Raw genomic sequence first — 57,671 nt, 5'->3', positions numbered from 1 at the left:
ATCTGTATAGAATGTTCCTCTAGCATCTCCTGTTGCGGTTTCGTCTGGAAAAAGATTTACAAACTCTCTGCGAGTTCTAATCCCTTGCCATCCACCATCCATACCACGAGAAGCAGCATCCATACTACCTCCGATAGAAGCGTGCATGATAAAACTCATTCCGGCTCCTGTAGCTCTGATAGCATTTCCGTCACTTACGATTGGGAAAATAAATTCAGACTGAGCTCCATTTCTATTATTATCAGCAGAAAATAAATCCCCATAAGGTACTTCTGCGAAAGTATAACCGGAATTATCGATAATCTCTTTACATAGTGCTGCAGCCTCATTGAACTTTGCTGTGCCAGTATAAACTTGTGCATTCAAATACACTTGTGCTAATAAAAATTTAGCAGCCGTTTTATCTACTCTACCATATTCATTCGTTTTTGAAGCTGCTAAACTAGTATCCAAATCTTTCAATTCAGATTCTACAAAAGCAAAAACCTCCGCTCTGGTTTTTTGTTCTGGATAAAAGAATCCAACAGGGTCATTTTCTGTTGTAATGGGCACATTTCCGAACAAATCCATCAAGTTATAGTATGAAAAAGCTCTTAAGAAACGAGCTTCTGCTCTAAAAGTTGCTATTTCAGCTTTTAAATTAGCATCAACACCTCTGGCTGTCAATTTCTCATCTGTAGTTTGTCTCAAAAACTCATTGGCAACACTAATGTGGTAGAAAGCTCTAGAAAATGTTCCTTCCAAAAATTCATTTGCTGGTGACCAGGTTTGCGTATTTAATGTTGGTAAAGTACCATCTGCCCAAGCAATAATAGCTTCATCAGTAGTAAACTCCTGTGTTACAAAAAGCAAACGCAAATAACTACTAAAATCTCCACTTAGTCCGGCAATATCGGCAGAACCATCACCATCATTACCTCCTACATACAAACCAGCGTATAATTTTGCTAAAACTTGTTTGTACGATGCAGGATCCTGAAAAAAAGTTTCAGATAAAAACTCATCATCATCGCCTGGCGTCACATCTAAGTCGCTCGTACACGAAGTAAGCGTCATACTTAATCCTAAAATGAATAGGAAAAAATAAGATATATATTTAAATGATATTTTCATTTTGTTTATTTTTAAAATTTTGTTTTTCAATCTACTAGTTAGAAATTGGCATTTACTCCGAACAAGAAAGTTCTGGCTCTTGGATAAACATTATTGTCAATTCCGTTGAATTTCTCTGGATCCAAACCATCATATTTTGTTAATATCAAAACATTCTGAACTCCAGCTGTAAATCTCAAAGAAGCTGCTTTTAATAATGCTTTATCAAGTGTATAACCAACAGTTACGTTATCTAATTTGATAAAAGAAGCATCTTTTACGAAGTAATTAGATAGATAACGTTGTGTACCATTATCCTCAAATTTAAAACCAGTATTATAGTAATCTGAACTTACGTTAGACAAATCAGTTTGTCTTCTTAATCCAGCATCAGAGTATCCTAAATTAGAACTTACGTTATCAAAAATGTAATTTCCTAAACTAGCTCTCCAGTTCATTGTAAAATCAAATTTCTTGTAGTTTAAAGTAGAGAATAAACCAAATGTATAATCTGGTGCTGGCTTGTGGTATCTGTAACGATCTCCAGCATCGATTTTTCCGTCTCCATTTCTGTCAACATATGCTCCAGCAATTGGTCTTTTGTTAGCATCATATAATTGCTCATAAACAAAAAAGGAGTTTGGTGTAAATCCTACTGAGTTAATTTGAACCTTATTTCCATTTCCTCCAGCAATATTATCACCTGCTAAGTAACCTTGAAATCCAGGAACTGTAATTCCTAACTCTGAAATTTTTTGATCAATATACGTAGTATTAAAAGCTACATTCCAAGTCAGGTTGTCATTTTTCACGATATCAGAAGCGATACTAAACTCAACACCTTTGGTTCTTACACTACCAATATTAAAGAAACCCTGATTTCTTAAGTTTGCACCATCAGGAACAGCAATGTCAGCTAATAAATCAGTTGATTTTTTATCAAAATAGTTAATCGAACCCGTAATTCTATCATTAAAGAATCCGTAATCGATACCTACGTTCATCTCAGCCAATTCTTCCCATTTGATATTTTCATTATATCCTTCAGGTCTTGCTGTTGAATAAATGGTATTACCAAAAATATATTGAGAATTGATTGTTCCTAGAGTTACTCTTCTTAAATAATCATACTGAGCCGAAATATCTTGCTGACCAGTAGTTCCGTAACCCACTCTTAATTTTAAAGTTGAAAGTGTTTCATTATCTTTTAAGAAAGCTTCTTCAGATACATTCCATGCAAAAGCACCACCCGCAAAATTTCCCCATCTGTTATCTTCTGAGAAACGAGAAGTTCCGTCTCTTCTATAATTCAAAGTCAATAAATAACGGCTATCATACCCTAAATTCAAACGACCAAAATACGATTGTAAGTTAATGTCTGGATCGGTTGCAACATCTTCGTTTGGAGTTGGCTGTCTTGTTTCTCCTGACGAGTACCCAACTCTTTCAAATAATTGGTAATTATAACCAGCAGTTGCATCAATTTTAAATTTACCTAAATCTTTAACATAGTTTAAATATGTATTTAAGTTTTTGTTTTGACGGGCATCTGTATAACTAGAATAGTTCCCGAAATTAACCCAGTTACCAGAGCTAAAAGCATTTGGCTGATATCCTAAAGCACTTAGAGTACTTACCTCTGTATATCCACTGCTATCAAATCTATCGATACCAGCTTCAGCCACAACTCTTAAATCTTCAAAAAAGTGAAGTTTATAATCCAATCTAATATTACCCCATTTTCTGGTAGAAGTGGCTCTTCTCTCATCCTGATTCAATCTCGCAACAGGATTTCTAGCTGGTAATAAAGGTAAGTTTCCATTTGGCTCTAACCATTCAAAATAACCTCCGTAGCGTGAATTAGCGTCATAAACTGGCTGAGTCGGATCAAAACCTATAGCACTTCCAATAATCGCTCCTTCATCTTGGAATCTGTTTTTTCCAAAAGACAAATTTCCGCTAATATCAATTTTTAAGTGATTATCAAACAAAACCGGATTTAACGATAATGATGTTGTAGTTCTTTCAAAATCAGTATTTCTAAGAATACCTGCATTATCAACATTACCAACAGATAATCTTACAGGTAATTTATCAAACAAAGCACCACTTACCGAAATATTATTGTTTGTTGTAAGAGACGTATGAAAAATTTCGTCTTGCCAATTTGTATTTGCATTACCTAATAATGCTTGTTGAGCCGCAGTTCCATTTTCGTTTACAAAAGAACGATATTGATCTGCACTCATTACATCTACAGTATTTGCAACAGTATTAATACCAACCTGAGAGCTAAAATTAACTTTAATACCACCTTTAGTTCCTTTTTTAGTAGTAATTACAATTACACCATTTGCTGCTCTGGATCCATAAATAGCAGCTGCAGATGCATCTTTTAGAACCGTAAAAGATTCGATATCATTAGGATCAATGGTAGAAAGAATACTTGTAGCTCCACTAGGAGTAGCATTACTTAATGGCAAACCATCTAAAACGATTAATGGTTCATTTGAAGCATTTAATGAAGAACCTCCACGAATACGAATATCCGCTTTTGCTCCAGGCGCTCCACCTCCAGTTACGTTTACACCCGAGATACGTCCGCTAATTAAGCTTTCTGGTGTTACGTTGATTCCTTTGTTAAATTCCTTTGCAGAAATTTGAGACACAGAACCCGTAGCATCCTTCTTTTTAACTGTACCATAACCTACCTGTACTACAACCTCTTTCAGCTCATTAGAATCTTCTTCTAAAACAACGTTTAGTGTTTTTTGCCCAGAATAATTGATGGTTGAAGTTTTGTAACCAATATAAGAAACTAGAATTTTGTCTCCGTTTTTTACATTAGATAACTGAAATTTTCCATCAAAATCAGTTGAGGCACCACCTGGAGCTCCTTGTACATTTATATTTACTCCTGGAATTGGCTGTCCTGATTTATCAAGGACAATTCCGTTTACAGTGTTTTGAGCTAACACCGTAAATGGCAACAGTAGGAATAAAAATAACAACTTTTTGTAAATTGTTTTCATACTTTTTGTTTAAATTAGTTTGAGTTTGTGATTGTTAGTTAAGTTTTTAATTTTACTTCGAATTTCAAAATTAGGAATTTATTAACACGCTCAACAGGAGACCTTTTTTATTGGTTTACGAAAACGTGATAGTGTTGAAAACTTTCTTTTTTTTGTAATCTTTTAAGCCAAAAATTATCAAATCGTAAAATAAAAGTTATCTTTATTAACAAATAGATTTTTTCCAAATTACTACTATGAAACGCAAAATAACCCTAAAACAGATTGCAAAGGAACTTGATGTGTCAATTTCAACTGTCTCAAAATCACTAAGAAACAGTCTTGAAATTGGAGAAGAAACACGTCTGAAAGTCCAGGCTTTTGCCAAGTTTTACAATTATAAACCCAACAATATTGCGCTTAGCTTAAAAAACCGAAAAACAAAGAGTATTGGTATTATCATTCCGGAAATTGTACATTATTTTTTCTCTACCGTAATCAACGGAATTGAGCAGGTTGCGAACGAACACGGTTACAGTGTTGTGATTTGTTTATCTGATGATTCTTTTGATAAAGAAGTACTAAATATGGAGATGTTGGCCAACGGAAGCATCGATGGTTTTATCATGTCACTTTCTAAAGAAACCCAGTACAAAGGTGATTTTCACCACATTACAGAAGTAATCAATCAGGGAATGCCAGTGGTCATGTTCGACCGTGTAACCAATGATATTCTATGTGATAAAGTCATTATTGATGATAAAGCTGCCGCTTACGAAGCCGTTCAGAGTTTGATTGACAATGGAAGAAAAAAGATTGCTCTGGTAACAACTGTTGATTATGTGAGTGTCGGAAAATTGAGAACAGATGGTTACGAAAAAGCACTTCTGGACAACGGATTACCTTTTAATGAAGATTTAATCATCAAAATTGAGGATGTCGATACCTGCGAAATCACGATTGGTCAGCTATTGCACGACAGGGCTTTTGATGCCGTTTTTGCTGTTAATGAGCTTTTTGCCGTAACGATTATTAAAACTGCCAATAAAATGGGGCTAAAAGTTCCTGAAGATCTGGCCGTAATTGCTTTTACTGATGGAATTATCTCCAAATACTCTACCCCAACCATCACTACGGTAAGTCAGAGTGGCGAAAAAATGGGTAATAAAGCGGCTAAAATGCTTATCGAAAGACTAGAAGCCGAACATGACGATGATGAGGAAGAAAACGAAAATTACACCACCGAAGTCATCGAAACACATCTTATAAAAAGAGAATCTACTGACTAAAAATCTTAAAATCAATATTTTCTGAAGCCACAAATAACATTTGTGGCTTTTTTTTTGGCGGTATTAAAAAAATAAATACTACTTTTACAACCGTCAAGGCTTTTACTTTTACTTCGAAAAAAACAGTAAGTTTTGATAAGCAAAGCGCTTATCGTATAATTTTTCTAAATTACGATAATGGAAAAGCGTAAATTAAGTTTCTGGGAAATTTGGAACATGAGTTTCGGTTTCTTAGGAATACAGATGGGATTTGCATTACAAAATGCAAACGCTAGTAAAATTCTTCAAATTTTTGGTGCCGAAGTGCATCAGCTGTCATGGTTCTGGATTATTGCTCCTTTGATGGGATTAATAGTGCAGCCAGTTATTGGTCATTACAGTGACAAAACCTGGGGACGATTTGGCAGACGAAAGCCCTTTTTTCTGGTAGGTGCTGTTTTAGCATCCGTTGGTTTGATACTAATGCCTCAGGCTAATATTTTCATTTCAGTTTTACCTGCATTATGGGTTGGTGCCGGAATGTTAATGATTATGGATGCTTCTTTCAATATTGCCATGGAGCCATTTCGTGCTTTGGTAGGTGATAATTTGAGAACAGATCAGCGTACTGCAGGATTCAGCATCCAAACTTCATTAATTGGTTTTGGAGCTGTAATTGGTTCGGCTTTACCTTATGTATTAACCAATTATTTTCACATTTCTAACAATGCCGTTCCCGGAAGTATTCCTTTAAATCTGAAATTATCATTTATCATTGGAGCTGTGGTTTTAATTGGTTCAATATTAGTTACGCTTTTTACAACTAAAGAATATACTCCGCAAGAATTAGCTAATTTTGAAGATCCTCAAAGTGAATCAGATGTTCCTTCTGAAGAAAAATCAAAACTGACAGACATTTTTACAGATTTTGCAAAAATGCCAACCACTATGCGTCAGCTAAGTTGGGTACAGTTTTTTTCCTGGTTTGGATTATTCGGAATGTGGGTTTTTACAACTCCGGCAATTGCCCATCATATTTACGGACTGCCATTAAATGATACTTCAAGTCAGCAATATCAGGACGCAGGAGACTGGGTCGGAATTCTGTTCGGCGTTTATAATTTAGTTTCTGCCATTATCGCGCTATTTTTCTTGCCATACATCGCCAAAAAAATTGGACGAAAAGCAACTCATGCCCTTTCATTGATTATTGGAGGAATAGGATTAATATCCATTTATTTTATGCCTAATGAAGACTGGGTTGTTCTTCCAATGATTTTAATCGGAGTTGCCTGGGCAAGTATTTTGGCCATGCCTTATGCAATTCTTGCAGGCTCAATAGCACCTAAAAAAATGGGCGTTTATATGGGGATTTTCAACTTTTTTGTAGTTATCCCTCAAATTATAAATGCACTAATTGGAGGTCCAATTGTAAAATATCTTTACAATGGTGATGCCATTTATGCTTTAATTACAAGTGGAGTTAGTTTTTTAATCGCCGCTCTTTTAGTATATAAAGTAAAAGATGTAGATGACACTGTTCAAAAATAATAAAGACCTATTTCTAATATAATGAGTAATAAAAAAGCATTCATTTTCGACCTTGACGGTGTAATTGTTGATACCGCCAAATACCATTTTTTAGCCTGGCAAAAAATTGCTCAGGAGTTAAATATAAATTTTACACACGAACACAACGAATTACTTAAAGGAGTAAGCCGCGTGCGTTCGTTAGATATAATTCTGGGATTAAGAAATGTTCAGGCTTCGCAGGAAGACAAAGACAAATGGCTAATTCAGAAAAACGAAGATTACTTATCTTATTTAGTTGACATGGACGAAAACGAGATTCTTCCTGGAGTTTATAAAATTCTGCAATTATTAAAAGATAAAAAACAAGGAATTGCATTGGGTTCTGCCAGTAAAAATGCAAGACCCATTTTAGAGAAAACCGGAATTCTACATTATTTTGATGTAATTGTTGATGGAAACGATGTTACCAATGCAAAACCGGATCCGGAAGTTTTCCTGAAAGCGGCTCAATTATTAAACATTGAACCAAAAGATTCAATAGTATTCGAAGACTCTGTTGCCGGAATTCAGGCAGCAAACATAGGCGAAATGGTAAGCGTAGGAATTGGTGAGGAAACAATTTTACATGAAGCTGACTATATTTTTAAAGATTTTACTTCAATCGAAGAAAGCTTTATAGAACAGTTAATTGGATAATTAGAAAATGTGTCAATGAGATAATTACGCTCATTAACGAATATTCTAATGCTGCAATTACTTAAATGAATGTAAAAAAGGTATTTAAAAACTAAGGCAATTATCTAATTATCAAATTGCCTCATTATCTAATTAAAAAGATGAACCAAGATTATATAAAACCAGATAATTGGTCAATTATAGAAGAAGGATTTGATGTCGAAAGAGTAAAATCATCCGAAAGTCTCTTTAGTATCGGAAACGGTGCTATGGGACAGCGCGCTAATTTTGAAGAAACCTATTCAGGCGAGACTTTTCAGGGAAGTTATATTGCCGGAATTTATTACCCGGACAAAACCAAAGTGGGCTGGTGGAAAAATGGCTATCCAAAGTATTTTGCGAAAGTTTTAAATGCACCAAACTGGATTGGAATTGACGTTCAAATCAACGAAGAAAACCTGGATTTAAACAATTGTTCCGAAGTTAAAAACTTCCGTAGAGAATTGAATATGAAAGAAGGATGGTACCATCGTTCTTTTGAAGCAACACTGAAAAACGGAACTGAAATTGCCGTAAATGTTCGTCGCTTCCTCTCATTGGATTTGGATGAAGTGGGAATCATCAAATACGAAATCACCCCTCTGAACAAAGATGCAAAAATTGTTTACAAACCATACGTTGATGCTGGTGTAACCAATGAAGATGCCAACTGGGAAGAGAAATTCTGGGAACCATTAGAAGTAAAAAAATCAAATAGTGAGGCTTTTGTAACGGCTCAAACCTATAAAACGCATTTTAAAGTGACCACCTTTATGCACAATACGATTTTAGCAAATGGCGAAAATGTTAATATTTCGCCATCTACAATCGATTCTTCTGCGGATAAAGTGCAGTTTACTTACGGAACCATTATTGCCAAAGGACAAACCTCAGCCATTCAGAAAATTGGTGGTTATACCGTTTCTTTGAATCACGAAAACACTTTGGCTGCAGCCGAAAAAACAATAAAATCAGCATTAAGCTTAGGTTATGATACTTTACTTCAAAACCAAATTGAAGCCTGGGGTAAAATCTGGGAAATGTCGGATATTACCATTGATGGCGATGTAAAAGCGCAACAAGGAATTCGTTTTAATATTTTTCAGTTAAATCAAACTTATTTAGGAAAAGATTCCCGTTTGAATATTGGTCCAAAAGGTTTTACAGGAGAAAAATATGGCGGATCAACTTATTGGGACACAGAGGCATATTGCATTCCGTTTTATATGGCGACCAAAGATCAGCAGGTTGCAAGAAATTTATTGACGTACCGTTTTAATCAATTGGACAAAGCGATCGAAAATGCCAAAGATAATTTAGGTTTCAAAAACGGAGCGGCTTTGTATCCAATGGTTACCATGAATGGTGAAGAATGCCATAACGAATGGGAAATCACACATGAAGAAATTCATAGAAATGGTGCGATTGCTTTTGCGATTTTCAATTACTACCGTTATACCGGCGATTACTCTTATATTCCTGAAAAAGGTCTGGAAGTTCTAATCGGAATTGCACGTTTTTGGCACCAAAGAGCTTCTTTTTCAAAAGATAAAAATCAATATGTGATTTTGGGTGTTACAGGTCCAAACGAATACGAAAACAATATCAACAATAATTTCTACACCAATTATATTGCAAAATGGTGTATCGATTATACATCGGAACAAATTAAAAAAGTCGCGACAGATTATCCATCAGATCACAAACGTGTGCTGGAAAAAGTAAGCCTTTCTGCAAATGAAATCCAGGAATGGAAAAAAGTAGCTGATAATATGTATTTTCCAACTTCTGAGGAATTAGGCATTTACTTGCAGCAAGATGGTTTCTTAGACAAAGATTTGGTTCGTGTAAAAGATTTAGACAAATCACAACGACCAATCAATCAAAAATGGTCCTGGGATCGTGTTTTACGTTCGCCATATATCAAACAAGCCGATGTTTTGCAGTGTTTTTATTTCTTCGAAGATCATTTTTCAAGAGAAGAGTTGCAGCGCAATTTTGAGTTTTATGAATCTTTTACCGTTCACGAAAGTTCACTTTCACCTTGTGTGCACTCGATTCAGGCTGCTGTTTTAGACAAGATGGATATGGCCTATACGTTCTATTTGAGAACTTCACGTTTAGACTTAGATGACTATAATAAAGAAGTGGAAGAAGGTTGTCACATCACCTCAATGGCGGGAACCTGGATGAGTATTGTAGAAGGTTTTGGCGGAATGCGTGTAAAAAATGACCAGCTTCATTTTTCACCAAAGATTCCAAAAGAATGGAAAGGGTATTCGTTTAAAATCAATTTTAGAAATCAAATTCTAAAAGTAGCTGTTAATCATAACGAAACTACTTTTACTGTTGATGGCGATCAGGATTTGGCGATCAACGTTAACGGAAAAACAATTTTGGCTGCCAAATTGTAGAGATTCACAGATCAATAGTAAAGACGCACTGCAGTACGTCTTTACAGCATAAATTTAAAAAAATTAAAATGAAAAAATTATTTTTTGCAAGCTTCATTTTGTTCGCATTTAGCACTTTAGCGGAAGCGCAACAATTGAAATCACCCGAAGGAAAATTCGTTATGGAGTTTTTGCTTCAAAATGACGGAACGCCAACTTACAACTTAAAATATAAAAATAAAGAAGTTGTAAAAACCAGTAAATTAGGACTGGAACTTAAAAACGATAAACAATCGCTTTTAAATGATTTTACAATTGCTGATACCAAAACATCTACTTTTGATGAAACCTGGAAACCAGTTTGGGGTGAAGTGGCAACCATTAGAAATCACTATAACGAACTTGCTGTAACTTTAAACCAAAAAAGTACCGACAGACAAATCGTAATTCGTTTTCGTTTATTCGATGACGGTTTAGGATTTCGTTATGAATTCCCGGCACAAAAAAACCTTACGTATTTCGTAATCAAAGAAGAAAGAACACAATTTGCTATGACGGGTGACCACACGGCATTTTGGATTCCTGGTGATTATGATACTCAGGAATACGATTATACCAAATCAAAATTATCTGAAATTCGAGGTTTATCTGAGAAAGCATATACGGCTAATGTTTCGCAAAAATCTTTCTCAAATACTGGAGTTCAGACTTCATTAATGATGAAATCTAATGACGGAATCTATATCAACCTGCACGAAGCAGCCTTGATTGATTATTCTTGTATGCACCTGAATCTGGATGATAAAAATATGATTTTCGAATCCTGGTTAACTCCGGATGCAAAAGGAGACAAAGGATATATGCAGGCACCTAATCATTCACCTTGGAGAACAATTATCGTGAGCGATGACGCGCGTGAAATTTTGACTTCGAAAATGACTTTGAACTTGAATGATCCTTCAAAAATAGAAGATACTTCCTGGATTAAGCCGCTAAAATACATTGGTGTTTGGTGGGAAATGATTACAGGAAAAAGCTCTTGGTCTTATACTAATGATTTTCCAACAGTACAATTGGGTGTTTCTGATTTCTCTAAAGCAAAACCAAACGGAACTCACGGAGCAAACAATACCAATGTAAAAAAATATATTGATTTTGCAGCACAGCATGGTTTTGATGCTGTTTTGGTAGAAGGCTGGAATGAAGGCTGGGAAGACTGGTTTGGTCATACCAAAGATTATGTTTTTGACTTTGTAACGCCTTACCCGGATTTTGATGTAAAAGGGATTCAGGAATATGCAAAATCTAAAGGTGTAAAAATGATTATGCACCACGAAACTTCAGGTTCTGTTCGTAACTACGAACGCCACATGGACAAGGCTTACCAATTCATGAAAGACAACGGATACGATGCTGTAAAAAGCGGTTATGTTGGAGATATTTTGCCTCGTGGCGAAAATCACTACGACCAATGGATTGTAAACCATTATCAGTATGCTGTTGAAAAAGCAGCTGATTATAAAATCATGGTAAATGCTCACGAAGCGATTCGCCCTACCGGAATTTGCAGAACTTATCCAAACTTAATTGGTAACGAAGCTGCCCGCGGAACAGAATACCAGGCTTTTGGTGGTTCGAAACCAAATCACGTTACGGTTTTGCCATTTACCCGTTTGATTGGAGGTCCGATGGATTACACTCCGGGAATCTTCGAAATGGATATCAGCAAAATGAATCCTGACAATAAATCTCATGTAAATAGCACCATTGCCAATCAATTGGCATTGTATGTTACGATGTACAGCCCGTTGCAAATGGCGGCTGATACTCCTGAGAATTACGACCGTTTTCCAGATGCTTTCCAATTCATCAAAGATGTTGCAATTGACTGGTCTGAAAGTAAATATCTGGAAGCTGAGCCGGGTGATTATGTTACCGTTGCCCGTAAAGCAAAAGGAACAAATAATTGGTTCATTGGGAACGTAAACGGTGAAACACCACGTACCTCAAACATCGATTTTAGTTTCCTTGAAAAAGGTAAAAAATATACCGCTACAATTTATGCAGATGCAAAAGACGCGCATTACAAAACTAATCCGCAAGCGTACACGATTAAGAAAATCAATGTAACAAATAAATCAAAATTATCGCAGTTATCTGCTCCGGGTGGTGGTTATGCTATTAGTGTAATCGAAACTAAATAATTTTAAAAAACCTATAAAAAATGTAAGTTCATTTAATTTGAAACCTCCCCAGTTTTACCTTAATTGTTTCTTACATTTTTTTTTTAATTTAAATTATAAAAACTTCTGCTAGGTTTCTAAAACCTTGTAGATTTAAATTTTTCTCAAATATAACTACAAGGTTTTAGAAATCTTGCAGGAAAACTTAATCTATAAATTATGAGAATTCAAACAAACCTTTCTTTCTATAAATTAATTCTACTTGTTCTATTATTTTCCGCTTCCGCGAAAGCGCAAATCCAGAAAGTAGAACCGCCATTTTGGTACGCAGGGATGCAAAATCCAGAGCTGCAAATTATGTTTTACGGAAAAAATATTGCACAATACGAAGCATCTGTTTCAAACAATGTTGTGATTAAAAATGTAGAGAAAACAGAAAATCCAAACTATCTTTTTGTTACTATCGATACGCAAAACTTAAAAGCTTCTGAATTCGTTTTTTCATTTAAAACTAAAAACAAAGTCGCTTTTACTCAGAAATATTCACTGAAAGAAAGAAGAGCAAATTCGGCTAACCGAAAAAGCTACGATGCTTCTGATATGATTTATTTAATCATGCCGGATCGTTTTGCTAATGGAAATCCGAAAAATGACAGCGATGCCAATTTAACTGAAAAAGGAAACCGTGCAGAACCAGGAGGCCGTCATGGTGGCGATATCGAAGGAATCATTAAAAACCTGGATTATATTTCGTCTTTGGGAGCCACGACTATCTGGAGTACGCCTTTGTGTGAAGACAATGACAAGCAGCATTCGTATCATACTTACGGACAATCTGATGTTTATAAAATCGATCCGCGTTACGGAACCAATGATGATTACGCTCGCCTATCTGCAGAAATGCATAAAAAAGACATGAAATTGGTGATGGATTATGTAACCAATCACTGGGGAATTACGCATTGGATGATGAAAGATATTCCAACAAAAACCTGGTTTAATCAATTCGAAAATTTTACACAGACACACCACAGACGTGAAGTTCTGACTGATATTCACGCTTCAAAAATAGACAAAGAAATTTGTACCGATGGATGGTTTGTACCTTCAATGCCCGATTTGAACTTACGAAATCCTTTGGTTGCAAAATACTTAACTCAAAATGCTATTTGGTGGATTGAATTTGCCAATCTTGATGGTTTTAGAGTAGATACATATAATTATTCTGATCCTGCTGCAATGGCAAATTGGGCAAAAGCGATTACAAACGAATATCCAAATTTTAATATTGTGGGTGAAATCTGGATGCACAATCAGGCCAATTTAGCGTATTGGCAGAAAGACAGTAAAATTGGCGCAATCGAAAACTACAATTCGAATTTGCCTTCTGTAATGGATTTTACGCTTCAAAGTCAGATTACTTCTGCTTTTAACGAAAGTGAAGGGACTTGGGATAACGGATTGATCAAATTCTACAACAATTTTGCTATGGATTATTTGTATCCAAATACGAATAACATTTTGGTTTTTGCCGAAAATCACGACACCGATCGTATGAATGATAAGTTCAAATACGATTTTCCAAAATACAAACTAGCCATGACGTTATTAGCTACCATTCGTGGAATTCCACAATTGTATTACGGCTCAGAAATTGGAATGGGCGGTGACAAAAGCAAAGGTGATGCCGATATTCGTCAGGATTTTCCCGGAGGATGGAATGGCGATAAAAACAATGCTTTTACCGCAGCAGGAAGAACTGCTGAGCAGGTAAAATATTTCGATTTTACTTCGAAATTATTCAATTGGAGAAAAACCAACGAAGCGGTACATTCTGGAAAAATGACACATTACATTCCGGAAAACAATACGTATGTTTATTTTAGATATACAGATACCAAAACGGTTATGGTGGTTTTTAATAACAATGCAAAAGAGCAAACTATCAAAACAAATCGTTTTAAAGAAAACATCCAAAACTTTAAATCTGGAAAAGATATTATCTCCGGAAAAACATTCGATTTAACTACTGAAATTACATTGGAACCAAAATCGGCAGTAGTTTTGGAACTGGAATAAAAAAACAAAACATAATTTTTCCGCCACGAATTCACGAATTAATATAATCAAAGATTGTCAAAAATAATTCGTGAATTCGTGGCGGATTTTTTTCTATTAGTCAAATTATAAATGGTTGTTAAACTTTAAATAAATGAAAAAATACACTTTCCTTTCGTTATCTTTAGTATTCTTAATCACGAGTTGTTCTGGCTCAAAATCAGTTTCAATGAATAACGAAAATACTTCGAAAACACCTTTCGTCTGGGAAGGAGCTAATGTTTACTTTTTACTTACCGATCGTTTTTATAACGGAAATCCGTCGAATGATTTAAATTTTAACCGCACCAAAACTCCGGCAAAACTGCGTGGTTTTGAAGGTGGGGATATTATTGGAATTACAAAAAAAATAGAAGAAGGTTATTTTGACAGACTTGGGATTAATGCTATTTGGCTTACGCCGATTGTAGAACAGATTCATGATGGTGTTAATGAAGGAACAGGCCTTAGTTATGGTTTTCATGGCTATTGGGCGAAAGACTGGACGGCTTTGGACCCTAACTTTGGCACTAAGGAAGATTTGGCAAATTTGGTAAAAAAAGCACACGAAAAAGGCATCCGAATTATTTTAGACGGCGTCATCAATCACACGGGTCCGGTAACGCCCGAAGATCCAATTTGGCCGGAAGACTGGGTAAGAACAGGCGTTGTTTGCGATTACAAATCATTCGAAAATACAACCATGTGTACTTTGGTAGATAATCTCCCGGATGTAAAAACAGAAAGTACTCAGGAAGTGGAACTACCTTCTTTTTTAATCGAAAAATGGAAAAAAGAAGGACGTTACGAAAAAGAAATCGCTTCGCTGGATGAATTTTTTAAAAGAACAAAATATCCGAGAACACCAAAATATTACATCATAAAATGGCTGACAGATTATATAGTAGAGTTCGGAATTGATGGCTACAGAGCCGATACTGTAAAACATACTAACGAAGACGTTTGGGCCGATTTCAAGAAAGAATGCGATTACGCATTTGAAACCTGGAAAAAACATCATCCTTTACAGATACTGGATCAGAATCCATTTTATACCATTGCCGAAGTTTACGGTTACGGAATCAGTGGCGGCCAGGATTATGATTTTGGTGATCGAAAAGTAAATTATTTTCAGAATGGTTTCAACAGCATGATTAATTTTGAGTTTAAGTGGAACGCTGCTCAAAATGATTATGAAGGTTTATTTTCGAAATATTCAAACGCTTTAAATAATGAATTAAAAGGCTACAGTGTTCTCAATTATATGTCTTCGCACGATGACGGCCAGCCTTTTGATGCCAATCGTACCAAAAACATCGAAACCGGAACCAAATTATTACTTTCGCCGGGAATGTCGCAGGTTTATTATGGCGATGAATCGGCTCGCTCACTTGTGATTGAAGGTACTCAGGGCGATGCCACTTTACGCTCGAACATGAATTGGGATGCCATTCAAAACAATCCGGAAACGCAAAAAACACTTTTACATTGGCAAAAACTGGGGCAATTCAGAAAAAATCATCCTGCAGTTGGAGCCGGGATTCATACTCAAATAAGTAGTCAGCCGTACATATTTTCGAGAACTTTCTCAAAAGGAACTTTTACAGACCAAGTAATTATTGGTTTGGATTTGTCAAAAGGCAAAAAAGAACTTACTGTAAATTCTCTTTTCCAAAATGGAACAAAACTAAGAGATATCTACTCTAATCAGGAAATTGAAGTTGTTGATGGGAAAGTAATTATTGATAGTGAATTTGATATCGTATTATTGGAACGCATTTAACCGCAAAGGTCGCAAAGTTTTACGCAAGTTTCGCAAAGTTTTTTTTTAGCCACTCCCGATAGCTATCGGGAGTGGCTAAACTTTTTATTGAAGTAAAAATTTCGCAACAATCATTTTCTTTCTTTGAGCCTTTGTACCTTTGCTTCTTTGAACCTTCATAAAATGAAACAATGCTAAAAATTGCGCATCGCGGAGCCAAAGGTTATGAACCCGAAAATACCTTAGCAGCCTTTCAGAAAGCATTAGACTTAAATGCTGACGGAATCGAACTCGACGTTCACCTGAGTTCCGACGGACAAATTATGGTAATTCACGATGAAACCATCGACAAAATGACCAACGGAAAAGGTTTTGTAAATACCTTATCTTTGTCCGAATTGAAATCGTTTTTGGTTGCAGATAAATATGAAATTCCAACTTTAAAAGAAGTTTTTGATTTAGTCGATAAAAAATGTTTGATTAATATCGAATTGAAAAGCAAAGAAACACCGCAGTCTGTCGCTGCATTAATTAAAGAATATATTTTGGATAAAAACTGGAGTTATGAGCATTTTATAGTTTCAAGTTTCGACTGGAGTGCTTTGCAGGAAGTTCATAATCTGAATTCAAAAATCCCGATTGGTGTTTTAACCGAAACCGATCTTGAATTGGCTTTGGCTTTCGCCGAAACCATAAAGGCAAAAGCTATTCATCCTGATTTTCATTTATTGAATCAAGAAAATACTACGAGAATACAGGCTCACGGATTACTTGTTTTCCCCTGGACCATAAATGAATTGGAAGACATTCAAAAAATAAAAAAATATAAAGTAAACGGAATCATCACTGATTTTCCGGATAAAATATAATTAGAATTAAAATATTGCCACAGATTAAAAAGATTAGCACAGATTTTTTAAAATCATTTTAATCTTAATATCCCGATAGCTATCGGGAGTGGCGAAAAAAATAAAAAATGGCTCAAAATTTCGACATAATTATCGTTGGTGGTGGCGCAGCAGGTTTTTTTACAGCAATTAATATTGCTGAGAAAAATCCGAAACTAAAAATTGCTATTCTGGAAAGAGGAAAAGAAGTGCTTTCGAAAGTACGCGTTTCCGGCGGCGGAAGATGTAATGTAACCCACGCTTGTTTTGAACCGAATGAATTGGTCAAATTTTATCCTCGTGGCGAAAAAGAACTTCGTGGCCCTTTTCATCAATTTTGCTCCGGCGATACGATCGAATGGTTCGAAAAACATGGTGTTGAATTGAAAATTGAAGACGATGGGCGAATGTTTCCAGTTTCTAATTCATCTCAAACCATTATAGATTGTTTCTTAAAAGCAACCGAAAAATTAGGAATCAAAATATTGACAGGACAAAGCGTACAATCGATTTTCAAAAAAGAAGATTGCTGGAAAATTGACACTCAAAACGAAAATTATGCTGCCGAAAAACTGGTTTTGGCAACAGGAAGCAATCCTAAAATCTGGGAAATGCTGCAAACGCAAGGGCACGCCATTGTGAGCCCCGTTCCTTCCCTATTTACTTTCAATATCAAAGATTCACGCATAAAAGAATTACCCGGAGTTGCGGCTCAGGTTACTGTAAACGTAAAAGATACTAAACTCGAATCGACCGGACCTTTATTAATCACGCATTGGGGAATGAGCGGCCCGGCTATTTTAAAACTTTCTGCCTGGGGAGCGCGTACACTTTTCGATAAAAATTATCAGTTTACGATATTTGTCAATTGGTTGAATGATGTGGATACCGAAGATGCCGAAAAAATTCTGAAAGACTTAAAACAAGAACACGCCAAAAAAGCAGTTTCTAAAAAATCTCCTTTTGAATTCCCAAACAGATTGTGGGAAAGTCTGGTTTTGGCTTCTGCAATTGAAGTAGATACAAAATGGGCGGATTTATCTAAAAATCAATTACAAAATTTAGCTTTACAATTGACAAAAGCAACATTTCAGGTAAACGGAAAAAGTACTTTTAAAGAAGAATTTGTAACCGCTGGCGGAATCGATTTAAAAGAAATCAATTTTAAAACCATGGAAAGTAAATTGCATCAAAACCTATATTTTGCCGGAGAGATTGTAAATATAGACGCTATAACAGGAGGTTTTAATTTTCAGAATGCCTGGACGAGTGGGTTTATTGTGGCGAATAACATTTAATAAAATGAAATTTAAAGGAATTATTTTTGATTTAGACGGAACGTTAGTAAACTCATTAGAAGACATTTCAGATGCAATGAATACCGTTTTAACAGCTCTAAATTACCCGACACATACTTATGATGATTATCAATATTTTATCGGCAGCGGTTTACGAAATTTAGTAAGCAAAGCACTCCCGTCAACCAACAATTCTGAAAGTCAGATTGAGACTTGTTTTCAAAATATGGTTACTCAATATCGAGACAATTGCACTTTAAAAACCAAACCATATGAAGGTATTCTTGACTTATTGAATAGTTTAAGTTTAAAAAATATCAAATTAGCCATTTTTTCTAATAAAGCTGATGAACTAACCAAAAAAATAGCTTCCGAAATTTTCCCTGATTCTTTTGATATTCCTGTAGGTTTAAGTTTTGAAAACCTTAAAAAACCCAATCCGTTTGAAGCAATTGCTATAGCTGAAAATTGGGGTTTTAATACAGAAGAAATTCTTTTTGTAGGAGATTCTGATATTGATATGCTAACGGCAACGAATGCTAAAATGTTTCCTGTTGGCGTGTCTTGGGGTTATCGAACAGAAAAAGAATTAATTGCTACCGGAGCACAATTGGTTATAAACTCTCCTTTAGATTTAATTCGGATCCTTTGAAATATTAGGAATCAAAAATTAATTAACAAGATTTTACATATTTGCTAAGTTTTAGTTAAGACATTTCTAATAATTTTACTTTCAATTAATTAACCTATATGAAAGTAAAATTACTCACTACAATTTCATTTTTCTCCTACCAAATCGGAATTTCGCAAAGCGAAAAACTTCTCCACGGAAAGGTGGTTACCGGCAATACTGCACTTAAAAACGTAGAAGTCATTAACAAAACAGCGCTAACCAGCACAAGAACCAACGATTCTGGTGAGTTTGCTATTTTGGTTAAACCAAAAGATAGTTTGTTGTTTTTCTCAAAAGAGTATTTTTTCAAAAGATTGAAAATTACTCAGGAAAATATAGAGGCCAAAGTTCTGGTTGTCGATATGATTATAAAACCTGAAGAATTGAAGGAAGTTGTGATAACAAAAATGCCTGAAATTAAATTAAGTTCTGACAAAGCATACGAGCAAGAAAAGGTAGATCAATATACCATAGAAAAAAATGCAAGTAAACCAAAAACAGGTGTTTATGACGGAACTATAGAAAACGGAATGGACTTAATCCGCATTGGCCGCATGGCGATAGGTTTATTTGTGAAAGAAAAAGAGAAAGTTAAAGAAGAAGCCCCTAAAATTGAATTTAAAACTTTAGCAACAACAACATGTGATCAAAAATTCTTTATTGAAACTTTAAAACTAAAACCAGAAGAAATAGCTCTTTTTCTCGAATTCTGTGATGCTGATCCAAAATCGAAAACACTTTTAGAACACTCGAATATTTTGACGACAATGGATTTTTTGTATGCTAAAAATGAAGAGTTCAAGAAATTGAAAACTGAGGTTCAAAATTAATTTCATGAATTCATTAACTTGAAACAAATTTTACCTATTCAGCCACCAAATACTGGCATTCAAAATCGCTGCAAAACCTACCCACGCCATATAAGGAATCAAAAGATAGCCCGCAATTTTATTGATTTTGGTAAACTTCAAATAGGTTTCATAAATCATCAGCCAAAGAAGCACAATTTCGATTAGAGCCAGCATCGGGTTTTTTAATCCGAAGAATAAATACGACCAGATTGCATTCAAAACCAACTGAATCAAAAAGAATCCCAACGCTTTTTTTACTTCTTCGTTTTGTTCTTTTATTTTATCCCAAACCAATCCGGCGGCAATTCCCATTAATATAAAAAGCAGCGTCCAAACGGGTGCAAAAATCCAATTGGGCGGATTAAAAATTGGTTTTTCTAATGTTGCATACCAGGTTTCTATAGCTGATTTTGTCACTTCAGATGAAGAGTATCCAACGGCTAAACAAACGATTATGGCTATTGCGATTCGGGTTATTTTATTCATTTTATTTAAAATTTTATCCAAAAATAGTCAAAAAGAAAATGCTAACCATATAAGTTATATAAGTTCATTTTTAGTTTTCTGTGACTTACATTTTCTTATATAACTTATATGGTGAAAAAGTTATCTTTGTCAAAATTTTATTTTTCATGTTTACAACAACTGACTTTATTCCAAAAAAATATACGGCAACAATCGAAAGTGGAAATTTTGAATGGAGCGCTCCCAGCAATATTGCATTAGTAAAATACTGGGGAAAGAAAGACAACCAAATTCCGGCAAATCCTTCGGTGAGTTTTACACTGAATAATTGTAAAACGATAACCAAATTAGGTTTTGAGAAAAAACCGAATCAGGATAATTTTTCTTTCGATTTATTATTTGAAGGAAAACCAAAGGAAGATTTCAAACCAAAAATTCAGAAATTCTTAGAAAGAGTCGAAGTTTATTTGCCTTTTCTGAAAGAATATCATTTTACGATTGATACACAAAACACCTTTCCGCACAGTTCAGGAATTGCTTCATCGGCCTCAGGAATGGCCGCTTTGGCGATGAACTTTATGAGTTTAGAAAAAGCTTTAAATCCAGAAATGAGTGATGATTATTTCTTTCAAAAAGCCTCTTTTCTGGCGCGTTTAGGTTCTGGAAGTGCATGCCGAAGTGTAAAAGGAAATGTAGTGGTTTGGGGTAATCAGACAAACATAAAAGGAAGCACCGATTTGTACGGAGTTGAATTTCCTTATACTATTCATGACAATTTTAAGAATTTTCAAGATACCATTTTGTTGGTTGACAAAGGCGAAAAACAAGTTTCGAGCACCGTAGGACACGATTTGATGCACAACCATCCGTATGCCGAAAGGCGTTTTGCTCAGGCACATGAAAATCTGGATCAATTAATTACCATTTTCGAAAACGGAAATTTAGATGAATTTATAAAAGTGGTCGAAAGTGAAGCTTTGACTTTGCATGCCATGATGATGACATCAATGCCGTATTTTATTTTGATGAAACCAAATACATTGCAAATCATCAACGCGATTTGGAAATTCAGAAATGAAACCCAAATTCCGGTTTGTTTTACACTCGATGCAGGAGCAAATGTGCATGTTTTATATCCCGAAAACGTTAAAGAAAAAGTACTGCAATTTATTCAGAGCGAATTAGTTGTATTTTGTCAGAATGGTCAGTACATTTGCGACGAAATTGGAAATGGTGTAATTGCGATATAATTTTTTGTATCTTTAGTTAAAATTTAGATTATGGACATTCAATTAGAAAAAATCGAGTTGATGAAAAAGTTAGCAGAGACTGAAGATCCTGCTATCATTAAGTCTATTCGAAAAATTTTCAAAAAAGAGAAAAAAGATTGGTGGGATGATTTGACTGATGCCCAGAAAGCAGATATTGAGCTTGGAATTAAGCAAATTGAAAGAGGGGAAGTTGTGAGTTATGAATCAATTTTAGAAAGGCACGGTTACGTTGAGAAAAGTTAAATTTACTGTAAAGGCAGAAGAATCTTTCGAAAATATACTGAGTTATTTAGAAGCCAAATGGTCTGAAAAAAGAAAATATGATTTTTTAAAAATATCTCATAAAGCAATTTCAACAATTCTTTTATATCCTGAAAGTTTTCCATGTAGTGAAAGAAATAGAATCATTAGAAAATGTGTTGTAACAAAACAAACAACTTTTTACTACGTTTTTAATAGAAAAGAAGTAACTATTGTGGCGGTTTTCGACACACGACAAGACCCAAATAAAATAAAGAAAGACATCAAATAAATATGAAAGGACCACTATTTTACTCAAAAATATTACTCTTTGGAGAATACGGAATCATTCGTGACTCTAAAGGACTTTCTATTCCTTATAATTTTTACAATGGTGCTCTAAAGAAAGATGAAAATCCTTCAACAGAAGCTATTGCATCAAACGCAAGTTTAAAACGATTTGCAACTTACCTTGAAACGCTGCAAACAGAACAGCCTGAATTGGTAGCTTTTGATTTGACAACGTTGAAAAACGATGTTGAAACTGGAATGTATTTCGATTCCAGTATTCCGCAAGGGTATGGAGTAGGTAGCAGTGGCGCTTTGGTTGCGGCTATTTACGACAAATACGCTACTCATAAAATAACAGTTTTAGAGAATTTAACTCGTGAAAAGTTATTACAATTAAAAAATATTTTTTCTCAAATGGAGAGTTTTTTCCACGGAAAAAGTTCTGGTTTAGATCCTTTGAACAGTTATTTGAGTATTCCGATTTTAATTAATTCTAAAGATAATATTGAAGCAACTGGTATCCCGACTCAAAGTTTTGATGGCAAAGGCGCTGTATTTCTTTTAGATTCTGGTATTGTGGGTGAAACGGCTCCGATGGTCAACATTTTTATGGAAAACCTGAAAGATAAAGGGTTCCGTGCAATGCTTAAAAACCAATTTGTAAAATATACGGATGCCTGCGTGGAGAACTTTTTGCATGGCGACATGAAATCGTTGTTTACCAATACCAAAAAACTTTCTAAAGTAGTTTTGAACAACTTTAAACCTATGATTCCGGAACAATTTCACGGAATCTGGCAACACGGAATTGACACGAACGACTATTATCTGAAACTATGCGGATCTGGCGGCGGCGGTTACATTCTTGGTTTTACAGAAGACTTAGAACGTGCCAAAGCCTCTTTGAAAGACTATAAATTAGAAGTCGTTTATCAGTTCTAATTTTAGCAATTTTTCAGAATCTGTTACTAAAAGTATTGCTATGAATCGTCTTTTACAAAATATCAAAACAACATTTTTAGGCGGAATTCTCTTTTTGGTTCCACTGGTGGTTTTGGTCATTTTTATCGAAAAAGGACACGCAATCATTGAAAAAATTTCGGCACCAATAGTCCATAACTTTCCGAAAATTAAAATTCTCGGGCTTGCACTTCAGGAATTGGCAACTATAGTTGTGGTTATTTTTATATGCTTTTTGGTTGGGCTAATAGCCAAAACGCAACAGGCACAAAAAATAAAACAAAAACTCGAAGACGGTCTTTTGAGCAATATTCCCGGCTATTCATTTATGAAAAACGTAAATGAAACCATGATGGGATTTGAATCTAAAGAAGATTTAAAAGTAGTTTTGGTTCCTACAGATGCCGGCTGGCAATTTGCTTTTTTGGTAGAACAAATAAACGAAAACAATTTTGCCGTTTTTGTTCCGGATGCTCCAAATCCGTGGAGTGGTTCTGTTTGTTTTGTGAATGCAAAAGACATAAAAGAAGTTGAAATCTCTCAAAAAGAAGCATTGGCCTGCATCCGAAAATTAGGGTATGGCGCTAAAGACTTGTTAAAAGATACTTTATAACTAGCATCTCAAATAAAAAAAAACTAAATTTCAAAATCGTAATTATAATCAAAATCAAAAAATGTTAAGCAGACAGCACAAACTTTTAGTAATGAAAATTGTTAGTTTGTTCTCTGTGGTGAGGGGCTATAATATTCCGATTATTGTTTTGGCGCAATATTTATCTGCTATTTTTATATTGGCTCCGGAAAAAAGAGCCCTGGATATTTTGCTGGATTTCCCTTTATTTCTGATTGTTTTTGCGTCGGCGATTACAATTGCTTCGGGTTATATTATCAATAATTTTTACGACAGCCAGAAAGACTTAATCAACAGACCCAACAAATCGATGCTGGACAGATTGGTAAGTCAGAAAACAAAACTTACGGTTTATTTTACTTTAAATTTTATAGCTGCTTTGATGGCGCTAATAGTTTCGTGGCGTGCTTTTTTATTCTTTTCGGCTTATATTTTCCTGATTTGGTTTTACTCTCATAAGATAAAAAAATATGCAATTGTTGGTAACTTAACCGCTGCGTTTCTGGCCGTTTTGCCGTTTTTCGCCATTCTCTTGTATTTCTACAACAAAGTTTCGTTTGAAGAAATTGAGAATCACATGGATCATTTTATGGTCATCTCGGCACATGCGGTTTTCCTTTTTCTGTTATTGCTTATTCGGGAAATGATAAAAGATCTGGAAAATTTAAAAGGCGATTTGGCCAATGGTTACAAGACGATTCCGATTTTGTATGGAGAAAATATTTCGAAACAGATCATTACGGTTTTATCCATTTTGACGGTTTTTCCAGTCTATGTTTTGATTAATATTTATGATGTCGGTTTTATGGATATTTACTTTTATATCTGTTTTATTGTTTTGATTTTCTTCTTGATGTATTTATGGAAATCAAATTCTAAAGGACAATATTTACTCCTTCATAATGTATTGAAATTCCTGATTGTGGCGGGTGTTTTTTGTATTATACTTATCAATCCTAGTGTTTTGTGGCATGGAAGAAATTTGCTTTTGAAGTAGAGAGCTGTTTCGCAGAGATTCGCGAAGTTTACACAGAGGCTCGCTAAGTTTTTTTATAGCCCTCGGATTCTACGGGTTTGACGGATTGTCACTGATTCTTTTTATTTTTTGTGGATTTAGTTTGTGTTTTTATTTCACGCAGATTTAAGCAGATTTTTTTTGAAACTCTTTGAAATTTAATTTTTTTTAAATGAATTATTTCGCAGAGATTCGCTAAGTTTTTATAGACCTCGGATTCTACGGGTTTGACGGATTGACACTGATTCTTTTTATCTTTTTGGATTTAGCTTGTGTTTTTATTTCACGCAGATTTCGCGGATTTTTGGTAGATTTCTTTTTGAAACTTTGTGAATCTCTGTGTTTACTTTGCGAATCTCTGTGTAATAACTAGTATAGCAAAATGCCTAAAGAAAGCCGAATGTGATCGTCTAGCCCCGATAGCAGTGGAAATCCTTTTGTGGCGGGGTTCGACACAAAAGATTGTAACGGATAGCGGGACCAAATGCCTGAAAGAAAGCCAAATGTCCTGCTCCTGAAAACATTAAAAAACGGAAGCTATTAATCTAAGAACAATGAACTTAGGATTATTTAGCAAGAATAAACTATCTTTGCACAAATTACAGAATTTATGAACAATAAGGAAGGCAATAATAAACGAGGTGGTTCTAGACCAAATAGCTCCAGACCAAGCTCTAATAAGCCAAAACCTCCTATGGCTAAGCGTGCGCAAGGGCCTAAAAAAGTGAAACCTGCTGTTAAGGCTGCGGAAGAAGAAGCGGCACAAAAACTTAAAAAACAGAATCAGGCTCCGAAAAGACAAAAAGCAGCTGACGAAATTCGTTTGAACAAATTTATCTCGAATTCGGGTGTGTGCTCACGTCGTGATGCCGATATATACATTCAGTCTGGAAACGTGAAAGTAAATGGCGTTCCGGTTACTGAAATGGGTTATCTAGTAAAACTTACGGATGTTATTAATTTTGACGGTGCTATTTTGACACCGGAAAAGAAAGAATACATCTTGCTGAACAAACCTAAAAACTTTACAACAGCTCTTGACGAAGGACAGGAATTTCGTAATGTTTTAGAACTGGTTCGTGGTTCTACAACTGCAAAAATCGCTCCGATTGGCAGAATGGATAAAAACACAACCGGTTTGTTGTTGTTTACAAATGATACTGACATGATTCGTAAATTTACTTTACCAAGTCAGAAATCATCGAAAATCTACCAGGTTTCATTGGATAAAAACCTGAAATTTGAGGATTTAGAAAAAATTAGCAAAGGTTTGGTTCTTGACGGACACAGAGTGTTTGTCGAAGAAGTAAGTTATATTGATGGTGAAGCAAAGAGCGAAGTAGGTCTTAAATTGCGTTCGTCTAATGTAAAAGTGGTTCGTGCTATCTTCGAACATTTTGATTATGATGTTCTGCGTATTGACCGTGTATCATTTGCTGGTTTGACTAAAAAGAATCTGCCTAGAGGTAACTGGAGATTTTTGACCGAGCAAGAAGTTATCAATTTGAAGAACGTTTAAGAACGCTTCAAATAAACAATATAAATCCTGTTTTACTTTTGTAAAATGGGATTTTTTATTTTATGAAAATTGTGTTTTAGAAAAAATTGTGACCAAAAAGAGTAAAAATTGATCTTCCTAAATTGGATTGGTTTTTGTCATCAACAGATTCGTAACATGAAAATCCTAAAATAATTTTGATTCCTGGAGGAATACTATTTAAAACATCACGTTTTTGTTCGTCTAAAAGTAATTTTAAACTTTTAAGTAATTGCTGGTTGTTTTTTAAATAAGAAACTACTAATAGTCCTGAAAAATTAAGTACTTCACGGGCCGTTTCGCTTTTGATTCCGACTTCATTTGAAATCATTTCTGAGATTCTGGCTTTTTTATTCGAAAAAATTTCTTTTAGTAAATCATTCCCTTCTACTCTGTAACAATCATCAACAGATAAAATTCGGCTTGCTTCAAAATCGATTTCTTCATAAAAGTTACAATTGTCAATTAATGAAATTAGGTTTTTATAAAACTTAGGTTCCTCAACGTGATTATACAAACCCATCAGGACTGTTCCTAACGAAACATCTATTGCCTTAATTAACAAAGCATCATTTTCGAAATAAAATTTATTTAATTTTGAGACAACGTTTGAAGAAATAAAACGTCTTAGTTCGATTTGTAGGTTAGGAGTCATAATTTTAGTATTTCAGGTTATTTAAAATTATTTAAAATAATCGATAAAGTGGGGCTTTTAATCGTTTATATGGATAAAAATATAAAATAAAATAACATTTCCAAAAAAAAAGTTAAATAAATATTCCTAATTATTAACGTTTTTTTTTACTCAAAACCTAATAGTCTCAATAAACATAACCCTTTCGTTGTTAAATGGAAATAAATGAGTTAGATAAAAAATTGACGGTTTTTCTTATTTTTATAAAAAACAGGAAAAAACTGATTGTGATTTAAAACAATAAAATTCTGTTTTGCCAGACAATAGTAAGAAAAAGACCTGTGAAAATTATACAAAATAAAAAATTGACAAATCCGGAAGCCAAAAAACCAAGTAAGGAACCCGTAGCAGCTTTTAAGGCACGACGATGATCTTGTTTGTCATATAACATTTCTCCGATAAAAGCTCCTACAAAAGGACCGATAATAACACCAAAAGGTATTGGAGACAGAATTCCCACAATCAATCCGATGTTCGTTCCCCAAACTCCATACGAACTTCCGCCAAAACGTTTGGTTCCCTGAGCAGGAATTATATAGTCGAGAATGGTAATAACAACCATTACAACAAATGTAATTCCTAAAATCCAATAATTATTTTCAACCGCTTTGGTTAAATACAACAATAACAAACCCACCCAACAACTGGACAAACCCGGTAAAACAGGTAAAAAACTACCCAAAATACCCACAATCATACACACAAAACCTAAGGCTAATAAAAGTAAATCCATAATTATTTTTTTGTAAATTTGTACCTACAAACCAGTTTTAAAAAATCAGTATATGCTAAGGGGTACGCTATATTATATTTTTTTTTCGTTCGTAATTTCGACTGCTTTTTACAGCACTGTTTATGGGCAAACAAAACTTTCGATTGACGATAAACTTCTCCAAGATAGTATTTATAAAAGTAATAAGAAAAAAGTATTGAATTTTTCGATGAAAGAATTCGATGCGTTGTTCTTTGAATATTTTGAGAAAAAAAATGATGCCAGCCTAATCATGACCAAGCCTCAGTTCTACAACTATACGGTTCAGATTGCCACATTTTCTGACCGGCTGGCTGCATTGTATCCAGAGCAAAAACAAGTAGCTGAAGAGAACAAAGCACGCTGGTTATCAGAAAGCTACGAAGATTATCTAGAATACAAAGCTTCTCAAAAAAAATAATCGTATTTTTATACCATAATTAGTTCAATTCAACGTCATAATCTTGAAGCATTTCTCTCTTATTTTAGTCTTTTTAATTTTTAATTCTTGTCAATATTTTGAGAAGCAGGTTCCTTCTGAAAAAGAATTACTTCAAAAAGAATTAAAAGCAATCAACTGGAAAGAAGTTGACGAATTTCCGTCTGTAGCCGATTGTGAAAAAATCAGCATTAAAAAAGAACGTCAGCAATGTTTTTTTGACGTGATGGCGCAACTTATTCAGGAAAAATTAGATATTGATACCCTTTCGGTACTCTATCCGGAGCTTGATACGATAGAAGTAAAAGTGACCGTTTTCCCGAATGCAACCATGAAATTTGAACCGCAATTCCCGAAAGACTCAGTAGCATACGATACCATTAAAATCGATAGTATTCTGCATGCCCGCCTGATCGATTTTCCGAAAGTAAATCCTGCTATCAAACGCGGAATTCCTGTAAAAACACAGTTTATTCTTCCTGTAATTCTTAAAGAGAAAAAGTGATTTTTATTTCATATAAGTGATCTAAGAGAATTTAAGCTTTTTTCTGAAAGGACATTATAAATTTTGCGTGTGTGTTTTTTAACGCAGAGTTTGCAGAGTTTACAAATTTTTTATTCTGTTTAAGAATTGCTTATAAGCTAAGTTCACAAAGCTGTTCGTGAAATTTTCACTAAAAAAACACTTTTATTAAATGAACTTATATCACTTATATGGTAAAAATAAAATCTATTTTTCGAATTTTCTGCCTTTCCATTCATAAGTACCAAACAAACTATACAAAGCTACTGCCGAGCTAAAAAAAGGATACAGCAAGCTACTAAAAAGCAAAAATTTCAGTCGTGATTTAGTCAAAAATTGATTGGTCAAATAGAGTAAAACAAAATCTACAGCGAACTTTATTATAAAAAATAAACCTAAAATTTGCAGTGAGTAAATTCCGAAAAGGGAAAAGAAAAAAACGATTACAAAACTGAAATTTCCAAAGAAAACTACCAAACCAAGGAATTTCCCAAAATCACTTTGGTACGAACTTGTTTTAGCCGCCCAACGCACTCGTTGATGAAATAAGGATTTCCAAGTTTCTGTTGGTTTTGTAACAACGATTGCTTCTTCTGCTTTTAAGTAATGAACTTCGTCTGGAAATAATTTAGCGGCTTTTTGCAATAAAAAAACATCATCTCCGCTCGCAATTTTATCGTTTCCGTCAAATCCTTTTACTTTTTCGAACAAGGTTTTTGTGTAAGCAAAATTGGCTCCGTTGCACATAAAAGCGTTGCTTATTCCGAAACTTCCAATTGTTGCGCCTTGCAAACTCGTTAGATCCAATTGCTGAAAATGATGCAGAAATGAATTCTCACATTCATAAGTTACAGCTCCCGCCAACATAGAAACACGATTCATCTGAATGTAATTATCAAGAGTTAGCAGCCAATTTTTATTTACCATACAATCGGCATCAGTCGTAATCACCCAGTCGGTTTTTACGTGTTGCATCGCTGTTGAAATCGCATCTTTTTTGGGAGAATTAGAACTTCGAATATTGTTTATTTGTGAAATGTGAAATGTGAAATCTGAGTGCTGAAATTTTTGATTTGAATTATCATCAACCAAAATCACTTCGAATAAATCAATCGGATAATTGAGTTTTGAAAAACTCTCTAAAAGTTTGGGTAAATTCTCTTCTTCATTTCGAAACGGAACAATAATCGTAAAAGAAGTTTGAGGATTTAGAGCTGTGTTTTGAAATTTTTTCACTTTCAAAAAGCCATAAATAAGCACGCCAATACTAATCAGATAAAGTATCAATATGGCGAATAAAACCCAAATCATTTTGCTGTTTTAGTTTTGAAATTCAGCACATAATAACTTCCTAAAATTACAGGCAAAACCACATTTAAGAACCACATTAAGGTGCTTATAAAAACTACAATCCATTCGTTTACACCTAAAATTCCGAAGAAATAAATCGCAACACTTCCTTTTACGGCAAAATCTAAAAACTGAAAAGTGGGTAATGAAGAAGCCAGAAAATAAACAACCGCAATCGTCGAAATTAGCATAAAATAAGGCAAATGCACATCAAAAGCCAAAAACAAGAAATAATACTGATGCGAGAAAACCAAATAGCGGCAAATTCCTAAAATGATGTTTTTTTGATGAATTGATTTAGGAATTTCATTGATTTTATGCAGCAGTTTTTCGATAGAAAATCCCTTTATTTTAAACTTCTTCAAAGAAAATAAAATCACAAAAAGCACTATAAAAACACCAAACAAAATTGCTACCGTTTGCGCAGTAATCACTTCATGTTTTGCATTGAAATACAACAATCCAAAAACACCAAAAATCACGGTCAAAACCATCTGGATTCCGTTGCAAATCAGGTTCAGGAAAACCACTTTTTTAGCTTCCGACTTAGGATAATACAATGCTTTTCCGGCGTACTCTCCTACTCCGTTTGGCGTGAAAATTCCTGCTGTTAGGGCCGCCAGAACTTGTTTTGTAGCTTCGCCTACTGAAATTTCGTGAATAAATCTGGCCAGATTTTGCCATTTTAAGATCTCGAAATACCGATTGAGAACACTCAAAAGCAAAATAAATCCAATTCCTAAAACCGACTGATTTTTACGAAATACGGTGATGAATTTCTGCCAGTCGAGTTTGTCGTTATGAGCGAGTTGATTGTAAATAAAATAAAATGCGCCACCTACAATCAAAAGTTTGATTAGAAGAACAAGGAATTGTTTAGCTTTGTGAGGAATTGAAATCATGCTGCAAAGTAAAGGAAAAACTATTACACAAAGTCACACAAAGGCTCACAGAGTTTCGCAAAGATTTAAATAATTAGCTTTATAATAAAAACTTTGCGAATCTCTGTGTTTACTTCGTGAATCTCTGAGTAACCCTTAATTAAATAATGACAAAAGAACGCATCATATTAGGTATCGACCCAGGAACAACGATTATGGGTTTTGGATTGATAAAAGTTATCAATAAAAAAATGGAATTTTTGCAATTGAACGAATTGCAATTGTCCAAATACGACAATCATTACCAAAAACTAAAAATCATTTTTGAACGTACCATCGAATTAATCGAAACACATCATCCGGATGAAATTGCGATTGAAGCGCCTTTCTTTGGCAAGAATGTACAATCGATGCTGAAGCTGGGACGTGCGCAAGGTGTGGCAATGGCAGCGGGACTTTCAAGAGACATTCCGATTACGGAATATGAGCCTAAAAAGATAAAAATGGCGATTACCGGAAACGGAAATGCCAGTAAAGAGCAAGTTGCCAAAATGCTGCAACAACTTTTAGGTTTGAAAGAATTGCCCAAAAACCTCGATTCTACAGATGGATTGGCTGCGGCAGTTTGCCATTTCTTTAATTCTGGAAAAATCGTGGCTGGAAAAAGTTATTCAGGCTGGGATGCTTTTGTGAAACAAAATGAAGACAAAGTGAGGAAATGAGATAATATGCCAATTAGATAATTAGATAATTCTTGTATTGCATATATTTTAATTTTCTAATTCTTTTTGGCTAACAATCTCATTATCTAATTGATACATTATCTAATTGACACATTATCTAATTAAAAAAATGTCAGGCATCTACATTCACATACCATTCTGCAAACAGGCTTGCCATTATTGCGACTTTCATTTTTCGACTTCGATGAAGAAGAAAGACGAGATGGTTTTGGCTTTAGCCAAAGAAATTGTCATGCGTAAAAAGGAGTTTGAAAAAGAAGTTGTAGAAACCATTTATTTTGGTGGCGGAACGCCGTCAGTATTGACTACTGATGAAATAAATTTTCTAATAAATACTATTTACGAGAATTATAAAATTGTTGAAAATCCAGAAATTACGCTTGAAGCCAATCCTGATGATTTATCTTCGGAACGCATTTTAGCATTATCAAAAAGTCCGATAAACCGTCTGAGCATCGGCATTCAATCATTTTTTGAAGAAGATCTGAAGATGATGAATCGCGCTCATAATTCGGCGGAAGCCATAAAATGTTTAGAAGAAGCAACCCAATATTTTGATAATATTTCGCTTGATTTAATTTACGGAATTCCAGGTTTGACAGACGAAATGTGGCAACAAAATATCGAAACGGCTTTGAGCTTTGGCATTCCACACATTTCAAGTTACGCTTTGACCGTTGAACCCAAAACTGCTCTGAAAAAACTAATTGATACCGGAAAAATTGCCGAACCACAAGACGAAGTTGCTTCCAACCATTTTATGATTTTGGTTGAAACACTTCAAAAAAATGATTTTATTCATTATGAATTATCCAATTTTGGCAAAGAAGGTTATTTCTCCAAAAATAATTCGGCATATTGGCTGGGCAAAAAATACATCGGAATTGGTCCTTCGGCACACAGTTATGATGGCGAAAAAAGAGGCTGGAATATTGCTAATAATTCGCTTTATCTGAAATCTATTCAAGGCGATATTTTACCGATTGAAACCGAAATTTTATCCAAATCAGACCGTTATAATGAATATATTATGACCGGATTGCGAACGATTTGGGGCGTTTCTCTGGAAAGAATCGAAAAAGAATTTGGCTTTGATTATTTGAATTATCTTCAAAAACAAATGCAGAAATTCTTAGATGATGAATTGGTTTTTATTGAAAATAATATTCTAAAACCTACTTCAAAAGGAAAATTCCTGACGGATGGAATTGCATCGGATTTATTTTATCTAAATTTGGAAGAATAAAAATTAGCCACTAAGGCACAAAGGCGCAAATTATTTAAACTTTGTGACTTCGAGTCTTTGCGGCATAAAAACTTTAATTTGTGCTAGCAAAAATCAACAACTTCGAAATAGACTTATCAAAACCAATTGATATCTCAATTCCATTAACAAATACAGATGAAAATCCGATTGCCTGGTATATCGAAAAACCAGTTATTGAACCGGTGGTTTTTGGTGATTGGGTTGGAAAAGTTTCGGAAGGAAAATCTTCGACTAATTTTAATAATATCTTTTTTAATCCGCACGGACATGGCACTCATACAGAATGTTTGGGTCATATTACCAATGATTTTTATAGCATTAATCAATGTTTAAAACAGTTTTTTTTTACTGCAAAACTCATTACAATTGAATCTGAAAAAATTGGGGAAGATTTGGTGATTACCAAAAAACAAGTTGAAAAAGCAATGAACATTTCGACTTCGTTCAAGACAAAAACTGAAGCTTTAATCATCAGAACACTTCCAAATCAGGCTGCCAAAAAATCAAGAAAATACTCCAATACCAATCCGCCCTATTTATCTGAGGAAGCGGCGATTTTCATCCGCGAAAGCGAAATCCAACATTTATTAATTGATTTACCAAGTGTTGACAGAGAACATGACGAAGGAAAATTATTGGCGCATAAGGCATTTTGGAATGTAAAAGACACCTACAATCTAAATCCTGATGCGCGATTAGAAGCTACGATTACCGAAATGGTTTTTGTACCTGACGAAATCGAAGACGGGAATTACTTTTTGAATCTTCAAATTGCTTCTTTTGAGAATGATGCAAGCCCGAGTAAACCTGTTTTATACGCCGTTTCAAATTTGAAATAAGTGCTTGTAATTTGATTTTTAATGAGTAGTTTTATAGTACTAATAAAAACTACTTTGTGTTGAAAACCAATAGACACCAGGATTCAAAACAAATTTACGCGACTCATTCCGGGTTACACTTTTATATACTCTTTTTTCTTCTGAATACTTTAATCGTTTTTGGACAAGATAAAACCGAAAAAGATACTGTTAATTTTATATTTTACCCGGATAAAATTATGATTAGAGCGAATCTGAGCACACAAACCGACGCTTATTATTTAAACGAAAAAAACGGCGCTAATCTGGATTTGGAAACCAATAATAACTACAAACTTTTTCTGGCTGTAGATTATAAATTCATAGGTTTTAGCTACGGTTTTTATCCGAAGTTTTTTGTAGGGAATAAAGATGAAAATCTAAAAGGAAAATCAACTTTCTCCGATTACAATTTCCGGTTTTTTCTTGGCAGATGGCTTCAAACCGCTCAATACAGCAAGACGAAAGGTTATTATGTTGCCAATATGAGCGATTTTGACCCGAATTGGACGGAAGGAAAAGATCCTTATTTGCAATTTCCGGATTTCAAATCTACCTATTACGGAATGTCAACTTCTTATATTTTTAATCCAAAATTTTCTTTAAAAAGCATCACTTCTTTTACTGAGTGGCAAAAAAAGAGCACAGGAAGTTTTATACCCTCTTTGGCCTACACTTATAACAGAATTACTTCAAAAACAGAGAATTTGCAAGGTAAACAAGACGAATACGACATTCGATTAGGAGCTGGTTATTATTACAATTTTATCATTCGAAAACAATTTTATATTGCGGCAAATCTTTCGCCATCACTTGGTGTCAAATTCCTGAAAGATAAAAGCACAGACTCAGGAGTGGAGAGTGTTGAGCGAAATAATTATTTTACCAAAAATCTTGATGGCGGTTTAAAATTGGGGTTTAATTCAGACAGGATTCTTTTTGGAGCCAGTTTAAATTTCAGTGCAAGTTCTTACAATGAGGATAAAAATACCGTGATTTCTAATGATAAAGTTTTCGGTTTATTATATTTTGGTTACCGGTTTGATGCTCCCGATTTTATTAAAAAACCAATTGATAAAATCAGTACAAAAATAAATATGTAAATTGCTTTTAATAAACTGAAAGGACATTTAAGAAACTACAAATAAATTATGGTGTTGCAAGATATTATTACGGTTTCAACCGACAAAAACAAACTTGATGTTCCGTTTATACAAAATTTTCTAAAAGATATTTATTGGGCAGCGCCGCGAACGATCGAAGAAGTACAAATTGCTATTGAAGCTTCGGTTTGCTTTGGAATTTATTTAAATGATCAACAAATTGGCTTTGCGAGAGTCATTACAGATTATGTGGTTTTTGGTTATGTAATGGATGTTTTTATAACCGAAGAACATCGCGGAAAAGGATATTCATCCATTTTAATTGAAAAAATGATGAACGAACCTCAGCTTCAAAAAATTCAACTTTGGCGTTTAGGCACAACAGATGCTCATTTTTTATATGAAAAATTTGGTTTTAAGGCATTGGCACATCCGGAGAAATTAATGGAGAAGAAACTATGAAGACAATTATTAAACTAGAAGAATTAAGCTTATTTGTACTCGGCATCTATTTGTTTAGTCTTTTGAGTTATGAATGGTGGTGGTTTTTAGCTTTAATCTTAGCCCCAGATTTATCGATGCTGGGTTATATCTTTGGTAATAAAAGTGGTGCTTATTTCTACAATGCTTTTCATCATAAGGGAATCGGCATTATCCTGTATATTTTAGGCTGTTATTTAAAAATTGAAATTTTGCAATTGTCCGGAATTATTCTATTTTCACACGCTGCAATGGATAGAATGTTTGGTTACGGATTAAAATATGAAACAGGATTTCAGGATACTCATTTAGGTAAAATTGGAAAAAACAATACAGTATGAATTTAGAAACTTATTACGAATATTGCCTGTCGAAAAAAGGAGTTTCGGAACATTTTCCTTTTGATGAAGATACTTTGGTATTTAAAGTGGGCGGAAAAATGTTTGCTTTATCGTCTTTATCACAGTGGGAAAAAAATGAACCATCTGTCAATTTAAAGTGTGATCCTGAACGTGCGCAGGAATTAAGAGCCGAATATGACGAGATAAAACCTGGCTATCACATGAGCAAAGTACATTGGAACACCATTGCCTTAAACGGAAATTTATCAACTTCTTTTATAAAAGAATTGATCGATCATTCGTACGATTTGGTTTTCAAAAGTTTGACAAAGAAAATTCAGAATGAAATTATCGAATTAGAAAATTAGGCATTACATTTGTAGAGACAGACATTACAATTAGCAACTCGGTTACTTTGTAACTTAGCAACTTATAAAACATGAAAGAACAATTTAAAAAATTTCTGAACGAAGAACAAGACCCGAAAGCCATCGAAAAAATCACTTCGAAACTGAATGATTTATTGATGAAAAACGAAGAAATTGGCTATATCGCCGTTCAAAAAAAGCCAGCGATTACTGTTTTTCCGGATAGTATTGTGTTAACGAACCGAAGAATCATTATTTGTAAACCTAAAAATTTAGGATTATCAATGGATTTTACAGATTATACCTGGGATGATGTCGCAGCCGCTTTTGTGAAAGAAAATATTCTGGGTTCTGAATTTTCATTTAATACCAATACTGATTTATCTATTTCTATCGATTATATTCCGAAGATTCAAGCCAGAAAAATCTATACGTACGCAAAAGAGCAATTGGAATTGTTTAAAAATCCAGTAATAATTGAAGCCCCGGCTTTTGAAACTGCAAAACCAATCGATACTGAAAATAACTTTGATGAGGAAATTGAAGAAGTAGAAACTGAAGAAGTAACAAATTTTGCAGAAATCATTCCTGCAGCCACTCCATCTTATGAAACTTACGAGCCTGTTCAGCCAGCACCAACCTCTACCGGAGAACGAAAATTAAGTGACTTATCTAAAGAAGAACTGTTTGATAAATTACAGAATTACAAAAAACTGCTTGACAACGGATTGATTCTTCAGGGAGAATACGACACTTATAAAAAAGAGATTTTAAGTTATATGTAAAATGTAATTGGTGAGAGGTAAAAGGTTTACATCCTAAAAATAAAAAAGTCTTAAGTTCTAATTAGAGCTTAAGACTTTTTACATTTTACATGCTTTTTATTTCTTAATAAGCACCTAAGTAAAAACTTCCAGAAGCAGCTTTTAATTTTGCTCCTTTTTTGATTGTTTTAGCTTTCCAGTCAACAATGTAAATATTACCATCTTTTCCTGCAGGAGTTAAAGGAAGATATACATTGTCTCCAACAAGACCAATGTTTTGGAACTGCCCTAAAGTTGTTGATAATGCAGCGTCTGTTTCAATTTCTGTCGTTAATTTAACTGCTGTTTTATCATTTAGATTTATTAATGCTAAATAACCGCCTGCAGTGTTTTTTCTTGTGTATAAAACCACACCAACACCGTCTTTTATGTAAGTCCACGCTCTAATTCCGGCATCATCAATACCAAGAGCTGCATTTAAACTAAAATCATAATCATTATCATAATCATTAGTTGTTTTACTGATACGTAATATCTGGTGTCCACTTCCCATAGTAGTTGCAGCCTGATAAATATTTCCATCAGTACCTACGTATTGTGTCATGGTACGATAAGAAAGATTGTCTGTAATTGCTTTTGAAGATGTAATTATTTTTGGATTCTTCAAAGACGGATAATCTACCACATAGGTAAGTGTACCTATAGTTCTTTCGGTAGTAGTCTCCCAGCCCGAGATAGCTCCAGTATTTGCATTTGTTGTAACAGTACCGTTTACATTATGTCTTCTAACACCTAAACCAATATATAGTTTGTCTTTAGCCTGATTTAATACCGGTACATCGGCTCTCCATACGTGATAGCCTTGTGCCTCTAATTCTGCTCCAAGATTTACATCAATATTTCCAGTATTCGTAATCGCTGTATTGTTTAAGTCTATGTTTGCGATTTTAATTTTACCTTTTGGATGACGGTACACATAATTAGGAGCTGAACCTGTATATGGTTCTAAAGCTTCACCAAAAGAAACACCAACACCAATACCTTCTGCAGCTTTAACCCAACGAGGAGAAGTTCCTAAAATAACAGACGTGTTTAGTTCATAACCAACTTCTTCATATTTTCCTGCTCCTGAAACACTGTATTTATTAAATACACCACCTTCTGTTCCTGTATATTGTATGTTGTACAAAAATTTACCATCTGCAGAAGCTTGAACGCGGGCAGTACGGCTTGATTTTAAAGCAAAACCTTCGACATATTTCTCTCCATCCATTTTAAAAAGATCTACAACATAGTCTGGGTTTGCAGCATTTTCTGGTGTGATAGCGTAAGCACGCGTTCCTCCATTACCCGCAGTTCCTCCTGCGTCAGGAAAAGATCCTGTTACTGTAATCCAACGAGTGTCTTCTTCTACTGGTGGTGTTACCACCGGGTCTGAATCGTTGTCGTCATTGCTACAGCTTCCTAATGTAAAAGCAGCCATAACGGTACTCAATAATGCTATTTTAAATAGTTTTTTTTTCATGATATATATTAATTTGATTATTAAAATTTACTAAATGTGTAATTCAATTTGAAATAGATTCCTCTTCCTGGTTTTTGAATGGCAAAATTGTCATAGATTTCTGCATCAAACAGGTTTTTTACATCTACACTAGCCACAAGTTTTTGGGAAGGAAAACGATAACTCACACCCAAATCATGTGTAAACTGACTTGGAGTTAAAGACCATTCTGGCTGACCCCAAACTATATAATATTCACCTACATACCCTGTGTTGTAGTAGGCATTAAGTATCGATTTCTTCTGAAAAACATCATTGAACCTATACTGAAAATTAGCATTAACTGTAAAATATGGTTCGTTAGGTACCTGCTGTCCTAAAAAGCTATGGGGATTACCATTATTGTCTAATTCTTGTTTAAATAAGTTGTTGAATTTGGAAAAATTCAAAGAAGCATTTAATCTATTATTGTAGATATAGATAATTTCTGCTTCAAAACCACGAGATTGTGTTTTTCCTAGATTTACATAACGTGTTGTTTGAATATCCGCATCAGCTTCATCTTCTATTTCTGACACATCTACAACTTGTTGTGTAATTTTATTATAACCATTTCGCCAAAAAACATTCGCATAAAATGAAATTCTGTGTTTAGCAAAATCTAATGCACCCCAACGAAAGCCTAAATTGTAGTTTACATTTTTCTCTGGTTCTAATTGCTGGTTAGGCAAAATATTAATTTCAGGAGCTCCAAACATTTGTCCTTCAGTAGGCATAATATAAGAGTTCTCTGTAGAAGTAATAATAAAAAGTTTAGGGATTACATTATAAGACAAAGTTGCGCCGTAGCCAAAATTATTATCTGAAGTGTTAACATCTGTTTTTACAATGGAGTTTACACCATCATTTGTAACAATTTCTGATCTTGTTTGTCTAGTACGATTTGTGGTATATTTTCCTAAAATATTGGTTCTTAATTTCTTGTTGAAAGTCTCTGCCTCATAATTCATAGAAATAATATGCTTAGAGACAACACTATTAGTAGCTAGATCTCTGCTGGATGGGTTTAATAAATCCTCATCTTTTCTGTCGGTGGCTTCGAATTTATGATTTAGAGAAAGACGATGTCCATCAGCAATCATATAGCCCAAATTAGAACGCGTATTGATGATTTTTCTATCGGTATTCGTAATGACTTTTGGCCCCTGTTGCCCTCCGTTTGTTCGCAGCGGAACTCTTTCGCCAAATTCAACAACTTCTCTAATGGTACCATCCCAGTTGTAAGCATAACTAACAGTATCCTGCAAATACGTACTACGTTCGCTTCTTACTGCATTAATATTTAAAGCTAAATCTTTTGTTAAGAAATCTTTCTTATTATAATTTAATAGAAATACATGAGCTTTAGTTTCATTAAATCGCCCTACATAAGGCACTGCCATTGTTATCCCGTGTGGAATCTCGGTATAGTTACTAGAACCATTGTATCCAATAAAAAATTGGTCTGCCCATTTCGTATCAGTAAAACCTACTTCAAAACGGCCACCTATATTTTTATATGTATTATTAAATCTTTTTGCCCGATAGGGTCTGATGATTTGTTGAAGATGATTTACGTAAGTCGTAGATCTCCCCCAGGTTTCAAAACTATTATCTGTATAGGTATAAAAACCGGATCCTCTAAACGATAACCCTGATTTTTTTTCGCGAAACGTTACACCAAGATCCGATTGAAAAGTATTAAATGAGCCATAAGAAACTGCTGCATTTGCACTATTTTGAGACACTCCTTTTTTTAATACTACGTTAATCGCCCCACCTACATAATCACCTGTTAAATGCGAAGGCAAAATACCTTTGTACACCTCAATTTGCTCGATCATAGAGGGTGGTATATTATTTAAATTGAAAGACTGACCGTAGGTCGAAGCTTCTATCCCATCGATAAATATTCCAACGGCACTTCCGGACATCCCATTCAGATTGTACTCTACATTAGAACCTATTCCTCCGTTTTGTCGTACCCTAACACCAACTGATCTGTCTAATAATTCATTGGTCGTAAGATTTCTCAATGATGCTTCTTTGGTTTGGATAATAGATACAGCAAAACCAGACGTTTCTAATTTTTTCTTTTTTGAGGTGCCTTTTACTTCTACATTTTCCAGCGTTTCTGCTTCAGAATTTTCTTTTTCTTTTTTTTCCTTTTTTTCGGTTTTATTGTCTTTTTCTTTAACCACATTCTCTTGTGAAAATGCAGTCAGTGCCATTAAAATGAATAGAAAAGAAAAAATATGTTTGTTACACATGATATTTAGTTAATTTTTTAACAGTAATTTATTTTTAATTAGACTGATTATAAATAAATTTGCTGCAAAAGTAACATTAGTGTAGATTAAAAAAATAGGGAAAAACGGATTATTATTTTGTAAAAGCGGATTATTATTTTGAAGATAAAATTAAAACTGGTAAAACACGAAAAACCGATTTTTCTATTGAAAACCGGAGATTTATACAACAAAAAAAGTCATTTTGTTGAAAAAATTGTCAATATCAAAAAAGACAAATTTGATTTTATAAAATGTACTAATTTAATAAGTGAAGGAATTGTTGTTGCAAATACTCAAATGTATTTTTCGCAGCCGCAAACTATAAAATTCAAAGTAACTGGAGAATCTATTATACTGAATTTTATTTGTTGTAATAATATCGAATTCGACGTTAACAATGTCGAAAGCGATAAAATAACCCAGGAAAACACTCATAATATTTTATATACAACCAACTTCAATGCTACTTTCAAAATACCTTCACTTGAGCAAATAAATTATATTTCAATTATTTTATCGCCAGATTTTTATGCCAAATTAATTAATGAGGACTGGGATTTGCATCATAATTTCTCAAACAATATTATTAAAAAAAAATCTGGTTACCTGACTCCAAAATATGTTTCCTTTAGTCCCGGCATTCAATGGGTTATTCATGAAATTGTGAATTGTCAATACGAAGGTGCTATGAAAAAAATGTTCTTAGAAACCAAAATAAAAGAACTTTTGATCTTGCAGTTAGAATCCTTGATACAAAAACCACAAGAACAGACCTCTATTAACCAGGAAGATCTGAAAAAACTTCATGAGGCCAAACAAATTCTTGATACCAATTTTACAAATGCCCCAACGCTTGCTGAACTTTCCAGATTAATTTCTCTTAATGAATTTAAACTAAAAAAAGGATTCAAAGCTTGTTTTAAAACAACGGTAAAAAGCTATATCACCAAACTCCGAATGGAATATGCCAAAGACCTCATTAAAAACAAAACTACTAATGTAAGCGAAGTAGCTTATAAATGTGGTTACAAGGATGTGTCACATTTTTCAGCAGCTTTCAAGATATTTTATGGTTTTACTCCTGTAAGTTTTAGAAAAATAATTATGAGTCCAAAATTGCATCTTTTGTATTTAGAATTCTTTGACCTCTTACCTTTTTTTGAGTTTTTGTGATAAAAAAAAGAAGCCAGTTAGGCTTCTTTTTTATTGATATTTCGGAGGACAATTTTATTTCCTAATAATAGTTATAAAGTTGCTTTCTGTTTTTCAACAAAACTATTCGATTGCAGCTCTAATAACTCAGTCGCATTTTTTCGTTGCAAATCATAAAGGTTTTTATCTTCTGCTATATCTGCATATACTTTATCGTGCATTTCAGCACTTGTTTTTACCAATAGATCACGCTGGTATTTATTTTGTGCCAAAGTAGCTTTGAAAGCGGTTTCAGATTCTTCCTGTTTGAAATCGTATTCTCCTTTTGGTGCTAATAATTTAGCAATAATCGGTGATGTTTCGATGGCAAGAAAAAGCAACATAATAAAAAATGAAGGCAGCCACGGCAGTTTGTTCAGCGCATTGATACGCGCCATTAATCCATCAAAACCTTCAATGATGGGTTGAGTCTGGGTTACTTTTTTGTCTAAATCGGCCTGCAATTGCTTTCCTGCTTTTTCTTTTTCGGCAATTTTAGCTTCGTTAGCTGCTTTTAGCGTAGCAAAATCTTGTAATGCCGCATCGTGTTTTTCTCGCTTTTCTTTATATACCGGACCTTTACCCAATTTCTTGGTTCCGGCAGTTCCTTCGGCTTCGGTGATGTAGGTCGAATATAAAGCGTTTACTTCCTTTTCTTTCTTTAAAATATCATTTTTCAAAGAAGTGATTTCGGCTTTATTTTTATCTAAGTCCGATTTGAAATAATTGCCCACTTGTTTTTTATTCGCCAATTCCATTTCGTTTTTTTCTTTCAGCAAAACGGTATTGATTTCTTTTTCGAAAATTTTAATCTCTAATGGTTTAGAAATCACGATTGCAATAATAATCGCTAATGCAATTCGGGGTGTCGCCTGAATAAATTCATCCATAAAACTGTCTCTCTTTTTAATGGTCGAAACAATAAAGCGGTCTAAATTAAAAATGAGTAAACTCCATACAAATCCAAAAATTAAAGCCGGATAAATAGAGTCGAAAACAGTAAAAAGCGCATAAGCACTGGCTAAGAAAGCCATAACTGCAGTAAAGAAAACGGTGGCTCCGATACCAACGTATTTGGTTTGTTCACCTTCTGAACAACCTTCCAAGAGATCCTTATCGGCTCCTGAACAAAGAATAAAAAATTGTTTTAACATGATTGATGATTTTTGATTGTGATTGAATTACAAATTTAACGCCAAAATTTTAATTATGCTGTAAATAGTTGATTTGTTTTTGGTTGCGATTTCATTTTCAATGATTTTAAATGTTATTTAAACATTAATACATTTTTCCTAACGCTCTTAAATCATAACAATCTGTTAATTTTTGCAGCAAATTATAATAACACTAAGGTTATAGTTTCGCACCAAAATCAAACCAAAAACAAATGAAAAACTTTTATTTAGTAGTAACACTCTTTTTATTAACCCTAACCGGTTATGCACAAAAAGCAATAATATCAGGAAAAATACTTGATGCCGACGACAAACTGCCGTTGCCAGGAGCCATGGTTCAAATTGTGGGCGAAAACAAATACACCGTTTCAGACTACAACGGACGTTTCGAACTTCTTAGTATTAATCCCGGTACTTATCAGGTACAGGTAAAATACATCGGATACGAAGCAATTACCCAGGAAATAACAGTTGAACAAGGAAAAAACAATGTAATTGATTTTGCACTTAAAACTTCTGGAACTGAACTGAACGAAGTTGTTGTTGGAGACATTTTAAAAGGTCAGGCGAAAGCATTAAACCAACAAAAAAATAATAAAAACATCGGAAACGTGATTTCATCTGACCAAATGGGTCGTTTTCCGGATGCCAATGTGGGTGATGCCTTAAAACGTGTTCCCGGAATTACCATGCAAAATGACCAGGGTGAAGCCAGAAACATAATTATTAGAGGTTTGGCTCCGTCGTTGAACTCTGTAACTTTAAATGGAGATAGAATTCCATCTGCCGAAGGAGATAACAGAAATGTACAAATGGATTTGATTCCATCAGATATGATTTCGACTATAGAAGTAAATAAAACCTTAACATCAGACATGGATGCTGATGCAATTGGTGGTTCTGTAAATTTGATTACCAGAGCAACTCCAAACGGCGAAAGAATCTCTGCAACGCTTGCTGGAGGTTATTTACCAATACGTGAAAACGCAAGTTATACAGCAGGTTTTGTTTACGGAAACCGCTTTCTTGACAATAAATTAGGAGCTGTTTTTAGTGGTTCTTATAACAATGTAGATTACGGTTCTGATAACATCGAAAACGAATGGGTAAAAGATGAATTTGGAAACGAATTTTTACAGGCTTCTGAAGTTAGAAAATATGATGTACAGCGTATCCGTCGCAGTGGTTCTGTTGCTTTAGATTATAAATTTGACGAAAACAATACCATTTTTGCTAATGCTATTTACAACTGGAGAGACGATAGAGAAAACCGTTTCAGAACTACTTACGATGATATCGAAGCCATTTATGATGGTGAAAACATTACTGGTTTTGAAGGTCGTGTAAAACGCGAAACAAAAGGTGGTCTAGATAATAGCCGTAATAAAAACAGACGTCTCGAAGACCAAACAGTTCAAAACTATTCGCTTCGTGGAGAACATTTGATACATTCAAAATTAGATTTAGACTGGTCAGCCAATTACTCAAAGGCAAGAGAATACCGTCCGGGTGAGCGTTATATCGAATACCGTCAGGAAGGTTTAGTGATCAATCAGGATTTTTCGGAAAACAAATTCCCATTGGTTACTTCTGTTGGAGAATCATTAGAGGATTTAGAATTTGATTCGGTTTCTGAAAACACAGATGATACCAGCGAAAGTGAATTTGGTGCAAAAGTAAATATCCGTTTCCCTTTCACTATTATTGCTTCAGAAAAAGGAAGAATCAGAACAGGTCTTAGACTTAGAATGAAAGAAAAAGAAAGAAATAATATTTTCTACTCTTATGACCCAATCAATGACGGAATGGGCTCATTATCTGAAATTGAAACATCTTATTTTGATGGAAAAAACTTCAATCCAGGAAGTAAATATGTTCCGGGAACTTTTGCTTCGGCTAGTTTTTTAGGAAATCTTGATTTGAACAATGCTGCTTTATTCGAAAAAGAATCAGATCCATCTGAATATTTAGCGGTGAATTACAATGCAAAAGAAAATATTTATGCTGCTTATGTAAGATGGGATCAGGATTTTAATGATAAATTATCTATGGTTTTAGGTTTCCGTTTAGAAAACACCCATATTGATTACACTGGAAACCGTGTTTTGGATGAAGAAGAATTAGAAGGCGAAATCAACAATACTAATTCTTATACCAATTTATTGCCAAGTATTTCTTTTCAGTACAATGCTACAAAAGATTTAGTTTTGAGAGCTGCTGCCACAACTGCTTTGGCCAGACCGGACTATTACGCATTAGCTCCTTATGTAAACAATATCGCTTCGGACATGGCCATTACAGCTGGTAATCCAGGTCTTGATGTTACGTATTCTTATAACTATGATTTCATGGTCGAGAATTATTTCAAATCAGTTGGATTAATTTCAGGAGGTGTTTTCTACAAAAATTTAAATGATTTTATTTACAACTACAGCGATAGTCAATACACAACTGAGAAATTTGCAGCAGATTTCCCAAATCAGGTAAACCCTATTCCGGTTGGAGAGAATTGGGAATTTGTACAATCAAGAAACGGAGAGAAAGTAGCTGTTTACGGTTTTGAAGTAGCCTTCCAGCGTCAGTTAGATTTCTTACCAGGTAAATTCCTGAAAGGTTTCGGAATCTATTTAAATTATACATATACCAAATCTGAAGCAAAAGGAATTGCCGATGAAGACGGAAACGAAAGAAATGACATCAGCCTTCCGGGCACAACACCACACATGTTTAATGGTTCATTATCTTGGGAAAACAAACGTTTCTCAGCTAGAATTTCGACGAACTTCGCTTCAGACTATTTAGATGAATTAGGTTCAGAAGCATACAATGATAGTTACTATGACAAACAATTTTTCTTAGATGCGAATGCTTCGTACAAAATCACACCAAAATTGCGTCTTTTTGCTGAAGCAAACAATTTGACTAATCAGCCATTACGCTATTACCAAGGTGTTGAAACAAATACGAAACAAGTAGAATATTATCAGGCACGTTACAATTTTGGTTTGAAACTAGACTTGTAATCGAATCATTAAAAATCCTAAATTAGACAGAATCAAACGGTTCTGTCTAATTTCATTAAAAATAAAATCAAAATGACACATAAAAATATAATTGTAATTTTTCTTTTAAGCGTTTTGTTTACCGCTTGTAAAGACAAACTAGCTCCTGTTCAGGAAAACGCATTACAACCAACTGCAGTAACCGAAGCTTTGCCACACGATACAGACGATCCTTCTATTTGGATTCATCCAACAGATCCATCAAAAAGTATTATTGTGGGAACTGATAAGGATACTGATGGCGGTTTGTATGCTTTTGATTTAAAAGGAAAAATTATTGCAAAATCAGAAGTTTTAAAACGACCAAACAATGTTGATATTGCTTATGGTTTACTGGTTGACGGAAAAAAAGTGGATGTTGCGGTTACCACTGAAAGAGAATCTAATAAAATTAGAATTTTCAGTTTACCTGATTTAAAAGCAATTGACAACGGCGGAATTCCAGTTTTTGAAGGGGAAACCATGCGTGACCCAATGGGAGTTGCTTTGTACACACGCCCAAGTGATAAAAAGATTTTTGCTGTTGTGGGTAGAAAATCCGGACCATCCGGAACCTATTTATGGCAATATGAACTTGCAGGTTCTGGAAAATTTGCAACTGCAAAAGTAGTCCGTAAATTTGGAACTTACAGCGGAAAAAAAGAAATCGAAGCCATCGCTGTCGATAACGAATTAGGATTTATTTATTATTGTGATGAACAATTTGGAATCCGAAAATACAAAGCCGATCCTGCTCTAAACGACAATAAAGAAATGGCTCTTTTTGGAAAAACTGGTTTCAAAGCCGATAACGAAGGAATTGCCATTTACAAAAAAACAGCTACTACAGGTTACATTTTAGTTTCGAATCAGCAAGCGAATACTTTTATGGTATATCCTAGAGAAGGTGCTGCTGGCAATCCTAATGAATATCCTTTATTAGCAGAAATCCCAACTTCGACAGTAGAATGTGATGGTGCCGATGTAACGAATATCAATTTAGGACCAACTTATAAAAACGGTCTTTTTGTAGCTATGAGCAACGGAATGACATTTCATTATTACACCTGGGATTTACTTCAGAAACGAATTGATGAAGGGAAGAAATAGTTGTTTTGTTTCAGGTTTCAGGTTGAACCTGAAACCTGAAACCTGAAACCTGAAACTTGAAACTTGAAACTTGAAACTTCTAAAACAAAAAAAGGCCATTCATAACGAACGGCCTTTTCTAGTTTGAATTAGTAAGCTTTTATTCAGTAATAGGTGCTCCAGCCAAAATTTCGGCATTGGCAAACTCTTCAAATTTGGCAAAATTAGCTTTAAATTTCTGTGCTAATTCGATTGCTTTTTTATCGTACAACTCAGGATTTTCCCAAGTATTTCTAGGATTCAAAATTTCGCTTGGTACGTTAGGACAACTTTGCGGCTTAGCAATACCAAAAACTTTATGATTTTCAAACGCAACATTATCCAACTCTCCGTTAAGAGCAGCGGTAATCATAGCGCGGGTATATTTTAGTTTCATACGGCTTCCGGTTCCGTAAGCTCCACCTGTCCAGCCCGTGTTGATTAACCAGACTTTTACATCGGCATCTTTCATTTTTTTAGTTAGCATTTCTGCGTAACGTGTTGGGTGCAATGGCATAAATGGTGCTCCAAAACAAGCCGAAAAATTAGGTTGTGGTTCTGTAACTCCTGCTTCTGTTCCTGCAACTTTTGCCGTATATCCTGAGATAAAATGGTACGCTGCCTGACCTGGAGTCAGTTTTGAGATTGGAGGCAAAATTCCGAAAGAATCTGCTGTAAGGAAAAATATATTTTTTGGATTGTGTCCGATTGATCCTGGCTGAATATTATCAATATGTGTAATTGGGTAACTCACACGTGTATTTTGAGTGATAGAAACATCCTGATAATCAACTTCATTTGTTCCTGTTTTGAAAACCACATTTTCTAAAAGTGCTCCTTTTTTGATTGCTCTAAAAATGTCTGGTTCGTTTTCTTCTGTCAAATTAATAACCTTAGCATAACAACCGCCTTCGAAATTAAAAACAGTATTTTCATTCGTCCAGCCATGTTCATCGTCTCCAATTAATTTACGGTCCGGATCTGCTGATAACGTTGTTTTTCCTGTTCCTGATAATCCGAAGAAAATGGCAGTATCTCCTGCTTCACCAACATTGGCGCTACAGTGCATGGGTAATGTGTTTTCGAAAACTGGTAAAATAAAGTTCAAAGCAGAGAAAATTCCTTTTTTCATTTCTCCTGTATAACCCGTTCCTCCAATAAGCGCTACTTTTTTAGTAAAATCCAAAATAGCAAAATTAGACTGACGTGTTCCATCAACTGCTGGATCTGCCATGAAACTTGGCGCGCAAACTACGGTCCATTCTGGTGTAAAATTTGCTAATTCAGATTCTTCTGGTCGCAGGAACATATTGTAGCAAAACAAATTAGACCAAGCCGTTTCAGTAACCACACGAACATTTAATCTATAATTTGCATCAGAGCAAACATAAGAATCGCGAACAAAAACTTCTTTATTAGATAAAAACTGTGTTACTTTATTATATAATTTTTCGAAAGCTTCCGGGTCAAAAGGAATATTTACATTTCCCCACCAAACTTTATCCTCTGTTATACTATCTTTTACAATAAAACGATCCTGAGGAGAACGTCCTGTAAATTCACCTGTATTAATTGCTAGTGCTCCTGTAGAGTTCTCAACACCTTGACCTGATTGCAACGTAATCGCATGCAATTCATCAGCAGATAATTGGTAGCGAACTGTTGCATTTTCAATTCCTAATTCTTTCAGCGAAATCGATTGCGAGAAAAGTGTGTTAGTGTCCATAAATTTGTTGTTGTGTATGTTATGTATTTAGTGCACAAATACAATCTTACTTTTTTAAATTTTAAAACTTAAACAATATGAGTTTGTTATATTTTTTATCAAAATCAATAAAAAACAGCAAAAACACACATTAGTAAGACTATATGTTATTTATAGGACAAAATTAAAGATTAATTTTTAGATAGAATTTTTTATTCGGTATTTTATGATTTTTGCCTCAAAATAGTAAAAAATAGATAGCTCCAGGCTATAATTAATAATATTCCGCCTAAAGGTGTTGCGAATCCTATAATTCTAAAATCGAAAATAGTGAGCTGATTTGTAGATAATAAATAAAGTGAACCTGAAAATAACAGAATTCCAAAAATGGTCAAATCGTAAATTAATTTCATTGTTTTAATCGAAAGTTCTTTTCGTGTCGATAAAAAGAATAAAAAGAAAACATGATACATTTGATAACGGGCACCTGTTTCAAAAACCCCAATTTGCTCCGTTGTTAAATATGGTTTTAAAAGATGTGCTCCAAATGCGCTCAAAACAATTGCTAATGCTCCTAAAAGTAATGCTGTCAAAATTATTCTTCGTCTTATTTTTTTCATTTTGTCTTTTTTAATATAGAATATAAGGTTTGCAAAGGTAAAATTTATAACACTATAAACCCTGTATCTATTTTTTGTTTTTATAATATTAAACAAAAAGATGCTATTTTTACAATAATAAAATTGTTGTATTTATAACATTTTTGTATGTTTGTGTTATATATTTAAAATATGAGACGGATTTTAATTATCGGAGCTGGTAGATCAGCCTCTTCACTAATTGCTTATTTATTGAGCAAATCAGAAAGTGAAAACCTCCATCTGGTGGTCGCTGATTTATCTTTGGCTTTAGCCGAAAAGAAAATAAAAAATCACCCTAATGCTTCTGCAATAGTGTTGGATATTTTTAATGTAGAGAACAGAAAAGCTGCAATTAAAGATGCTTCTATTGTAATCTCGATGTTACCGGCTCATTTGCATATCGAAATTGCAAAAGACTGTTTGCAGTTTAGAAAACATCTCGTTACTGCCTCTTATATAAGTGATGCTATGCAGGCACTTAATGAGGAAGCCAAAGAAAACAATTTGATTTTCATGAACGAAATTGGTCTCGACCCCGGAATTGATCACATGAGCGCCATGAAAGTAATTGATGAAATCAGAGCCAAAGGAGGTAATATGCTTCTTTTTGAATCTTTTTGCGGCGGACTTGTTGCTCCGGAATCTGATACTAATTTGTGGAATTATAAATTTACCTGGGCGCCCCGAAATGTGGTTTTAGCAGGACAAGGCGGAGCGGCAAAATTTATTCAGGAAGGCACATACAAATACATTCCGTATGGCGCTTTGTTTAGAAGAACTGAATTTCTGGAAGTAGAAGGTTACGGAAAATTCGAAGCGTATTCGAATCGGGATTCTCTTAAATACCGATCCATTTATGGTTTAGATGATATTCTTACGTTATACAGAGGAACCATCAGAAGAGTTGGTTTTTCGAAAGCATGGAATATGTTCGTGCAATTGGGGATGACTGATGACAGCTACATCATGGAAGGTTCAGAAAACATGAGTTACCGACAATTTATAAACTCTTTTTTACCGTATCACCCAACAGATTCTGCCGAAATAAAAACACGTCTATTGCTAAAAATAGATCAGGACGATATTATGTGGGATAAACTTTTGGAACTGGATTTATTCAATCCGGACAAAAAAGTGAATTTACCTAATGCAACCCCGGCACAAATATTAGAAAAAATTCTTTCAGACAGCTGGACACTCCAGCCTGATGACAAAGATATGATTGTAATGTACCACAAATTTGGGTATGAACTTAATGGAGAAAAATTACAAATCGATTCAAAAATGGTTTGCATTGGCGACGACCAGACTTATACGGCAATGGCAAAAACGGTAGGACTACCTGTAGCTATGGCAACTTTATTGATTTTGAATAAAAAAATCACCACTCCCGGCGTACAGCTCCCTATAAACAAAGAAGTGTATTTGCCTATCTTAAAAGAATTAGAGGAATACGGAGTCGTATTTAACGAACAGAAAATGCCTTATTTTGGATATAATCCGGACTTATTTTAGTCTGCAACTTTTTTTTTAATTTTATTTTGGAATTTTTTTTTAGTTTTTAATTTTATCCGCTTCTGATCAAACAGAAGCGGATTTTTTTTTATTTCTGACTTTGAATCGTTATAGGCAAACTATAAAGAACACGAACGGGGTTTCCATCCTGAGTTGCGGGATTCCATTTAGGCGAAAGTTTCAGGACACGAATGGCTTCCTCGCCTAGCCCGTAACCTGCATCTTTAATAGTTTTAAATTCGGATAAGCTTCCGTCTTTCTCCACCATAAACTGCATTAAAATTTTTGTCTCAATTTTGTTTTTTGTTGCTTCCGCAGGCATTTTGAAGTTTTGGCCAACAAACATATAAAAAGCTCCCATTCCGCCAGGATAAACAGGCTCTTTTACACTTGTTGTATCGTAGCTTATTTCAAAACCACTTACATTTAATTTAGAATTCTTATCCTGTGCCAGATTCTTTGTAGTGAAAACTAAAAATAAGAAAACAAACATATTCAACACTACAACAGATTTTAAAACCACAATGGGCATAGATTTTCTCTTAGTCATCATAATAAAACGTTTTTTAGTTATTAAGTAATTTATATTACTCGCTAGAGCAATACTCCTTTTATTTGAGGCAAAATTCAAAAGAAGCTTCTGATAATCTGATACAGCATTAAATTGCTTATTCACCACATCATCAGCAAGAAACTCATGATTAAGTTTTATAGCTTTTTTGTAAAGAATAAATATCGGATTAAACCAAAAAATAAGCTGTAACACTTCTATAAGCAATACATCCAGAGTATGCTTTTGATGTAAATGAGCTTCTTCATGCGCTATCAATTCAGATGAAATTTTACCGTTTTCGAATTCCTCTTTATTAATAAAAATAATACTCCAAAATGAATGCGGTAAACTAGATTTTGTAAGCAAAACGACTCTTCTGTTATTGATAACTTTTTTTTCATGATTCTTTATTTCAATATAAATAGTGTACAAATTCCAAAAAAAGCGAGTAATCAATATTATTCCAACAATAAAATAAATTCCTAAAATCAAATTTGTCAAATTATAATTTTCAAAAACTGGTTCTATTTTATTTTTATTTGTAATTATAATTCCATCCAGGTGAAAGCCATTAATAGCGCTCGGGAGTTTTCTTTGAAACAAAAAAAAGTTAAACGGAATTAACAAACTAAACATTAAACTTAAAAGCAAATAGAATCGATTAAACCAAAACATTTTCTCTTTTTCAAGCCATAACTTATAAACTGCTAATAATATAAAAAGCAGTATTCCTGATTTTAAAAGATATACGATCATTTTTTCTTTTTTTGAATTTGACTGTCAATTATTTTTTTAAGTTCTTCTAATTCCGAAGTTGATAAATTCGTTTCGGTGGTAAAAAAAGAAGCAAATTGCGACGCCGAATTATTAAAAAAATTACTTATCAGTCCGTTTACGTGTTTCGAGAAATAAGCCGTTTTTTTGACTAAAGGGTAATATTCGCGAGAGTTTCCAAATTCGTTATAGGCAACAAATTTCTTGTCTATCATCCGCTTTAGCAAAGTTGCAACAGTTGTTGTTGCTGGTTTTGGCTCCGGATAAGCTTCGAGTAAATCTTTCATAAAAGCTTTTTCAAGCTTCCAAAGATGTTCCATTAATTGTTCTTCTGAGTTTGATAGTTGCATTTTTTTAAGGTTCTGAGTTACTAAGATTCTGAGTTTTTTGCCACTCCCGATAGCTATCGGGATAAAATGATTTTAATGATTTTTCCTGTGCGACTAATGTTTGTTTGTTTTTTAGAAATCTGTTTAATCCGAATAACCTGTGGTCTATTTTATTTTTTGTTCCGAAATCAATTCGCCGTTATTGTACTTTTTAATTTCAGTTAATTTTCCTTTATCCGAATAAAATTTCCAATCTCCAAAATAGAACCAATGTGTTTCTGCGGCACTAACATCGATTCTTGTTTTTCCTTTGGATTGTAATTTTCCGTTTTCGTAATAATATTTTACGGTGCAGATTCCGTTTTTGTATTTTTCGGTTTTATAAATTTTTCCGTTGATGTACGATTTCCATTTTTTAACCGGCAGATCCTTCTTGTAATGTTCGATTGATTTATAAACAATACTATCCTGAGTGTAAGCGTCTATCCAGACACCTTCTCTTTTTTTATCTATTTTTTGATTGATGGATTTACTTTTACATCCTAAAAGCAGGATTCCGCAAAAAAATAGTATAATAAATTGACGCATAATTTTTCTTTTGCTCTACATTCATAGACTCTACTCTACAAATGTAGAATAAAAAATTATACTTGCAAGAAAAAAATAAACTTTCTCGTTGATCGGGTGTGCGTTAGGGATTGAAGTGGAAAGCCCACAGCAAGGAGGAACGACGAAGCGAGGACTTGAAACGGAAAGCCCGACCCGCTTTTTCTGCGGGGAACGCCCAAAAAAAAATCCGCTCATTGCTGAACGGATTTTATATCATTGAAAGTTATTTTAGTACAATTCAAACTTAAAAAACTTTGCATCCTAGTGCCTTTGTAGCAAAAAACTATTTAGAAAGCTCCACAAAATATTTGTAAAACAACGGAATTGTTTCGATTCCTTTCAGGTAATTGAAGATTCCGAAATGCTCGTTTGGAGAGTGAATGGCATCGCTATCCAGACCAAAGCCCATTAAAATAGTTTTGCTCTTTAATTCTTTTTCGAATAAAGCCACAATTGGAATACTGCCTCCGGAACGAACCGGAATTGCTGGAACGCCAAAAGTTTCAGTATAGGCTTTATTGGCCGCTTTGTAACCAATACTGTCGATTGGTGTTACGTAACCTTGGCCTCCGTGGTGCGGCGAAACTTTTACGGTAACTCCTGCCGGCGCGATATTGGTAAAATGTTTGGTAAACAATTCTGTGATTTCTTCCCAATCCTGATTTGGCACCAATCGCATCGATATTTTTGCAAAAGCTTTGCTTGCAATAACGGTTTTGGCACCTTCGCCTTGATATCCGCCCCAAATTCCGTTTACGTCTAACGTAGGACGAATTGAGTTGCGTTCGTTCGTTACATAGCCTTTTTCGCCGTAAACATCATTTAAGTCTAATGCTTTTTTATATTTTTCTAAACTAAAAGGAGCTTTTGCCATTTCGGCTCTTTCCTCCAGCGATAATTCTTCGACTTTATCATAAAATCCGGGAATCGTAATATGATTGTTCTCGTCATGAAGAGAGGCAATCATTTTTGCCAAAACATTTATCGGATTAGCAACCGCCCCACCGTATAAACCGGAATGTAAATCACGATTGGGTCCTGTAACTTCTACTTCGACATAACTCAAACCTCTCAATCCTGTTGTGATCGATGGCTGTTGATTTGAAATCATTCCGGTATCCGAAATTAAGATTACATCATTTTTAAGTTTTTCCTGATTGCGTTCTACAAACCATGCTAAACTTGCTGACCCTACTTCTTCTTCGCCTTCTATCATAAATTTTACGTTACACGGCAACGTATTGCTTTGCACCATATATTCTAAAGCTTTTACGTGCATGTACATCTGACCCTTGTCATCGCAGGCTCCACGGGCAAAGATTGCTCCATCAGGGTGAATTTCGGTAGTTTTAATAACCGGTTCAAACGGAGGAGATGTCCATAATTCCATTGGATCCGGCGGCTGCACATCATAATGACCATATACCAGCACGGTTGGCAGATTAGGGTCGATAATTTTCTCTCCGTAAATGATAGGATACCCTGGAGTATCGCAAATTTCGACTAAATCACAGCCTGCTTTTGATAAACTTTCTTTTACTGCGTCTGCAGTATCAATTACATCCTGCGAATAAGCGGTATCAGCACTTACCGACGGAATTTTTAATAATTCGATCAACTCATTGATAAAGCGATCTTTATGTTGTTGAACGTATGCTTTTATGTTATCCATTTAAATGATTTTTTATAGAAATTCAAAAGTACAAAAAAGAGAATAAATATTTTTTTCATAAAATGCTTTGAAAATTCGAAGTTATGATTATCTTTGCACCCACAAACACCAGTTCAATGAACACCTTATTAAAATAAGAGTTTAGTGAATTAATTGAGCGGATATGGTGAAATTGGTAGACATGCCAGACTTAGGATCTGGTGCCGCAAGGCGTGTAGGTTCGAGTCCTATTATCCGCACTGAAAAAAAGCTTCTGAGATAACTCAGGAGCTTTTTTGTTTTGGGGCTTTCGCCGAAATTATCTTCTAAACCATATAAGTGATATAAGTTCATTTTATATTTTCAAGACTTCTCAAAAATGAACTATAATAATTCATACATTTACTTTCAACAAAAATCTTAGCAAAGAGATGGAATTATCAAAAGAAAGGAAAATTGAATTATTTATTATTCTAATACTAAGCATAATCGCCATGACTAGCTTCATGAATTTAAGAAACTTACATGTGAAGTTTATAAATAAAACTGGAGAACAAATTGACTCTTTGGTAATTGCAGGAACTTTAATTGGACCACTGAAAAATGGTAGTTCGACAGAATATATTGATTATAAGAAATTCAATTTTGATGATTCATCCCCTTACGAGCAACTTAGCGGGCTATTAAATGGTAAAAAAATAACTCAACTGAACTGGAGTTGGTGTGGCACAGGTAGAAATACAAAATCTAAAGGATCGTACATTTTTGACTTGAAAAAACAAATAAATGAAGAGGGCATTACTTGTCTATATTTAGTAAATCATAATGAAAAAATGTTCTGGGAAGAAAATTAAAACCTTAAAGGAAGCAAAAAATTCAATAAAAAACATAAAAATCTATTTTTAATATTTACCTCTATTTTTATTTTTAAAATCCTCAATCCGGTCAATTTAATTCGATTAAGCTTTTACAAATGCTCAAAAAATCAAGTTTTGCCATTATTGTCCTTTTTATTCTAAGTTCCTGTGCCGTTCAGCTAAAAAGCTTTGAAACGAACGATTGGTATGCTTTTACTAAAACAAATACCGCACAACAGCAGCCATCAGCTATTTATGAGTTTAAAGACGGAATGATTCGCATGCACGGAAATGAAAATAGTTGTTTGATGACCAAAAAAAGCTATAAAAATTTTGAACTCACCTTAGAATACCGATGGAATCTTGAAGAACAATACAAAACAAACAGCACAAAAAACAGTGGTCTAATGTATAATATTCCTTTAGACGCCTCTGATAGAATCTGGCCAAAAGGAATTCAGTTTCAGATAAAAGAAAATACTACTGGTGATTTTATTTTCCTGGATCAGGTAACCGCAATAGTAAACGGAAAATTAATTGAAGCTGGCGTAAGTGTAGTTTCGCCTAAGTTTTTAGACAACGAAAATCGGTATGGCGAATGGAATTCTGTTGTTATTATATCTTTCAAAGGAATGATTACGCAAATTTTAAACGGAAAAGTAGTAAATCAATGCACAGATGCTTCTTCGACTGAAGGCAAAATTTCTTTGAATTATGAGCGCTCGCCAATCGATTTCAGGAATATTACGATAAAGGGAATTAACGAAGAATAATTTTCGGCAGCGTTTTTTTTCCGCCACGAATTCACGAATTAATTTAAAAATTCGTGAATTCGTGGCGGAAACTTAGTATGTTTATTACTTTGTATTGGAATTTAATAACTCAATTATCTTATCCACATTTACTTCGCTGTAATCATTAATATAAAAATCACACGGAGGCAATTGTTCTTTTGTATGAGAGCTCAAAACACCAACCACTTTCATTCCTGCGTTTAATCCAGCTGTAACGCCCGAAAATGAATCTTCGAAAACAATACAGTCAGAAGGAACAACACCTACACGCTCTGCAGACTCTAGATATACTTCGGGATTGGGTTTATGAAATTGTACATCCTCGCTCGACATCATAGAATCCATTTTCTCAGCGATATTTAAGGCATTTATAATCAAATCAAGATTGGCGCGCGGTGCAGATGTCGCAACAGCAGTTTTAAAACCACGAGTTTTCAATTCGCTTAAAAATTCCAAATAATACGGAATAGTTTCGACTTTATTTTTATAAACCTCACGAAACATCCCTTCTTTTTCGTCTTCGAGCTTTGTAAGTTCTTCTCCGGTAATTGGCCGCTTAAAGAAGTGCGTCATGATATACCCATTATGTTTTCCGTACATATGCTCTTCAAACTCTTGTGCCGAATGAGTAATTTCATATTTATCGAAAAACGCTTCGAAAGCTTTTGCATGATGCGGATTAGTGTGACAGATCACGCCATCCATATCAAAAATAACACATTGCTGTTTCATTATATATTTTGTTTTTATAGATTGCAAGATAAGGCAATACAGCTTTATTTCACAAAGACTCACAAAGGTTTTTTGAGTTAGAAATTGGAAGTTGGAAGCTGGAAGTCAGAAGTTGGAAACTTCAAGCTTTATCTGACAGATGCGTTTGGATTTTGGGATTTGTGATTTTGGATTTGAACTTTAGAGTTCCCCATAATTCTTAGTGTCTTAGTGCCTTCGTGGCAAAACCCCGTTCATGTTATAAAACAAAAAATCCCCATCAAATTCATGATGAGGATTCTTAAAAGAAAGGCGACGACATACTCTCCCACATAACTGCAGTACCATCTGCGCAGGCGGGCTTAACTACTCTGTTCGGGATGGGAAGAGGTGAGCCCCGCCGCAATAACCACCTTAAGGTCGTTTTGCA

General features: G+C 34.4%; 51 protein-coding genes, 1 tRNA gene and 1 rRNA gene (1 of these 53 running past the window's edge). 35 read left to right on the top strand and 18 right to left on the bottom strand.

What is annotated here, in order from left to right:
* Positions 1 to 1,113: the 5' portion of a RagB/SusD family nutrient uptake outer membrane protein gene (locus tag GON26_RS08090; protein ID WP_160374328.1), read on the bottom strand. 495 nt of this gene lie to the left of the window's left edge; only the first 1,113 of its 1,608 coding nucleotides appear in the window; the start codon lies at positions 1,111 to 1,113; its stop codon lies off the left edge, out of view.
* A 38-nt stretch (positions 1,114 to 1,151) separates the two neighbouring features.
* Complete coding sequence (locus tag GON26_RS08085) at positions 1,152 to 4,124, bottom strand: SusC/RagA family TonB-linked outer membrane protein (RefSeq protein WP_160374327.1); 2,973 nt, start codon at positions 4,122 to 4,124, stop codon at positions 1,152 to 1,154.
* Between the two features lie 236 nt (positions 4,125 to 4,360).
* Between GON26_RS08085 and GON26_RS08080 the strand changes: the two genes are divergently transcribed.
* The 11 genes from GON26_RS08080 to GON26_RS08030 all read left to right on the top strand — a co-directional run bounded on the left by GON26_RS08080 (position 4,361) and on the right by GON26_RS08030 (position 19,741).
* On the top strand, positions 4,361 to 5,392 hold the full coding sequence (locus tag GON26_RS08080; protein ID WP_160374326.1) for a LacI family DNA-binding transcriptional regulator: 1,032 nt from the start codon (positions 4,361 to 4,363) through the stop codon (positions 5,390 to 5,392).
* A 177-nt stretch (positions 5,393 to 5,569) separates the two neighbouring features.
* Complete coding sequence (locus GON26_RS08075; protein ID WP_160374325.1) at positions 5,570 to 6,922, top strand: MFS transporter; 1,353 nt, start codon at positions 5,570 to 5,572, stop codon at positions 6,920 to 6,922.
* A 21-nt stretch (positions 6,923 to 6,943) separates the two neighbouring features.
* A complete protein-coding gene (gene pgmB, locus GON26_RS08070) occupies positions 6,944 to 7,600 on the top strand; it encodes a beta-phosphoglucomutase (protein ID WP_160374324.1) in 657 nt (218 codons plus the stop codon).
* A 140-nt stretch (positions 7,601 to 7,740) separates the two neighbouring features.
* A complete protein-coding gene (locus GON26_RS08065; RefSeq protein WP_160374323.1) occupies positions 7,741 to 10,032 on the top strand; it encodes a glycoside hydrolase family 65 protein in 2,292 nt (763 codons plus the stop codon).
* A 68-nt stretch (positions 10,033 to 10,100) separates the two neighbouring features.
* A complete protein-coding gene (locus GON26_RS08060; RefSeq protein ID WP_160374322.1) occupies positions 10,101 to 12,215 on the top strand; it encodes a glycoside hydrolase family 97 protein in 2,115 nt (704 codons plus the stop codon).
* A 198-nt stretch (positions 12,216 to 12,413) separates the two neighbouring features.
* Entirely contained in the window at positions 12,414 to 14,273 is a 1,860-nt protein-coding gene (locus tag GON26_RS08055) for a glycoside hydrolase family 13 protein (protein ID WP_160374321.1), read from the top strand.
* A 133-nt stretch (positions 14,274 to 14,406) separates the two neighbouring features.
* Complete coding sequence (locus GON26_RS08050) at positions 14,407 to 16,074, top strand: alpha-amylase family glycosyl hydrolase (protein ID WP_160374320.1); 1,668 nt, start codon at positions 14,407 to 14,409, stop codon at positions 16,072 to 16,074.
* Between the two features lie 170 nt (positions 16,075 to 16,244).
* Positions 16,245 to 16,922 carry a glycerophosphodiester phosphodiesterase gene (locus GON26_RS08045; RefSeq protein ID WP_160374319.1) on the top strand — a complete coding sequence of 226 codons (678 nt, stop codon included), beginning with the start codon at positions 16,245 to 16,247 and terminating at the stop codon, positions 16,920 to 16,922.
* Between the two features lie 107 nt (positions 16,923 to 17,029).
* Positions 17,030 to 18,238: a BaiN/RdsA family NAD(P)/FAD-dependent oxidoreductase gene (locus GON26_RS08040; RefSeq protein ID WP_160374318.1), complete on the top strand. Its 1,209-nt coding sequence runs from the start codon at positions 17,030 to 17,032 to the stop codon at positions 18,236 to 18,238.
* A gap of 4 nt (positions 18,239 to 18,242) precedes the next feature.
* Complete coding sequence (locus GON26_RS08035) at positions 18,243 to 18,890, top strand: HAD family hydrolase (RefSeq protein WP_160374317.1); 648 nt, start codon at positions 18,243 to 18,245, stop codon at positions 18,888 to 18,890.
* A gap of 98 nt (positions 18,891 to 18,988) precedes the next feature.
* Positions 18,989 to 19,741: a hypothetical protein gene (locus GON26_RS08030; protein WP_160374316.1), complete on the top strand. Its 753-nt coding sequence runs from the start codon at positions 18,989 to 18,991 to the stop codon at positions 19,739 to 19,741.
* A gap of 30 nt (positions 19,742 to 19,771) precedes the next feature.
* On the opposite strand, the gene GON26_RS08025 is transcribed toward GON26_RS08030, so the two are convergent.
* Entirely contained in the window at positions 19,772 to 20,248 is a 477-nt protein-coding gene (locus GON26_RS08025; RefSeq protein WP_160374315.1) for a TspO/MBR family protein, read from the bottom strand.
* A 146-nt stretch (positions 20,249 to 20,394) separates the two neighbouring features.
* On the opposite strand from GON26_RS08025, the gene GON26_RS08020 reads away from it, so the two are divergent.
* From GON26_RS08020 to GON26_RS07990, 7 genes are all read left to right on the top strand, one after another.
* Entirely contained in the window at positions 20,395 to 21,477 is a 1,083-nt protein-coding gene (locus GON26_RS08020) for a diphosphomevalonate/mevalonate 3,5-bisphosphate decarboxylase family protein (RefSeq protein ID WP_160374314.1), read from the top strand.
* 30 nt (positions 21,478 to 21,507) lie between these two features.
* Positions 21,508 to 21,741: a hypothetical protein gene (locus tag GON26_RS08015; RefSeq protein ID WP_160374313.1), complete on the top strand. Its 234-nt coding sequence runs from the start codon at positions 21,508 to 21,510 to the stop codon at positions 21,739 to 21,741.
* Complete coding sequence (locus GON26_RS08010; protein WP_160374312.1) at positions 21,728 to 22,030, top strand: type II toxin-antitoxin system RelE/ParE family toxin; 303 nt, start codon at positions 21,728 to 21,730, stop codon at positions 22,028 to 22,030. Before GON26_RS08015 ends, GON26_RS08010 begins: the two co-directional genes overlap by 14 nt.
* 2 nt (positions 22,031 to 22,032) lie before the next feature.
* Positions 22,033 to 22,971, top strand: coding sequence for a mevalonate kinase family protein (locus tag GON26_RS08005; RefSeq protein ID WP_160374311.1), 939 nt, complete (start codon positions 22,033 to 22,035; stop codon positions 22,969 to 22,971).
* Between the two features lie 40 nt (positions 22,972 to 23,011).
* Positions 23,012 to 23,602 (top strand): DUF502 domain-containing protein, encoded by a 591-nt coding sequence (locus GON26_RS08000; protein ID WP_160374310.1) that lies wholly within the window; start codon positions 23,012 to 23,014, stop codon positions 23,600 to 23,602.
* A 61-nt stretch (positions 23,603 to 23,663) separates the two neighbouring features.
* Entirely contained in the window at positions 23,664 to 24,617 is a 954-nt protein-coding gene (locus tag GON26_RS07995; RefSeq protein WP_160374309.1) for a geranylgeranylglycerol-phosphate geranylgeranyltransferase, read from the top strand.
* A gap of 628 nt (positions 24,618 to 25,245) precedes the next feature.
* Complete coding sequence (locus tag GON26_RS07990; RefSeq protein ID WP_160374308.1) at positions 25,246 to 26,154, top strand: pseudouridine synthase; 909 nt, start codon at positions 25,246 to 25,248, stop codon at positions 26,152 to 26,154.
* A gap of 76 nt (positions 26,155 to 26,230) precedes the next feature.
* Here GON26_RS07990 and GON26_RS07985 read toward each other — a convergent pair whose 3' ends face one another.
* Positions 26,231 to 26,827 (bottom strand): DUF937 domain-containing protein, encoded by a 597-nt coding sequence (locus GON26_RS07985; RefSeq protein WP_160374307.1) that lies wholly within the window; start codon positions 26,825 to 26,827, stop codon positions 26,231 to 26,233.
* 271 nt (positions 26,828 to 27,098) lie between these two features.
* Complete coding sequence (locus GON26_RS07980; RefSeq protein ID WP_160374306.1) at positions 27,099 to 27,599, bottom strand: DUF456 domain-containing protein; 501 nt, start codon at positions 27,597 to 27,599, stop codon at positions 27,099 to 27,101.
* Positions 27,600 to 27,651: 52 nt separating this feature from the next.
* Here GON26_RS07980 and GON26_RS07975 point away from each other — a divergent pair, with 52 nt between their 5' ends.
* The gene (locus tag GON26_RS07975; protein ID WP_160374305.1) at positions 27,652 to 28,038 is read left to right on the top strand and encodes a hypothetical protein; all 387 of its coding nucleotides are present in this window, start codon (positions 27,652 to 27,654) and stop codon (positions 28,036 to 28,038) included.
* 43 nt (positions 28,039 to 28,081) lie between these two features.
* On the top strand, positions 28,082 to 28,561 hold the full coding sequence (locus GON26_RS07970; protein WP_160374304.1) for a hypothetical protein: 480 nt from the start codon (positions 28,082 to 28,084) through the stop codon (positions 28,559 to 28,561).
* A gap of 225 nt (positions 28,562 to 28,786) precedes the next feature.
* Here the strand turns inward: GON26_RS07970 and GON26_RS07965 are convergent, their stop codons facing one another.
* Complete coding sequence (locus GON26_RS07965) at positions 28,787 to 29,890, bottom strand: glycosyltransferase family 2 protein (protein ID WP_160374303.1); 1,104 nt, start codon at positions 29,888 to 29,890, stop codon at positions 28,787 to 28,789.
* On the bottom strand, positions 29,887 to 30,831 hold the full coding sequence (locus GON26_RS07960; RefSeq protein ID WP_160374302.1) for a lysylphosphatidylglycerol synthase domain-containing protein: 945 nt from the start codon (positions 30,829 to 30,831) through the stop codon (positions 29,887 to 29,889). Before GON26_RS07960 ends, GON26_RS07965 begins: the two co-directional genes overlap by 4 nt.
* 146 nt (positions 30,832 to 30,977) lie before the next feature.
* Between GON26_RS07960 and ruvC the strand changes: the two genes are divergently transcribed.
* From ruvC to GON26_RS07920, 8 genes are all read left to right on the top strand, one after another.
* Entirely contained in the window at positions 30,978 to 31,532 is a 555-nt protein-coding gene (gene ruvC / locus GON26_RS07955) for a crossover junction endodeoxyribonuclease RuvC (protein ID WP_026982724.1), read from the top strand.
* A 130-nt stretch (positions 31,533 to 31,662) separates the two neighbouring features.
* Positions 31,663 to 32,799, top strand: coding sequence for a radical SAM family heme chaperone HemW (gene hemW / locus GON26_RS07950; RefSeq protein WP_160374301.1), 1,137 nt, complete (start codon positions 31,663 to 31,665; stop codon positions 32,797 to 32,799).
* 80 nt (positions 32,800 to 32,879) lie between these two features.
* Positions 32,880 to 33,659, top strand: coding sequence for a cyclase family protein (locus GON26_RS07945; protein WP_160374300.1), 780 nt, complete (start codon positions 32,880 to 32,882; stop codon positions 33,657 to 33,659).
* Between the two features lie 59 nt (positions 33,660 to 33,718).
* Positions 33,719 to 34,780, top strand: a complete 1,062-nt coding sequence (locus GON26_RS07940; protein WP_160374299.1) for a DUF4421 family protein — start codon at positions 33,719 to 33,721, stop codon at positions 34,778 to 34,780.
* A 63-nt stretch (positions 34,781 to 34,843) separates the two neighbouring features.
* Entirely contained in the window at positions 34,844 to 35,242 is a 399-nt protein-coding gene (locus GON26_RS07935) for a GNAT family N-acetyltransferase (protein WP_160374676.1), read from the top strand.
* A complete protein-coding gene (locus GON26_RS07930; protein WP_160374298.1) occupies positions 35,239 to 35,601 on the top strand; it encodes a DUF4260 domain-containing protein in 363 nt (120 codons plus the stop codon). The genes GON26_RS07935 and GON26_RS07930 overlap by 4 nt, the downstream gene beginning before the upstream one ends.
* Positions 35,598 to 35,969 carry an MmcQ/YjbR family DNA-binding protein gene (locus GON26_RS07925; protein ID WP_160374297.1) on the top strand — a complete coding sequence of 124 codons (372 nt, stop codon included), beginning with the start codon at positions 35,598 to 35,600 and terminating at the stop codon, positions 35,967 to 35,969. Before GON26_RS07930 ends, GON26_RS07925 begins: the two co-directional genes overlap by 4 nt.
* Positions 35,970 to 36,040: 71 nt before the next feature.
* On the top strand, positions 36,041 to 36,754 hold the full coding sequence (locus tag GON26_RS07920; RefSeq protein ID WP_160374296.1) for a PH domain-containing protein: 714 nt from the start codon (positions 36,041 to 36,043) through the stop codon (positions 36,752 to 36,754).
* Positions 36,755 to 36,857: 103 nt separating this feature from the next.
* Here the strand turns inward: GON26_RS07920 and GON26_RS07915 are convergent, their stop codons facing one another.
* Both GON26_RS07915 and GON26_RS07910 read right to left on the bottom strand, forming a co-directional pair.
* Positions 36,858 to 38,258 (bottom strand): hypothetical protein, encoded by a 1,401-nt coding sequence (locus GON26_RS07915; RefSeq protein ID WP_160374295.1) that lies wholly within the window; start codon positions 38,256 to 38,258, stop codon positions 36,858 to 36,860.
* 20 nt (positions 38,259 to 38,278) lie between these two features.
* A complete protein-coding gene (locus GON26_RS07910) occupies positions 38,279 to 40,546 on the bottom strand; it encodes a TonB-dependent receptor (RefSeq protein ID WP_160374294.1) in 2,268 nt (755 codons plus the stop codon).
* Positions 40,547 to 40,684: 138 nt separating this feature from the next.
* Between GON26_RS07910 and GON26_RS07905 the strand changes: the two genes are divergently transcribed.
* Positions 40,685 to 41,740 (top strand): helix-turn-helix domain-containing protein, encoded by a 1,056-nt coding sequence (locus tag GON26_RS07905; RefSeq protein ID WP_160374293.1) that lies wholly within the window; start codon positions 40,685 to 40,687, stop codon positions 41,738 to 41,740.
* A 71-nt stretch (positions 41,741 to 41,811) separates the two neighbouring features.
* On the opposite strand, the gene GON26_RS07900 is transcribed toward GON26_RS07905, so the two are convergent.
* A complete protein-coding gene (locus GON26_RS07900; protein WP_160374292.1) occupies positions 41,812 to 42,912 on the bottom strand; it encodes a DUF4407 domain-containing protein in 1,101 nt (366 codons plus the stop codon).
* Between the two features lie 233 nt (positions 42,913 to 43,145).
* On the opposite strand from GON26_RS07900, the gene GON26_RS07895 reads away from it, so the two are divergent.
* Positions 43,146 to 45,956, top strand: coding sequence for a TonB-dependent receptor (locus GON26_RS07895; protein ID WP_160374291.1), 2,811 nt, complete (start codon positions 43,146 to 43,148; stop codon positions 45,954 to 45,956).
* A 72-nt stretch (positions 45,957 to 46,028) separates the two neighbouring features.
* Complete coding sequence (locus tag GON26_RS07890; protein WP_160374290.1) at positions 46,029 to 47,084, top strand: phytase; 1,056 nt, start codon at positions 46,029 to 46,031, stop codon at positions 47,082 to 47,084.
* Positions 47,085 to 47,223: 139 nt separating this feature from the next.
* On the opposite strand, the gene pckA is transcribed toward GON26_RS07890, so the two are convergent.
* The gene (gene pckA, locus GON26_RS07885; protein WP_160374289.1) at positions 47,224 to 48,828 is read right to left on the bottom strand and encodes a phosphoenolpyruvate carboxykinase (ATP); all 1,605 of its coding nucleotides are present in this window, start codon (positions 48,826 to 48,828) and stop codon (positions 47,224 to 47,226) included.
* Positions 48,829 to 49,031: 203 nt separating this feature from the next.
* Positions 49,032 to 49,427: a DUF423 domain-containing protein gene (locus GON26_RS07880; protein ID WP_202110853.1), complete on the bottom strand. Its 396-nt coding sequence runs from the start codon at positions 49,425 to 49,427 to the stop codon at positions 49,032 to 49,034.
* A gap of 171 nt (positions 49,428 to 49,598) precedes the next feature.
* On the opposite strand from GON26_RS07880, the gene GON26_RS07875 reads away from it, so the two are divergent.
* Complete coding sequence (locus tag GON26_RS07875) at positions 49,599 to 50,963, top strand: saccharopine dehydrogenase family protein (RefSeq protein WP_160374288.1); 1,365 nt, start codon at positions 49,599 to 49,601, stop codon at positions 50,961 to 50,963.
* 88 nt (positions 50,964 to 51,051) lie between these two features.
* Here the strand turns inward: GON26_RS07875 and GON26_RS07870 are convergent, their stop codons facing one another.
* The 4 genes from GON26_RS07870 to GON26_RS07855 form a co-directional block, all read right to left on the bottom strand.
* Positions 51,052 to 52,272, bottom strand: a complete 1,221-nt coding sequence (locus GON26_RS07870; RefSeq protein ID WP_230407907.1) for a M56 family metallopeptidase — start codon at positions 52,270 to 52,272, stop codon at positions 51,052 to 51,054.
* Positions 52,269 to 52,640, bottom strand: coding sequence for a BlaI/MecI/CopY family transcriptional regulator (locus GON26_RS07865; RefSeq protein ID WP_155074790.1), 372 nt, complete (start codon positions 52,638 to 52,640; stop codon positions 52,269 to 52,271). Before GON26_RS07865 ends, GON26_RS07870 begins: the two co-directional genes overlap by 4 nt.
* Positions 52,641 to 52,784: 144 nt before the next feature.
* A complete protein-coding gene (locus GON26_RS07860) occupies positions 52,785 to 53,207 on the bottom strand; it encodes a toxin-antitoxin system YwqK family antitoxin (RefSeq protein ID WP_160374287.1) in 423 nt (140 codons plus the stop codon).
* Between the two features lie 304 nt (positions 53,208 to 53,511).
* On the bottom strand, positions 53,512 to 54,900 hold the full coding sequence (locus GON26_RS07855) for a dipeptidase (protein ID WP_160374286.1): 1,389 nt from the start codon (positions 54,898 to 54,900) through the stop codon (positions 53,512 to 53,514).
* 157 nt (positions 54,901 to 55,057) lie between these two features.
* Between GON26_RS07855 and GON26_RS07850 the strand changes: the two genes are divergently transcribed.
* The 3 genes from GON26_RS07850 (at position 55,058) to GON26_RS07840 (ending at position 56,509) form a co-directional block, all read left to right on the top strand.
* Positions 55,058 to 55,139 (top strand) — tRNA-Leu (locus tag GON26_RS07850).
* A gap of 171 nt (positions 55,140 to 55,310) precedes the next feature.
* Positions 55,311 to 55,733 carry a hypothetical protein gene (locus GON26_RS07845; RefSeq protein ID WP_160374285.1) on the top strand — a complete coding sequence of 141 codons (423 nt, stop codon included), beginning with the start codon at positions 55,311 to 55,313 and terminating at the stop codon, positions 55,731 to 55,733.
* A gap of 119 nt (positions 55,734 to 55,852) precedes the next feature.
* Entirely contained in the window at positions 55,853 to 56,509 is a 657-nt protein-coding gene (locus GON26_RS07840; RefSeq protein WP_160374284.1) for a 3-keto-disaccharide hydrolase, read from the top strand.
* A gap of 84 nt (positions 56,510 to 56,593) precedes the next feature.
* Here the strand turns inward: GON26_RS07840 and GON26_RS07835 are convergent, their stop codons facing one another.
* Both GON26_RS07835 and rrf read right to left on the bottom strand, forming a co-directional pair.
* Positions 56,594 to 57,262 carry an HAD family hydrolase gene (locus GON26_RS07835; RefSeq protein ID WP_160374283.1) on the bottom strand — a complete coding sequence of 223 codons (669 nt, stop codon included), beginning with the start codon at positions 57,260 to 57,262 and terminating at the stop codon, positions 56,594 to 56,596.
* A gap of 286 nt (positions 57,263 to 57,548) precedes the next feature.
* Positions 57,549 to 57,658: ribosomal RNA gene (gene rrf, locus GON26_RS07830) — 5S ribosomal RNA — on the bottom strand.
* Positions 57,659 to 57,671 lie beyond the last annotated feature (13 nt).

Origin of the sequence: Flavobacterium hydrocarbonoxydans (assembly GCF_009789235.1) — a bacterium.
GTDB classification, from domain to species: domain Bacteria; phylum Bacteroidota; class Bacteroidia; order Flavobacteriales; family Flavobacteriaceae; genus Flavobacterium; species Flavobacterium hydrocarbonoxydans.
This window is presented reverse-complemented; position numbering and strand designations above follow the sequence as displayed.

Coding starts and splice junctions, on each gene's coding strand:
- GON26_RS07835 (WP_160374283.1), bottom strand. CDS start 57,262: ATGAAACAGCAATGTGTTATTTTTGATATGGATGGCGTGATCTGTCAC.
- GON26_RS07960 (WP_160374302.1), bottom strand. CDS start 30,831: ATGATTTCAATTCCTCACAAAGCTAAACAATTCCTTGTTCTTCTAATC.
- GON26_RS07840 (WP_160374284.1), top strand. CDS start 55,853: ATGCTCAAAAAATCAAGTTTTGCCATTATTGTCCTTTTTATTCTAAGT.
- GON26_RS08075 (WP_160374325.1), top strand. CDS start 5,570: ATGGAAAAGCGTAAATTAAGTTTCTGGGAAATTTGGAACATGAGTTTC.
- GON26_RS08045 (WP_160374319.1), top strand. CDS start 16,245: ATGCTAAAAATTGCGCATCGCGGAGCCAAAGGTTATGAACCCGAAAAT.
- pgmB (WP_160374324.1), top strand. CDS start 6,944: ATGAGTAATAAAAAAGCATTCATTTTCGACCTTGACGGTGTAATTGTT.
- GON26_RS08015 (WP_160374313.1), top strand. CDS start 21,508: ATGGACATTCAATTAGAAAAAATCGAGTTGATGAAAAAGTTAGCAGAG.
- GON26_RS07890 (WP_160374290.1), top strand. CDS start 46,029: ATGACACATAAAAATATAATTGTAATTTTTCTTTTAAGCGTTTTGTTT.
- GON26_RS08005 (WP_160374311.1), top strand. CDS start 22,033: ATGAAAGGACCACTATTTTACTCAAAAATATTACTCTTTGGAGAATAC.
- GON26_RS07875 (WP_160374288.1), top strand. CDS start 49,599: ATGAGACGGATTTTAATTATCGGAGCTGGTAGATCAGCCTCTTCACTA.
- GON26_RS07870 (WP_230407907.1), bottom strand. CDS start 52,272: ATGATCGTATATCTTTTAAAATCAGGAATACTGCTTTTTATATTATTA.
- GON26_RS07965 (WP_160374303.1), bottom strand. CDS start 29,890: ATGATTTGGGTTTTATTCGCCATATTGATACTTTATCTGATTAGTATT.
- GON26_RS07920 (WP_160374296.1), top strand. CDS start 36,041: ATGAAAGAACAATTTAAAAAATTTCTGAACGAAGAACAAGACCCGAAA.
- GON26_RS07990 (WP_160374308.1), top strand. CDS start 25,246: ATGAACAATAAGGAAGGCAATAATAAACGAGGTGGTTCTAGACCAAAT.
- GON26_RS08030 (WP_160374316.1), top strand. CDS start 18,989: ATGAAAGTAAAATTACTCACTACAATTTCATTTTTCTCCTACCAAATC.
- GON26_RS07865 (WP_155074790.1), bottom strand. CDS start 52,640: ATGCAACTATCAAACTCAGAAGAACAATTAATGGAACATCTTTGGAAG.
- GON26_RS07930 (WP_160374298.1), top strand. CDS start 35,239: ATGAAGACAATTATTAAACTAGAAGAATTAAGCTTATTTGTACTCGGC.
- GON26_RS08040 (WP_160374318.1), top strand. CDS start 17,030: ATGGCTCAAAATTTCGACATAATTATCGTTGGTGGTGGCGCAGCAGGT.
- GON26_RS07980 (WP_160374306.1), bottom strand. CDS start 27,599: ATGGATTTACTTTTATTAGCCTTAGGTTTTGTGTGTATGATTGTGGGT.
- GON26_RS07995 (WP_160374309.1), top strand. CDS start 23,664: ATGTTAAGCAGACAGCACAAACTTTTAGTAATGAAAATTGTTAGTTTG.
- hemW (WP_160374301.1), top strand. CDS start 31,663: ATGTCAGGCATCTACATTCACATACCATTCTGCAAACAGGCTTGCCAT.
- GON26_RS07895 (WP_160374291.1), top strand. CDS start 43,146: ATGAAAAACTTTTATTTAGTAGTAACACTCTTTTTATTAACCCTAACC.
- GON26_RS08060 (WP_160374322.1), top strand. CDS start 10,101: ATGAAAAAATTATTTTTTGCAAGCTTCATTTTGTTCGCATTTAGCACT.
- GON26_RS08050 (WP_160374320.1), top strand. CDS start 14,407: ATGAAAAAATACACTTTCCTTTCGTTATCTTTAGTATTCTTAATCACG.
- GON26_RS08020 (WP_160374314.1), top strand. CDS start 20,395: ATGTTTACAACAACTGACTTTATTCCAAAAAAATATACGGCAACAATC.
- GON26_RS07900 (WP_160374292.1), bottom strand. CDS start 42,912: ATGTTAAAACAATTTTTTATTCTTTGTTCAGGAGCCGATAAGGATCTC.
- ruvC (WP_026982724.1), top strand. CDS start 30,978: ATGACAAAAGAACGCATCATATTAGGTATCGACCCAGGAACAACGATT.
- GON26_RS08080 (WP_160374326.1), top strand. CDS start 4,361: ATGAAACGCAAAATAACCCTAAAACAGATTGCAAAGGAACTTGATGTG.
- GON26_RS08000 (WP_160374310.1), top strand. CDS start 23,012: ATGAATCGTCTTTTACAAAATATCAAAACAACATTTTTAGGCGGAATT.
- GON26_RS08085 (WP_160374327.1), bottom strand. CDS start 4,124: ATGAAAACAATTTACAAAAAGTTGTTATTTTTATTCCTACTGTTGCCA.
- GON26_RS08035 (WP_160374317.1), top strand. CDS start 18,243: ATGAAATTTAAAGGAATTATTTTTGATTTAGACGGAACGTTAGTAAAC.
- GON26_RS08055 (WP_160374321.1), top strand. CDS start 12,414: ATGAGAATTCAAACAAACCTTTCTTTCTATAAATTAATTCTACTTGTT.
- GON26_RS07880 (WP_202110853.1), bottom strand. CDS start 49,427: ATGAAAAAAATAAGACGAAGAATAATTTTGACAGCATTACTTTTAGGA.
- GON26_RS08025 (WP_160374315.1), bottom strand. CDS start 20,248: ATGAATAAAATAACCCGAATCGCAATAGCCATAATCGTTTGTTTAGCC.
- GON26_RS07985 (WP_160374307.1), bottom strand. CDS start 26,827: ATGACTCCTAACCTACAAATCGAACTAAGACGTTTTATTTCTTCAAAC.
- GON26_RS08065 (WP_160374323.1), top strand. CDS start 7,741: ATGAACCAAGATTATATAAAACCAGATAATTGGTCAATTATAGAAGAA.
- GON26_RS07855 (WP_160374286.1), bottom strand. CDS start 54,900: ATGGATAACATAAAAGCATACGTTCAACAACATAAAGATCGCTTTATC.
- GON26_RS07925 (WP_160374297.1), top strand. CDS start 35,598: ATGAATTTAGAAACTTATTACGAATATTGCCTGTCGAAAAAAGGAGTT.
- GON26_RS07915 (WP_160374295.1), bottom strand. CDS start 38,258: ATGAAAAAAAAACTATTTAAAATAGCATTATTGAGTACCGTTATGGCT.
- pckA (WP_160374289.1), bottom strand. CDS start 48,828: ATGGACACTAACACACTTTTCTCGCAATCGATTTCGCTGAAAGAATTA.
- GON26_RS07975 (WP_160374305.1), top strand. CDS start 27,652: ATGCTAAGGGGTACGCTATATTATATTTTTTTTTCGTTCGTAATTTCG.
- GON26_RS07860 (WP_160374287.1), bottom strand. CDS start 53,207: ATGCGTCAATTTATTATACTATTTTTTTGCGGAATCCTGCTTTTAGGA.
- GON26_RS07845 (WP_160374285.1), top strand. CDS start 55,311: ATGGAATTATCAAAAGAAAGGAAAATTGAATTATTTATTATTCTAATA.
- GON26_RS07910 (WP_160374294.1), bottom strand. CDS start 40,546: ATGTGTAACAAACATATTTTTTCTTTTCTATTCATTTTAATGGCACTG.